This window comes from Devosia riboflavina (assembly GCF_000743575.1).
In the GTDB taxonomy this organism is placed as follows: Bacteria; Pseudomonadota; Alphaproteobacteria; order Rhizobiales; family Devosiaceae; genus Devosia; species Devosia riboflavina.
On the sequence record NZ_JQGC01000031.1, the window covers coordinates 1 to 46,210 of the forward strand.

General features: G+C 62.5%; 44 protein-coding genes and 1 pseudogene. 22 read left to right on the forward strand and 23 right to left on the reverse strand.

Features of this window, described 5'->3' with window-relative positions; genetic code table 11:
* The 3 genes from JP75_RS22235 to JP75_RS22245 form a co-directional block, all read right to left on the reverse strand.
* The coding region (locus JP75_RS22235) for a chromosome segregation SMC family protein (RefSeq protein WP_035087039.1) at positions 1–2,208 on the reverse strand (2,208 nt) is incomplete at its 3' end.
* 138 nt (positions 2,209–2,346) lie between these two features.
* Complete coding sequence (locus JP75_RS22240; protein WP_051961186.1) at positions 2,347–3,141, reverse strand: DsbA family protein; 795 nt, start codon at positions 3,139–3,141, stop codon at positions 2,347–2,349.
* A 146-nt stretch (positions 3,142–3,287) separates the two neighbouring features.
* Positions 3,288–3,806 (reverse strand): DUF721 domain-containing protein, encoded by a 519-nt coding sequence (locus JP75_RS22245; protein ID WP_051961188.1) that lies wholly within the window; start codon positions 3,804–3,806, stop codon positions 3,288–3,290.
* Between the two features lie 151 nt (positions 3,807–3,957).
* Here JP75_RS22245 and JP75_RS22250 point away from each other — a divergent pair, with 151 nt between their 5' ends.
* On the forward strand, positions 3,958–5,010 hold the full coding sequence (locus JP75_RS22250) for an A/G-specific adenine glycosylase (RefSeq protein WP_051961191.1): 1,053 nt from the start codon (positions 3,958–3,960) through the stop codon (positions 5,008–5,010).
* Positions 5,011–5,126: 116 nt separating this feature from the next.
* Here JP75_RS22250 and JP75_RS26370 read toward each other — a convergent pair whose 3' ends face one another.
* The 4 genes from JP75_RS26370 to JP75_RS22275 form a co-directional block, all read right to left on the reverse strand.
* A complete protein-coding gene (locus tag JP75_RS26370) occupies positions 5,127–5,522 on the reverse strand; it encodes a hypothetical protein (RefSeq protein ID WP_152565952.1) in 396 nt (131 codons plus the stop codon).
* Between the two features lie 684 nt (positions 5,523–6,206).
* Positions 6,207–7,340 carry a site-specific DNA-methyltransferase gene (locus JP75_RS22265; RefSeq protein ID WP_035087042.1) on the reverse strand — a complete coding sequence of 378 codons (1,134 nt, stop codon included), beginning with the start codon at positions 7,338–7,340 and terminating at the stop codon, positions 6,207–6,209.
* An 82-nt stretch (positions 7,341–7,422) separates the two neighbouring features.
* Positions 7,423–8,118: a ribonuclease HII gene (locus JP75_RS22270; protein ID WP_084587874.1), complete on the reverse strand. Its 696-nt coding sequence runs from the start codon at positions 8,116–8,118 to the stop codon at positions 7,423–7,425.
* Positions 8,118–8,483, reverse strand: coding sequence for a DUF4180 domain-containing protein (locus tag JP75_RS22275; protein WP_035087044.1), 366 nt, complete (start codon positions 8,481–8,483; stop codon positions 8,118–8,120). The genes JP75_RS22270 and JP75_RS22275 overlap by 1 nt, the downstream gene beginning before the upstream one ends.
* A gap of 77 nt (positions 8,484–8,560) precedes the next feature.
* On the opposite strand from JP75_RS22275, the gene JP75_RS22280 reads away from it, so the two are divergent.
* Positions 8,561–9,142: a hypothetical protein gene (locus JP75_RS22280; RefSeq protein ID WP_035087045.1), complete on the forward strand. Its 582-nt coding sequence runs from the start codon at positions 8,561–8,563 to the stop codon at positions 9,140–9,142.
* On the opposite strand, the gene JP75_RS26055 is transcribed toward JP75_RS22280, so the two are convergent.
* Entirely contained in the window at positions 9,139–10,002 is an 864-nt protein-coding gene (locus JP75_RS26055; protein ID WP_035087046.1) for a phosphotransferase family protein, read from the reverse strand. The genes JP75_RS22280 and JP75_RS26055 overlap by 4 nt on opposite strands.
* An 87-nt stretch (positions 10,003–10,089) precedes the next feature.
* Here JP75_RS26055 and JP75_RS22290 point away from each other — a divergent pair, with 87 nt between their 5' ends.
* Positions 10,090–10,782, forward strand: a complete 693-nt coding sequence (locus JP75_RS22290) for an HAD family hydrolase (RefSeq protein ID WP_035087047.1) — start codon at positions 10,090–10,092, stop codon at positions 10,780–10,782.
* 229 nt (positions 10,783–11,011) lie between these two features.
* On the opposite strand, the gene JP75_RS22295 is transcribed toward JP75_RS22290, so the two are convergent.
* Positions 11,012–12,160 carry a PA0069 family radical SAM protein gene (locus tag JP75_RS22295; protein ID WP_035087049.1) on the reverse strand — a complete coding sequence of 383 codons (1,149 nt, stop codon included), beginning with the start codon at positions 12,158–12,160 and terminating at the stop codon, positions 11,012–11,014.
* Between the two features lie 376 nt (positions 12,161–12,536).
* Between JP75_RS22295 and JP75_RS22300 the strand changes: the two genes are divergently transcribed.
* Positions 12,537–14,018, forward strand: coding sequence for an MDR family MFS transporter (locus JP75_RS22300; protein WP_035087107.1), 1,482 nt, complete (start codon positions 12,537–12,539; stop codon positions 14,016–14,018).
* Positions 14,019–14,168: 150 nt separating this feature from the next.
* On the opposite strand, the gene JP75_RS22305 is transcribed toward JP75_RS22300, so the two are convergent.
* The 6 genes from JP75_RS22305 to JP75_RS22330 all read right to left on the reverse strand — a co-directional run bounded on the left by JP75_RS22305 (position 14,169) and on the right by JP75_RS22330 (position 19,604).
* Complete coding sequence (locus JP75_RS22305; RefSeq protein ID WP_035087051.1) at positions 14,169–14,765, reverse strand: alpha/beta hydrolase; 597 nt, start codon at positions 14,763–14,765, stop codon at positions 14,169–14,171.
* The gene (locus tag JP75_RS22310; RefSeq protein ID WP_035087053.1) at positions 14,762–15,712 is read right to left on the reverse strand and encodes a glutathione S-transferase family protein; all 951 of its coding nucleotides are present in this window, start codon (positions 15,710–15,712) and stop codon (positions 14,762–14,764) included. Before JP75_RS22310 ends, JP75_RS22305 begins: the two co-directional genes overlap by 4 nt.
* Position 15,713: 1 nt before the next feature.
* Positions 15,714–16,526, reverse strand: coding sequence for a VOC family protein (locus JP75_RS22315; protein ID WP_035087055.1), 813 nt, complete (start codon positions 16,524–16,526; stop codon positions 15,714–15,716).
* Between the two features lie 114 nt (positions 16,527–16,640).
* The gene (gene moaB, locus JP75_RS22320) at positions 16,641–17,177 is read right to left on the reverse strand and encodes a molybdenum cofactor biosynthesis protein B (protein ID WP_035087057.1); all 537 of its coding nucleotides are present in this window, start codon (positions 17,175–17,177) and stop codon (positions 16,641–16,643) included.
* The gene (locus JP75_RS22325) at positions 17,155–18,477 is read right to left on the reverse strand and encodes an MFS transporter (RefSeq protein WP_035087060.1); all 1,323 of its coding nucleotides are present in this window, start codon (positions 18,475–18,477) and stop codon (positions 17,155–17,157) included. Before JP75_RS22325 ends, moaB begins: the two co-directional genes overlap by 23 nt.
* A gap of 314 nt (positions 18,478–18,791) precedes the next feature.
* Positions 18,792–19,604, reverse strand: coding sequence for a uracil-DNA glycosylase (locus tag JP75_RS22330; RefSeq protein ID WP_035087063.1), 813 nt, complete (start codon positions 19,602–19,604; stop codon positions 18,792–18,794).
* 10 nt (positions 19,605–19,614) lie between these two features.
* Between JP75_RS22330 and JP75_RS22335 the strand changes: the two genes are divergently transcribed.
* From JP75_RS22335 to JP75_RS22345, 3 genes are all read left to right on the forward strand, one after another.
* Positions 19,615–21,315, forward strand: coding sequence for an electron transfer flavoprotein-ubiquinone oxidoreductase (locus JP75_RS22335; protein ID WP_341872296.1), 1,701 nt, complete (start codon positions 19,615–19,617; stop codon positions 21,313–21,315).
* A 95-nt stretch (positions 21,316–21,410) separates the two neighbouring features.
* Entirely contained in the window at positions 21,411–23,129 is a 1,719-nt protein-coding gene (locus tag JP75_RS22340) for a tetratricopeptide repeat protein (protein ID WP_051961194.1), read from the forward strand.
* Positions 23,130–23,138: 9 nt separating this feature from the next.
* Positions 23,139–24,014, forward strand: a complete 876-nt coding sequence (locus JP75_RS22345) for a 4-(cytidine 5'-diphospho)-2-C-methyl-D-erythritol kinase (RefSeq protein WP_035087067.1) — start codon at positions 23,139–23,141, stop codon at positions 24,012–24,014.
* A gap of 3 nt (positions 24,015–24,017) precedes the next feature.
* Here JP75_RS22345 and JP75_RS22350 read toward each other — a convergent pair whose 3' ends face one another.
* The gene (locus JP75_RS22350) at positions 24,018–25,037 is read right to left on the reverse strand and encodes a polyprenyl synthetase family protein (RefSeq protein ID WP_035087068.1); all 1,020 of its coding nucleotides are present in this window, start codon (positions 25,035–25,037) and stop codon (positions 24,018–24,020) included.
* 89 nt (positions 25,038–25,126) lie between these two features.
* Here JP75_RS22350 and JP75_RS22355 point away from each other — a divergent pair, with 89 nt between their 5' ends.
* From JP75_RS22355 to JP75_RS22380, 6 genes are all read left to right on the forward strand, one after another.
* A complete protein-coding gene (locus tag JP75_RS22355) occupies positions 25,127–25,912 on the forward strand; it encodes a tRNA1(Val) (adenine(37)-N6)-methyltransferase (RefSeq protein ID WP_051961199.1) in 786 nt (261 codons plus the stop codon).
* Between the two features lie 45 nt (positions 25,913–25,957).
* On the forward strand, positions 25,958–26,800 hold the full coding sequence (locus tag JP75_RS22360) for a S49 family peptidase (protein WP_035087070.1): 843 nt from the start codon (positions 25,958–25,960) through the stop codon (positions 26,798–26,800).
* A 3-nt stretch (positions 26,801–26,803) separates the two neighbouring features.
* Positions 26,804–27,034, forward strand: a complete 231-nt coding sequence (locus JP75_RS22365; protein ID WP_035087072.1) for a hypothetical protein — start codon at positions 26,804–26,806, stop codon at positions 27,032–27,034.
* A gap of 63 nt (positions 27,035–27,097) precedes the next feature.
* Positions 27,098–28,072 carry a helix-turn-helix transcriptional regulator gene (locus JP75_RS22370; protein WP_035087074.1) on the forward strand — a complete coding sequence of 325 codons (975 nt, stop codon included), beginning with the start codon at positions 27,098–27,100 and terminating at the stop codon, positions 28,070–28,072.
* Positions 28,073–28,191: 119 nt separating this feature from the next.
* Complete coding sequence (locus tag JP75_RS22375) at positions 28,192–28,416, forward strand: hypothetical protein (RefSeq protein WP_035087076.1); 225 nt, start codon at positions 28,192–28,194, stop codon at positions 28,414–28,416.
* A 72-nt stretch (positions 28,417–28,488) separates the two neighbouring features.
* Entirely contained in the window at positions 28,489–29,412 is a 924-nt protein-coding gene (locus tag JP75_RS22380; RefSeq protein WP_084587876.1) for a glycine--tRNA ligase subunit alpha, read from the forward strand.
* 149 nt (positions 29,413–29,561) lie between these two features.
* Here JP75_RS22380 and rnk read toward each other — a convergent pair whose 3' ends face one another.
* On the reverse strand, positions 29,562–29,969 hold the full coding sequence (gene rnk, locus JP75_RS22385) for a nucleoside diphosphate kinase regulator (RefSeq protein WP_035087079.1): 408 nt from the start codon (positions 29,967–29,969) through the stop codon (positions 29,562–29,564).
* A gap of 300 nt (positions 29,970–30,269) precedes the next feature.
* Here rnk and JP75_RS22390 point away from each other — a divergent pair, with 300 nt between their 5' ends.
* The 5 genes from JP75_RS22390 to JP75_RS22410 all read left to right on the forward strand — a co-directional run bounded on the left by JP75_RS22390 (position 30,270) and on the right by JP75_RS22410 (position 36,179).
* On the forward strand, positions 30,270–30,824 hold the full coding sequence (locus tag JP75_RS22390) for a LemA family protein (RefSeq protein WP_035087081.1): 555 nt from the start codon (positions 30,270–30,272) through the stop codon (positions 30,822–30,824).
* A gap of 2 nt (positions 30,825–30,826) precedes the next feature.
* A complete protein-coding gene (locus JP75_RS22395) occupies positions 30,827–32,734 on the forward strand; it encodes a DUF2207 domain-containing protein (RefSeq protein WP_035087083.1) in 1,908 nt (635 codons plus the stop codon).
* Complete coding sequence (locus JP75_RS22400) at positions 32,735–33,100, forward strand: hypothetical protein (protein ID WP_035087085.1); 366 nt, start codon at positions 32,735–32,737, stop codon at positions 33,098–33,100.
* 62 nt (positions 33,101–33,162) lie between these two features.
* Complete coding sequence (glyS, locus tag JP75_RS22405; RefSeq protein ID WP_035087087.1) at positions 33,163–35,187, forward strand: glycine--tRNA ligase subunit beta; 2,025 nt, start codon at positions 33,163–33,165, stop codon at positions 35,185–35,187.
* Positions 35,188–35,198: 11 nt separating this feature from the next.
* Positions 35,199–36,179: a DUF808 domain-containing protein gene (locus JP75_RS22410; RefSeq protein WP_035087088.1), complete on the forward strand. Its 981-nt coding sequence runs from the start codon at positions 35,199–35,201 to the stop codon at positions 36,177–36,179.
* A 90-nt stretch (positions 36,180–36,269) separates the two neighbouring features.
* Here JP75_RS22410 and rnhA read toward each other — a convergent pair whose 3' ends face one another.
* The 3 genes from rnhA to ispH are packed head-to-tail and all read right to left on the reverse strand — an operon-like array spanning position 36,270 to position 38,226.
* On the reverse strand, positions 36,270–36,743 hold the full coding sequence (rnhA, locus tag JP75_RS22415; protein ID WP_035087092.1) for a ribonuclease HI: 474 nt from the start codon (positions 36,741–36,743) through the stop codon (positions 36,270–36,272).
* A complete protein-coding gene (locus tag JP75_RS22420; RefSeq protein WP_051961201.1) occupies positions 36,740–37,258 on the reverse strand; it encodes a GNAT family N-acetyltransferase in 519 nt (172 codons plus the stop codon). The genes rnhA and JP75_RS22420 overlap by 4 nt, the downstream gene beginning before the upstream one ends.
* Positions 37,255–38,226: a 4-hydroxy-3-methylbut-2-enyl diphosphate reductase gene (ispH, locus tag JP75_RS22425; RefSeq protein WP_035087093.1), complete on the reverse strand. Its 972-nt coding sequence runs from the start codon at positions 38,224–38,226 to the stop codon at positions 37,255–37,257. Before ispH ends, JP75_RS22420 begins: the two co-directional genes overlap by 4 nt.
* Before the next feature lie 104 nt (positions 38,227–38,330).
* Here ispH and JP75_RS22430 point away from each other — a divergent pair, with 104 nt between their 5' ends.
* From JP75_RS22430 to JP75_RS27440, 3 genes and pseudogenes are all read left to right on the forward strand, one after another.
* Positions 38,331–40,619, forward strand: coding sequence for a putative PEP-binding protein (locus JP75_RS22430; protein WP_152565954.1), 2,289 nt, complete (start codon positions 38,331–38,333; stop codon positions 40,617–40,619).
* Positions 40,620–40,718: 99 nt separating this feature from the next.
* Complete coding sequence (locus JP75_RS22435) at positions 40,719–41,273, forward strand: hypothetical protein (protein ID WP_152565955.1); 555 nt, start codon at positions 40,719–40,721, stop codon at positions 41,271–41,273.
* A gap of 823 nt (positions 41,274–42,096) precedes the next feature.
* A pseudogene (locus JP75_RS27440) lies at positions 42,097–42,501 on the forward strand (cell wall hydrolase); the annotation flags it as partial.
* 3 nt (positions 42,502–42,504) lie between these two features.
* Here the strand turns inward: JP75_RS27440 and JP75_RS22445 are convergent.
* The 3 genes from JP75_RS22445 to ygfZ all read right to left on the reverse strand — a co-directional run bounded on the left by JP75_RS22445 (position 42,505) and on the right by ygfZ (position 44,711).
* On the reverse strand, positions 42,505–42,957 hold the full coding sequence (locus tag JP75_RS22445) for a hypothetical protein (protein WP_035087096.1): 453 nt from the start codon (positions 42,955–42,957) through the stop codon (positions 42,505–42,507).
* Positions 42,958–43,069: 112 nt separating this feature from the next.
* Positions 43,070–43,687, reverse strand: coding sequence for an HD domain-containing protein (locus JP75_RS22450; protein WP_035087097.1), 618 nt, complete (start codon positions 43,685–43,687; stop codon positions 43,070–43,072).
* A 196-nt stretch (positions 43,688–43,883) separates the two neighbouring features.
* Positions 43,884–44,711 carry a CAF17-like 4Fe-4S cluster assembly/insertion protein YgfZ gene (ygfZ, locus tag JP75_RS22455; RefSeq protein WP_035087098.1) on the reverse strand — a complete coding sequence of 276 codons (828 nt, stop codon included), beginning with the start codon at positions 44,709–44,711 and terminating at the stop codon, positions 43,884–43,886.
* A gap of 69 nt (positions 44,712–44,780) precedes the next feature.
* Between ygfZ and JP75_RS22460 the strand changes: the two genes are divergently transcribed.
* Positions 44,781–46,112 carry a dihydroorotase gene (locus JP75_RS22460; RefSeq protein ID WP_035087099.1) on the forward strand — a complete coding sequence of 444 codons (1,332 nt, stop codon included), beginning with the start codon at positions 44,781–44,783 and terminating at the stop codon, positions 46,110–46,112.
* Positions 46,113–46,210 lie beyond the last annotated feature (98 nt).

Here is a 46,210-nt window from a genome sequence, read left to right on the forward strand (position 1 = left end):
TTCTTCGAGGATGATGGCGGCTTCTTCGCGGACGGCTTCGGCTTCGCTCAGGTTTGCCTGGAGGCGGGTATGCGCCTCCTCGAGGGCGGAGCGGCGAGAGGCGAGTTCGCCCTGGGCGCGGAGGGCGCGGTCGAGCTCGGTCTGGGCGAGAGTGATGGCGTGCTGGGCCTTGCGCCAGTCTTCGCGGCGCGCGCGTTCGGCCTGGCGGGCGAGGTCGAGGGCGGCGGTCTGGCTGTCGATGTCGCGGCGGAAGGCGTTGCGCTCGGCCTTGGCGCGCATGACTTCTTCGTCCAGTTCGGCGAGGCGATTGCGCTGCGAGAGGCGGAGGGCGGCGGCGGTCGGGGCGTCGGCAGCGGCGACAAAACCATCCCAGCGCCACATGGTGCCTTCGAGCGTGACGAGGCGCTGGCCGGGCCAGAGGGCGGGCATGAGGCCGGGACCGACGATATCGCTGACAAGGCCGATCTGGTCGAGGCGGCGTTTAAGGAGCGGCGTGCCGGTGACGTAACGCGACAGTGGCTCGGCGCCTTGTGGCAGCGGCGGATCGTCATAGCCTTCGATGGCGATGGACCAATGGAGCGGAGCGCCGGCATCCGACGAGGCATCGAGATCGTCGCCGAGCGCGGCGCCGAGGGCGGTTTCGTAGCCGGGCTCCACCTTGAGTTCATCGACAATGGCAGGCCATAGGCTGGAGCCGACATTGAGCATTTTGCCCAAGGTGGATGCTTCCGCTTCGAGGCCCGTGACCAGCGCGTCGAGTTCGGCGAGGCGCGGGCGCATTTCGTCGAGCTTTTGCTGGGCGGCTGCTGCTTCTTCCTCGGCGCTGAGGGCGGCGCTTTCGGCGATCTCGGCTTCTTCGTGGGCGGCTTCGAGCGCGTCCTGATGGCGGGCGAGGGTTTCGTCGCCGGCAATGGTTTCGGCGATTTTGGCCATGTCGGCTTCGACGGCAGCGATCTCGCGGGTCAGGCGTTCGAGGCGGAGGTCGGCATCGGCGACGGCGCGCTGGGCCTGACCTCGGCGCACGCGCATCTGGGCGAGGCGGTCACTGAGGATGCGGGATTCGGTTTCGGCTGAGGTTGCGGCAGCGCGGGCCCCTTCGGCTTCGCGGCGGGCGGCTTCGAGGCTTTCAATGGCCTGTTCTTCTTCGGCTTCGATGCGCTCTTGCTCCTCCGCATAGGCGGCAAGGCTCGCTTCGCTTTCGCTGACCAGTTCGCGTTCGCGGCTGCCGTCCTGCGAAATCTGCCTCAGGCGCTCTTCGAGTTCGGTGCGGCGCTGCTGCAGGCGGCGTGATTCTTCGCTCAATTGCTCGAAGAGGATTTTGTAGCGCTGGAGGATGGCCGAGGTGACAGCTTCGCGTTCGCGCAAGGGGGCGAGTGCGGCTTCGGCTTCTTCGACATTCTTTTGGGCCATGCGCTCGGCATGGGTGGCATCGGCCAGCTTGCGGATGAGGACGGCCTGTGCGGCTTCGCCTTCTTTTTCCGCGGCGCGGGTGGCGACCCAGCGGATGTGGAAGAGCGTCGCTTCGGCGCGGCGGATGTCGCCCGAAAGGCCGCGATAGCGGATGGCGAGGCGGGCCTGGCGTTTCAGCGTATCGAGCTGGCTGCTGATCTGGCCGATGATGTCGTCGACGCGCTCGAGATTGCTCTCGGCGGCGCGGAGGCGGAGTTCGGCCTCGTGGCGGCGCGAATGAAGGCCAGAAATGCCGGCGGCTTCTTCGAGGAGAGCGCGGCGGGCGGTTGGCTTGGCGGCGATCAGCTCGCCGATCTGGCCCTGTCGCACCATGGCGGGGGAATGGGCGCCCGTGGACGCATCGGCAAAGAGTAGCTGCACGTCGCGGGCGCGCACTTCCTTGCCATTGACGCGATAGACCGAGCCGGCCTCGCGCTCGATGCGACGGGTGACTTCCAGAATGTCGGCGGTGTTGAGGGCGGCGGGGGCGGTGCGGTCGACATTGTCGAGGACCAGCGTCACCTCGGCCGAGTTGCGGCCGGGCCGATTGCCGGAGCCGGAAAAGATGACGTCATCCATGCCGGAGGCGCGCATGGCCTTGTATGAGTTTTCACCCATGACCCAGCGCATGGCTTCGACGAGATTGGACTTGCCGCAGCCATTGGGGCCGACAATGCCGGTCAGGCCCGGCTCCATGACGAGGGTGGTCTCGTCGCAGAAGCTTTTGAAGCCGTGGAGTTTCAGGCGGGAGAACTTCATGCGCCACCCCAAGCGCCGAAGAGCACCCTCCCCCTTGCGGGGAGGGATGGGGAGGGGGGCGGGAGCCGCAACATCGAGCGGGCCAGCACCCCCTCCCAACCTCCCCCGTCAAGGGGGAGGTGCACATCGAGTTCTTGATTACTGCTGTGCAGGAGCCGGGGCCATTGCGTCGGTCGCAGGAGCCATTGCGTCAGCAGCAGGCGCCATGGCGTCGGTGGCCGGAGCCATTGCCTCAGTTGCCGGGGCAGGAGTTGCAGCTGCGTCAGCGGCGGGAGCGACGAAATCGGCGGGCACAAGCGGGTCGATCTCGGCAGCGAGCTGCTCGAGCGTCTTGTCACCGGAAAGCGTCTTGCCATTGACATAGAAGGTCGGCGTGCCCTGGAGCCCGAATTCGTTCAGCGCCTGTTCGCGCATGGCTTCCATGCCAGTGAACAGGTCCTGATTCGTCAAGGCAGCGTCAAAACTTTCCTTGGTAAAACCGAGCTGGGTCGCGATGGCAAAGATCGCATCGCGCGGGGTTTCGGAAACGCCCCATTCGCCCTGGGTCTTGAAATAGGTCGAGATGACGTTGTGGTAATTGGTCTCGCCGGCAGCTTCGGCCAGCATGAAGATGGCTGCGTCGAGCACGTTGCGCACGAAGGGGCGCAGGATGAATTTTACCTTGCCGGTATCGACATATTCGGCCTTGAAGGGCTCATAGACCGTGTTGTGGAAGGTCGCGCAGTGCGGGCAGGTCGGGGAAGCATATTCGATGACGGTGACCGGGGCGTCGGCATTGCCCAGGACCTTGTCGGCGATATTGCCGGCGGGAGCTGCCAGTTTGGCCGGATCGACGACGTCGCCTTCGGCGGCCTGGGCCCCACTGAGGCCGCAAAGGCTAAGCGCGGTGGCGCCGGCGGCAAGGATGAGGGTCTCACGGCGGTTGAACTTCACGGGTCAGGCTCCTGATTATTGTTCTGCGCGACACTACACATGGGCTTGGTGTCGGCAAGTGGGCACGATTATCACTTGGGGGTGAACGGACTATCCGCTTTGCATGTCCTGATCCCGAAACCATGAATGCTTCCGGGGGGACACGATTATCTGCCCTTTTTGTCCGACCTGCCGGAGAGCGCGAGGCCCAATGCCCGCAACGCTTCCCGCAGATCAGTATCCTCGATCTTGTCGACCGTGGCGCCGACCTTTGCGATTTCGCTCTGGCTCGGTTGCCTGTTCTTTTGCGCCTTGGCGCCTGAACCGGGGGTGAATAGCTCGGCGGAAAGGCGAACCTCGCTGACAAGGAGGTAGCCAAAATAGCGGTTGACCGCCGCGGCGATGTCATTGGCTGCATGTTGCACGAAGAGGGCCTGGCCGGGGCCGCAGCGCAGATAAAGCACGGCGCCTTCGTGGCTCTGGGCGGCGCTGCGCGGCCAGACCAGCTTGTCGGGCATGGTGGTCTGGTCATAGGGCGCGGGGGCGATGACACGCCAATGGGTGATGATATCGCGGGTGGCAAAGCCGCGCTTTTTCAAGACCGGATCAAGCGCGCCCGAAAGCACGTCAGCAACGCTGAGTGTCTTGTTCCTGCGCTTGGGTTCGGGCGGTTCCTTTTCGGCCATGGGGTGGGAGTAGCGCTGGGCGGGGTTTGGGGCAAGGGCTTCCGATGCGCGCTCATAACACCCCCACCCTCATTCCCCCCCTTGTGGGGAGGGATCAAGGGTGGGGGTATTCTTCTTGAAGCCCCCACCCCAAAAACTATATCCATCCGCCATGCCCCTCCTTGCTCCCCACCCCATCGACGCCGCTGCCGTGCTCGCCTGGTACGATCGCCATGCCCGCGATCTGCCCTGGCGTGTTTCGCCTTCTGATCGGGCGAGGGGCGTGCATGCCGATCCCTATCGGGTGTGGCTGAGCGAAGTGATGCTGCAGCAAACGACGGTGGCGGCGGTGCAAAAGTATTTTCTGCGCTTTACCCATCTTTGGCCGACTGTCTTCGACCTTGCCGCCGCCCCGCTCGATGCGGTGCTGCGCGAATGGGCTGGGCTTGGCTATTATGCCCGAGCGCGAAACCTGCACGCCTGCGCGGTAGCGGTTGTCGAGCGACATGGCGGCATCTTCCCGCAGACTTCGGAAGGTCTCCAAACCCTGCCAGGCATCGGCGCCTATACGAGCGCGGCTATTGCCGCGATCTGTTTTGACGAGCGGATTGCCGTGCTCGATGGCAATCTCGACCGGGTACTAGCGCGCTATTATGCGCTCGATGTGCCGGTGCGCGAGGCCAAGGACGAATTGCGGGCGGCATTGCAGCAAAATGTGCCGGAGCGATCAGGCGATTTTGCGCAGGCGATGATGGATCTTGGCGCGACCACCTGCGCGCCGCGGGCCGCTTGTTGCCTTATCTGTCCGTTGCAACCCGATTGCCGCGCGGCGCGCGAGGGCGAGCCGGTGTTTTATCCCATCAAGCCGGTCAAGGCCGAACGTCCGGTGCGGCGCGGCCATGCCTTTGTCATGACCGATGCGGGTGGAGACGTTTACCTGCAATCGCGGCCGGGCAAGGGGCTGCTGGGCGGCATGACGGAGGTGCCGACCTCGGACTGGGTTTCGGAGCTTTCGGAGGCGGCCTATCCCGTTGTCGGGAACTGGCGCCATCGGGGGCAGGTGGTGCACGTCTTTACCCATTTCCGGCTGGAGCTGGAAGTGTGGTCCTCGCTGGTGCCGGCGGATGGGCTGGCAAATGGCTGGTGGAGTCCGCCATCGGCGCTGAAAGGTGAGGCACTGCCGACATTGTTCAGAAAAGTCCTGGCACAGGCGGGGTTGGGGTAACCTGGTTCGAGATTCGATAGTAAGCTCAGAAGAATAACGGTGAGCTTAATTGCCGCTGACTTCCATTCACTAGTCTAGTTAGCGGAGGGCCGGCATGAGCGTATATCGGTCTGACGCTAAGTTTTGATCTTGATCGCATAGTTCGGGTGGTCAGCGAACTGAAAATAATCGGCGGGTACATCCCGAAGCCCCAAGACATCAAGGGGCCAGAGGAAACCTACCTCGAAACAAAAATCAGAGATATGAATTGGCGTTTCTGGATAAAATACGTCCGTATACTCGCAGTATCCGACAACAAAGGAACGAGTTATTCCTGCAGTGATGCTTTGGATTAGGTCGGCGTCGAACCCAATCTGATACATCGAGTAGGCTTGGCCTGCGCCAAGGGGTATTTTGCGCCGTGTTGGAGCTAAAGTTACTTCAACCCTCTCATTGAAATTTTCTGAAGGTATGTCCACTCTTTGAGTGTAAAGCGCTTGAATTACGGCAGGCGACGCGCCGCTATTACGCATGAGTGGACCAACCCAAATTGATAGCCGCCTAGAACTAGGTGAACCGTCTACTGTTTGAAGCCTCTATTTGGTCCGTCGATGCCAACGTAGGCACGTGTTTGGGCAATGCCCACGTTTCTAGTTATCGTGTTTGCCTGCAATTGTTGTTGAAGCGTCCTCCAAACGAAGTATGCACCAGCTGCCGATAGTCCTAGTTGGGCGGCTGCCACGAAAGCCATTATGGCGGCCCACTGAGCCATACTCTGTTGCGCTTGAAGGTCCGCCACTTCTCGCACGGCGGTAAGTCCGTCTCCTAGCGCGTCCCCCACACATGTTTTGTATGCGACTTCTCCAGTTTCTTTGTCACAAGCGCGAATTATCTCTCGCTGCTGCTGGACAGTGAAGCCAACCACCTGATGACCAAAATGTGCTCTCAGTTGTTGGCTGGATGCCAAATTCCAGATTCCGGCCATTAAGGCGAAGGATGCCAGTATGCCAAATATTACGACGCCAATTTTCACTCGAATCGCCCCCAGAAGCGCGTTCGATATCAAGCGGTGCCCTTATTTTCCATGTGCCGAATTTGCGAAAAGTTGAACCTGCGATCAAGTGCCCGGTCAAAGCCGCTAGAAGGCACAAACAAAAAGGCCGCCGGGGCAAACCGGCGGCCAGTTATAGAGCCTGAGTAATGATTGGAGGTCAGGATCAGGCAGAAAGCAAATCAAGTTTTTGGCGGACGCTGGCCCGCAGCACATCAATGGGCTCGGCGACGCCAAGATAGTCGTGGTGCCAGAAGGTCCACCCGTTGCATGCCTCGGCGCCCTGGACCAAAGCGCCAACCCTATGGATCGACCCCTGGTGCGGACCCGAGACGAGCGAGCCGTCTGCACGAACCATTGCGGAATAACGTTTCGTTAAGTCGAAAAGTTGCGCGCCGGGTTCGATAAGCCCCTGTTCGACCAGCGAACCGAAGGGAATGCGCGTTTCCTTGCGCTTGGGCGTGACCGATTGCAGCGCATCGAAGACCGCGGGGCGGATCGAGGCGATGCGGTTGCGGGCCGCGGCGACATAGGTGTCTTCGCGCTCGATGCCGATGAAGTGGCGGCCGAGCTTTCTCGCGACGGCTCCGGTGGTGCCGGTGCCGAAGAAGGGGTCGAGCACGATATCGCCAGGCTTGGTCGTGGCGTTGAGGATGCGGAAGAGCAGGGCTTCCGGCTTTTGGGTCGGGTGGACCTTGCCGTCGTCCTCGTCCTTGAGGCGCTCCGAGCCGGTGCAGATGGGGAAGAGCCAATCGCTCCGCATCTGCGTATCGTCATTGGCGAGCTTCATGGCCTCATAATTGAAGGTCACGCGGCTCTTCTGGCTTTTGGAAGCCCAGATAAGAGTTTCGTGCGCATTGGTGAACCGTGTGCCACGAAAGTTCGGCATCGGGTTGGCCTTGCGCCAGATGACGTCGTTGAGCATCCAGAAATCGAGATCCTGGAGCGCCGTGCCGACGCGGAAGATATTGTGATAGGAGCCGATGACCCAGATGGCGCCATCGGGTTTTAGCACCCGGCGGGCAGCTTTCAGCCAGCCGCGGGTGAACGCGTCATAGTGGGCGAACGAATCGAACTTGTCCCAATCGTCGTCGACCGCATCGACCTTGGACTGGTCGGGGCGGGTAAGGCCTTGTTCCAGCTGCAGGTTATAGGGTGGGTCGGCGAAGATGAGATCGACGGAGCCGGCCGGCAAGGCATTCATGTGGTCGATGCAATCGCCCACGAGAATGGTGTCGATCGGAAGGCGGGAAGCCTCCTCCGCATCGGCCGACTGGGCCGTACGCGCGGTACGCAACATGCAACTATCCCTAACGCAGTACTAACCATGCCTTTGTACTTCGTCAGGGTTAATGGAGCGTTTGTAAGGGGTTAGCGAGGGGTTAACCCTCGATTGTGACGGTCGTCTTTTGCATAAGAAGCGCGGCCACCGGGGCGAAGGCCGAGCGGTGGTGGCGGCTGGGGCCGTGGAGGTTGAGGGCTTTGAGGTGGGCCGCGGTGCCATAGCCCTTGTGGCCGGCAAAGCCGAAATTTGGGGCGTCGCAATCCATGATTGCGCACATGCGGTCGCGCATGACCTTTGCGACGATGGAGGCTGCGGCGATGGAGACGCTGCGGCCATCGCCGCCGATCAGGGCAATGCCGGGGCAGGGGAGGCCGGGCGGGATATCGCGACCGTCGATCAGCACGCAGTCGGCCGTGCAGGGCAGGGCGCGGACGGCACGGGCCATGGCGGCGAGAGTGGCGCCGCGGATGTTGAGATCGAGAATGTCTGAGGGAGGGGCGCTGACGATGGCGACATCGGCGACGGCGAGGATTTCGTCAAAAAGTTCGGCGCGGCGTTCGGGCGTCAGCTTCTTGGAATCGTTGAGGCCTTCGGGGATGCGATTGGGATCTAGGCGCACGGCGGAGACGACGACGGGGCCGGCGAGGGGGCCGCGGCCGGCTTCGTCGACGCCCACGACGCAGCGGGCGCCGCGGTCATAGGCCATCTGTTCGTGGCTGAAATCGGGGAAGTCGGCTTCGGGCGCGAAGAGTTCGGCCGATGATTCGACTGTGACGGTGACCTTGCGCGGCATCAGCGGGCTCGGCCGAAGCCGGCCTCCATGGCGGCGCGATCGGCGGCGAAGAAGTGGTGGCCGATGCGATTGGTCTCGCCGACGAAATCGGTGAGGGCCTTGCTGCTGGCCATGGGGGCGGAAATGTCGCCGAGGATCACGAGGCGCATCGAATAGTTCTGGAGTTTCTGGATGAAGTGCCCGGCGAGTTTGTTGCTGAGGACGAAAAAGTCGGGGTCGAGGCGTGCAACCGGAATGGCAACGGCGTCGACTTCGAGGCCGTAAGTGGCGCCGATGACGTCGAGCGCGTCCTGCTCGGAGGCGAGCAGCGGCCCGGTCTCGTCGAGCAGCATCACATTGAGGCCATTTATCTTCTCGGTCGCCAAGCCTGTTGTCCTCTGGTCATCTTTCTGGGGTCACTGATATAAGAGTCTGGCCGGGGGGCAAAGACGAGAGTGTTTTAATGCGCGCTTGTGCCCGCCTTGTTGCCCTGTTGCTGCTCACAATTCCGGCAGCGGCCGAACCCTTTCATCATTCTTATGGCGAATGGCGCGAATATTTTCGCGACTGGCTGGCGGCCTGTCCCGACACCATCGTCGAGGATTCTCCCGACTATTATGGCTATTCTTGCTTTGCGAGTACCGGCAGCGCGGCAGTAAACAGCGCCAGCCTGCCGGTCTACAAGCTGACGCTGATCCGCAATCGACTCGATGGGGATATCGACGTGGCCATCACCGTGGCGGCGGATGAGGGCTCTTATGATGAGAGCCGGCCGATGCGGTTGCTGTTTGCCGGCGATGGGCCGATGATGCTGGCCATGGGCGAGGAGCTGGAAACACGCTTCAACGTCACCAACCAGTATTTTGTGGCTGATGCCGACCTTGAGGCGCAGTTGATCGAGCGGATGAAGGAGCGGGCATCGCTCAAACTCATCGTGCCGATGACGGGTGCGGAGCAGCCGGCCGATACCTGGCTATCGCTGCAGGGCGTCATGGCTTCGCTCGATTTCATGTCGGCCAATGCGCGCAAGGTAAAACAATACTAGGGGCGCATGGCGAACCAGGCGTCGGCTGCCTCTATCATCGCGGCCATGCCCTCGGCGTTCTCATGTTCCTCGGCGATTTCCCAGAGGCGGTGAATGTCGGTGAGGAGGGTGATGCGGGCGCGGTCGAGTTCGCGGCCGGTGTGCTGTTCGTAGCTGGCGATGATGCGCTCAGTGAGGTCGGGCGAGGTCAGGTTGGAATAGATGAATTCCTGGTGCAGCGGACCGAAGCCGGAATCGCCGAAATCGAAGACGCCGCCGAAGCGGTTTTGCGCGGGATCATAGGCCATGTTCCAGCCGTGGCCGTCAAAGAGCCCATAGGTGACGCCATGGGGATCGGGACCGAGACTGGCAAGCTTTTCGAGCGCTTTGTCGGCCCAGTGTGCGAGGGCGGGCGGTAGGTGGGGTTCGATGCGTTGGCGGATCGTCTCGGCATCGAGCCATTCCTGCACCGGACCGGCGCCGGCATTGGCGAGGAGATCGGAATTGATGGCGTGGAGATGGGCATAGAACTGGCCGAGGCGCTCGCCGATCTCGGCGCGCATGCTTTCAGGAACCTTGGCATAGGCGGCGGGATCGAGGGCGCGGCCGGGCAGTTTGGCGTGAATGGTGTGGGTGACCGGGATGTCGTGGAGGTCCATCTGAGGGACAGGCATCAGGACGCGCGGGGCGATGACGGAGAGCAGCAGCACTTCGCGACGGAGCGATTGTTCGGCCACCTCGTGGCGCGGGAATTTTATGATGTAGCGGTTGTCCACATCGAGGGCGACGCTGTCCCAGCCGTCGGCGAGAATGGTGAAGCGGGCACCGGCAAACTGCGGGTGACCGGCGACGGTCAGTTCGCGCAGCCGTTCCAATGACATGTGGACGGGGATTTCCGGCACAATTTGCCTCGTTGACGACGGGTTGGTCTTGGTGTGCTTTCCCCGGCGATCATCTAGGGATTGCTCATGACTCTCAAGCCTGGCGCCGGACTGCTCTTTGATATCGATGGAACGCTGGTCGAGAGCGATCCGCTGCATCTCGAAGCGTTTAATCGTGCCTTTGCGCCCTATGGCCACCATTTTGACCGCGAGCGCTTTGGGCGGGAATTGCAGGGGCTCGCCAATGAGGCGATCGGCGCGCAGTTTCTGCCGCATGAAACGCCGGAGCGGCAATGGGAAATCATGATGGAAAAGGAGGCCCTGTTCCGCTCGCTGGCGGCGGAGGGCGTCGAGCCGGTGCATGGGCTTTTTGCGCTGCTCGATTGGGCGGATGCCATTGGCTTGCCCGCGGTGGCGGTCACTAATGCGCCGCGGGACAATGCGGAGCAATTGCTTGATAGCATCGGGGCGCGGCACCGGTTCAAGGGGCTGGTGATCGGAGACGAGCTTGAATTCGGCAAGCCGCATCCGCTGCCCTATCTGGAGGGGCTGCGGATTCTCGGGGCTGATTCTCAGAACTGCGTGGCGTTCGAGGATTCGCGGACGGGGCTGAAGTCGGCGACTTCGGCGGGGATCGCGACGATCGGGATGGCGACGGGATTGGAGCTGGCGCAACTGCTGGAGGCGGGCGCGACGCTGGCGGCAAGGGATTACACGGATCCGCACATGTTGGCGTTTATTGCCGAGCGCGTTGGGGCGAGCGAGGCGTTGGGCGCCTGATCGTCGTTATTGCGGGGTTGGTCCCGGCAATCCACTTTCGCGGTGGCATGGACCACCGGGACAAGCCCGGTGGTGACGATGGAGGGGAGAGGGTTGGTCCCAACCGCTTCTCAGCCACCGGCTGTCATCCCGGCGAAGGCCGGGATCCATCTTGAGATCTCTGGATGGGCCCCGGCCTTCGCCGGGGTGACAATCGAGAGTGAATGCGTGTCAGAGCGATGGGAAGAGCCTAGAACAAGCTCATCTGCTTGCTCTCCAGCGTTGGTGGCACGAAGAGGTCGGTGCGGAGGCCCGGCAGTTTCGTGTCGAGGCCATAGCGTTCGCGAGCCTTGTCAAAGCGCTGACGGAGGAGCGTCGCATAGGGGCCTTCGCCGGTCATTCTCGTGCCGAAGCGGGAGTCATAATCCCGCCCCCCGCGAGTGTCGCGGACGAGGGCGAGGACGTGACGGACGCGATCCGGGAAATGGCGCAGGAGCCATTCGCGAAATACGTCGCGGACTTCGCCGGGGAGGCGGAGGAGGATCATCGAGGCGGCGAGGGCGCCCTGGGCTTTACCGGCATCAAGGATGCGTTCGAGTTCCATGTCGTTGATGGCCGGGATCATCGGCGAGGCAAAAATGGCGGTGGGTACGCCCGCCTCGCTGAGGGCGCGGATGGCTTCGAGGCGTCTTGCGGGCGAGGAGGCGCGAGGCTCCATCTTGCGGCTCAGCTTGTGATCCATGGAAGTCACCGAAATGGCGACCTTGGCAAGACCGAGCTTTGCCAATTCGGTGAGCAGGTCGAGATCGCGAAGAATCAGCGCCGATTTGGTGGTGATCATCACCGGATGGCGGGTTTCGAGCATGACTTCCAGAATGCCGCGGGTGAGCTGGTGCTTGCGCTCGGAGGGCTGATAGGGGTCGGTATTGGTGCCCATGGCAATGGGTTTGGGGCGATAGGACTTTGCGCCCAGTTCGTTGCGCAGGGCTTCGACGGCATTGGTCTTGACGTAGATTTCGCGCTCGAAATCGACACCGGCGGAATGGCCGAGATAGGCGTGGGTCGGGCGGGCATAGCAATAGGAACAGCCGTGCTCGCAGCCGCGATAGGCATTGATCGAGCGCTCGAAACCGATATCGGGGCTGTCATTGGTGGTGATGATGCTCTTGGCGCGCTCGGCATGTTCCACCGTTTCGGTCATGGGCAGGGCTTCGACGACGCCCCAGCCATCATCGAAATTTTCGCGTGCATGCGTCTCGAAGCGCCCGGTGTGGTTCGACTGGGCGCCGCGGCCGCGGATGCGGTCGGAATTGAGCAGTTCGCGCCGCGCGAGATCAGCGTCGCGGCTCTGGCTGAGACGTTCGAGGGCTTCGAAGCTGGGGGCCTGATAAAGGGCCATGGCATATCTCCTGCTGTCTCCGCCGCGATCTGGAATCGACCTCGTCGGCACGTTCCAAATCTAGCAATCGAATGAGAACACAACAAGAACGATGTTCGAATTTTGTTCTCAAATTTTTGTCGTGCATTGCAGCCTTGCGCGGATTGGGACTGGACGGAGCGGCGCCGTGCGCCTACGAAGGCTGCCCCCGAAAATGGGGCGCATTAGTTAAGCATAATATTTAGCATTGACCGCCAATCCCTCCGGGGATTAGTTAAGCGCGGTCTGAACTGATGGCTGCTGACAGGCCTTGTCGCAGAGAAATTGGAAAGCGCTGTCGAACTCAGGCGATGCCATGCGTCGCACGGGTGTCACGCGCTTTAGTGAGGGTATGGACATGACGACAGACACAGCAACATTCGACGCGCTCCCCCAAAGCGCTCCCCATCATCCTGACAATGCGGCGCGCAACCGGTTGGTCATCGGGCTTCTGCTCGTGTCCACCTTTGTGGTGTTCCTCAACGAAACCATCATGAGCGTGGCCATCCCGCACCTGATGACCGATCTCGGCGTGACGGCGAGCCTCGCGCAATGGCTGACTACTGCCTTTCTGCTGACCATGGCTGTCGTGATCCCGATCACCGGCTTCCTGTTGCAGCGCCTCAATACGCGGCCGATCTTCATGGTCGCCATGTCGGTCTTCGCGGCCGGCACGCTGATCTGCGCGGTTTCCCCTGGCATTGAGCTTCTTATTGTTGGCCGCGTGGTGCAGGCCGTCGGTACGGCCATCATGATGCCGCTGCTGATGACCACCGTGATGTCGCTGGTGCCGCCGGAAGGCCGCGGCAAGGTCATGGGCAATATCTCCATCGTCATGTCGGTGGCTCCGGCCATCGGCCCGACGATTGGTGGTTTCATCCTGGCCCATTTCGACTGGCGCTTCATGTTCTATTTCACCCTGCCCATCGCCATCCTGGCGCTGGTGCTGGGCGCCAGCCGCATCCGCAATGTTTCGACCCCGCGCTATGCGCCGCTCGACGTGCTCTCGGTAATTCTCTCGGCCTTTGCCTTTGGCGGTCTCGTCTATGGTCTTTCGAGCCTGGGCGAAGGTGCGGAGCATGGTTCGGCCATTCCGGCATGGGCGCCGATTGCCGTGGGTCTCGTTTCCATGGCGGTTTTCGTCTGGCGCCAGTTTGGCCTCCAGAACGATGACAAGGCGCTGCTCGACCTGCGCACGCTGCAGCACAAGAACTATACCTTTGCCCTGATCACCATGGCGGTTGCCATGGTGGCGCTGCTCGGTAGCTCGATCCTGCTGCCGATCTATACGCAGAAGGTTTTGGGACTCGATACCCTGCAGACCGGCATGCTGCTGCTGCCGGGTGGCTTGCTCATGGGTGTGCTGGGCCCGGTTGTCGGTCGGCTCTATGACCGTGTTGGTCCGAAGCCCTTGCTGGTGCCGGGTGTCATTGCGGTTTCGGCCGTGATGTGGGCGCTGACGCTGGTCAGCCAGCATACCCCGGTCTGGGCCGTGGTTGCCGGGCACATCGTGCTCAGCGTGGGCCTGGCGTTCACCTTCACCCCGCTCTTCACCTCGTCGATGAGCTCGGTGCCGCCAAAGTTCTACTCGCATGCCAGCGCCATTCTGGGCTCTGTGCAGCAGGTGGCCGGTGCGGCTGGTATCGCGCTCTTTGTGGCGGTGATGAGCCTCCAGACGGCGGCAGGTGCTGCGGCAGGCCTCGATGCGGTGGATGCATTGGCAGCGGGTATTCGCGGCGGGTTCCTCTGCGGCGCCATCGTGTCGCTGCTGATGATCGTTGCGGCCTTCTTCGTGAAGCGGCCGGAAGGCGGTCACGGCGGCCCGGCAATGGGTCACTGATAGGAATGAGAAAAGGCCGGGCGATTGCCCGGCCTTTTTGTTTGGCTGTGCACGCCCAACCACTCGGTGTCATCCCCGCGAAAGCGGGGATCTCGGTTCTGAAACAGAGGTTCCCGCTTTCGCGGGAATGACACGGTGGGGAGGAGAGTTCTAGGCAAACAGCTTGCCCAGGAACTTTGCCGCTTCACCAACGCCTTCTGCGGATACCGAGTGGCCAAGGCCTGGTTGGATGAAGCTGCTCACAGCGACCCCATGGGGCGAGAGTTTTGCTTCGGCGTTTGTGACCTCCGCGACGGGCATCATGTGATCTTCGGTGCCGTGTATCAGCAGTAGTTTTGAGCCCTTCACCGGCTCTAGTGGCTCGGGCGATGCCAGGCGGCCGGAGAAGGCGACGACGCCGGCGACGGGCCAGCGGCCCGAGGCAATGGCGTCGAGGGCCATGATGGAGCCTTGGGAAAAGCCGACCAGCGCGACTCGATCGAGGCGACCGGCAAAGCCTTCGCGGCCGATGATATCCGAGAGGATGGCATCGAAGGCCGGCCGTGCCGCGGCGACGCGGGCGGGGCGGTTTTCGGTGGTGACGCCGGTGACGCAGAACCACTGGTGGCCGGCGTTGAAGCGGCCGGGGCCATCGGGGCTGACGAACTTTGTGTTCGGCAGCGCAGGGGCGAGGGCCGAAGCGAGGCCACCAATATCGGCGCCGGAACTGCCGACGCCGTGGAGGAGAATGACGAGGCTGTCGCTCATGCAGCCACCTCATAAAGTCCCGGGATATTCGGGCCGCGGGGGACGATGCCGTTGGGATTGAGCGACTTGATGGAATAGTAGCCGCGCTTGATGTGGTCGATGTTTACGGTCTCGCGGATGCCGGGAATGTCGAGCAAGCGCAGCATATAGGCCTGCAGGTTCTGGTAGTCGGCGATACGCTTCAAATTGGTCTTGAAGAGGCCGTGATAGGCGGCGTCGAACCGGACTAGGGTCACGAAGGCGCGGATGTCGGTTTCGGTCAGCGCGTCGCCGAAGAGGAATTTCTTGCCTTCGAGGCGGGCTTCGAGCGCGTCGAGGGCCGCGAAGACATCGGCATAGGCTTCGTCATAGGCGAGCTGGGTAGTCGCGAAACCGGCGCGATAGACTCCGTTGTTGAGGCGCGGATAGATGTAGTCGTTGAGCGCGTCGATCTCCGGGCGGAGGGCTTCGGGATAGAGGTCGTATTCGGATGAGGCGAGGTCGCCAAAGCCGGAATTGAGCATGCGCAGGATATCGGCGCTCTCATTGTTGACGATGGTGTTTTGCTTTTTGTCCCACAGCACCGGCACGGTAGCGCGGCCGCTGACGGTCGGGTCGGCCGCGGTATAGATTTCGTGCATATAGGTCGCGCCATTGATCGGGTCGGGCGTTGCAAAGCGCCAGCCTTCGTCGGTCAGTTCGGGTTCGACGACGGACATGGAGATGACGTCGTTGAGACCTTTCAGGGTGCGGCCGATTATGGTGCGGGAGGCCCAGGGGCAGATCAGGGCGACATAGAGGTGATAGCGGCCGGCTTCGGCCTTGAAGCCAGCTTCACCGGTCGGGCCGGCGCTGCCGTCGGGTGTGATCCAGTTGCGGAAGGACGAGGTCTGGCGCACGAAGCCGCCCTTGGCGTCGATGCCCTGCACTGGTTGCCAGTTGGCAGTCCACTTTCCGTTGACGAGCATTTCAGGCCTCCTTGGTGCTGAGCGTGAGGGCGAGGCCCCACGGGTCGGTGAGCGTGTCGGTGCCGGCACGCGCGGTGATGGCGTCGCGCTGTGCGGCGGTATCGAGAATGAGTTCGAAGCCGACGAGGCCAGTGGTTTTCGGATCGATCGGGCCGGCGCCGCGGCTCGACCAGACATTGGTCGCGAGCTGATGGTGATAGCCGCCGGCACCGTAGAAGGTGGCGCCGGGATAGTGGCAGGTGATGTCGGTGCCGAGCACGCCGGAATAGAAGGGCTGGGCGGTGGAGAGGTCGCCCACCTGCAGGTGCATGTGGCCGACGATCATGCCGGCGGGGGCGCCGGACCAGGTGCTGGTCGCGTCGAAATTGAGGAGGCCGTCGATGTCGAGCGGGTCCGAGGCCATCTGGATGAGGCCATTGTCGTTCGGCCAATCGGTGCGCGGACGATCGCCATAAACCTCGATGCCATTGCCTTCGGGGTCGTTGAGATAAAAGGCCTCGCTGACGAGGTGGTCCGAAGCGCCGCCGACGCCGATGCGCTCCTTGGCGACATAACGCAGCCAGGCGGCGAGATCGGTGCGGGTGGGCATCAGGAAGGCGGTGTGGAAGAGGCCGGCCGAGCGCGGATTGCGCTGGGTGAAATCGCCGCCGCGCAGTTCGAGCAGCGCGGTCTTGCCGACGCCGAGGCGCAGGGTTGAGCCGTCGCGGTCGATCACTTCGAGACCGAGAAGGTGGCGATAATAGTCGGAAACCGTGTCTACCTGGCGCACATTGAGCGTCACCAGGCCGATCTGCATGGGGGCCGTAGCGGACATGGGCAAAGATTCCTTGGCGCGGACTGCCCGCGCTCTCTGCCCATTCAAATGCGCTTTATGGTCGGTTCCGTAAAGCGAACGGTGCCGAACGTGTTGTTCGGGAAAACGATAAGATCAGCGCTCGTCGAGGCGTGGCATCAGCTCGACGAAATTGCACGGCTTGTGCCGGTAATCCAGCTGCTGGGTTAAAATGCCTTCCCAGGCATCGCGGCAGGCGCCGCGCGAACCGGGGAGGCAGAAGACGAAGGTTGTGCCGATGAGACCGGCTGTGGCGCGCGACTGGATCGAGCTCGTACCGACGGTGGAGGACGAGTATTGGTGGAAGAGCACGGAAAAGCCCTCCATGCGCTTGTCGAAGAGGGGCTCGACGGCTTCGGGGGTGACGTCGCGGCCCGAAAAGCCGGTGCCGCCGGTCGTCAGGATCACGTCGACCTTGGGATTGGCGACATAGGACTGGACGGCGGCACGGATGAGCTGGATGTCGTCGCGAACGACCTGGCGCTCGAAGCAGGTGTGGCCATCGGCTTCGAGCAGGGATTTTAGGAGCGCGCCGCCGGTATCGGTTTCGAGCGTGCGCGTATCGGAAACGGCGATGACTGCGATGGAGAGGGGCTTGAAGGCCCGATCCTCAAACCGTTCCGTCTTGAACACGCTTTGGCTCCGTGGTTTCGATCAGCTCTTCGGGGACGTCGGGCTCGTGGCGCACGATCACTTCGTCCTCGGCATCACTATCAGCCCGCGGATCGAGCACAATAGATTCGGGTGTCACTTGCCGGTCCATGGGTTGGAACGGCGCGCGCTCGGCGGCGTCGCGGCTCTTGCGGACACGCATGCGCATGAAGGCAAAGCCGGCGACCGCGGCGTGGAAAATGGCGGTGATGATGAAAAGCGCCATGGGGGCGATGTTGCTCATCAGCACCGAGGCGATGGCAGGGCCGATGGCAAGGCCGACGCCGAGAATGAGCAGCATGCCGCCGGCGATCTTGGCGAAATCGCCATCCCGGGCGAAGTCGTTCGCATGGGCCACGGCGATCGGATAGAGCGGGTTGGCGGCAAGGCCATAGAGGCCAAAGAGCAGATACATCAGCCAGCCGGCGCTGGGATTGATGAGGACGATGAGGAGGCCGACGACGGCGGAGCCGGCGGCAAGGCCGATCATGACCTGGCGGCGGTCGATGCGGTCAGAGAGACGGCCGAAGGGGATTTGCGCGACGGCGCCGGCAATGGCGGAAATGGCAAAGAGGAGGGCGATGCCGGATGCGTCGAGCCCCTGTTCATAGCCATAGACCGGGGCCAGCGTGCCGAAGGAGCCATTGGCCATGCCGCAGCAGAAGGCGGCGACGGCGGCAACAGGCGAGGTTTTTATGAGAAGCCGCAGGTCGAGCTTGGCTGAGGCGAGGGGTCGCGGCTGCGGGCTCGAGGTGAGGGCCGTCGGCAGCAGGGCGCAAATGAAGCTGATGGCGCCGATGACGAACGGCAGGTAACCGGCCGTGCCGGTGATCGACATGGCCATCTGGCCGACGGTCGATGCGGCGAGGTTGATGGTCACATAGATCGAAAAAATCGTGCCGCGGCTCTTGTTGTCGGCGACTTCGTTGAGCCAGCTTTCAACGATCATGGCGGCGCCGGCAAAGCAGAAGCCGGACAGGGCGCGGAGCACGATCCAGCCGATATCGTTGATCCAGAGGAGATTGAGGAGGATCGTGATGGTGCCGATGGCGGCCATGACCGAATAGGCGCGGATGTGGCCGACCTTTCGCACGATCATGGGGACCGTGATGGAGCCGGCGACGAAGCCAACGGACCAGCCGGTGCCAATAAGGCCGAGGGCGAGGAGGGAAAACTCTTCCTCCGCGCCACGCACCGAGAGCAGGAGGCCTTGCAGGCCACCTCCGAACATCAACAGGGCCGAGCCGAGGAACAGGGCATAGATTTTGATGACGGAAGCCATGGCGCTCTGAGAATAAAGGCTGCGAAACGTTGCAAATCACCGAAAGGTGACCATAGCGCGACATGACAGAAGCGATAGGGCGGAAATGGGGAGGCGGGGGAAAAAGTTGGGTGGGCGTTCGTGGGGGGCGCCCCACCCCTCCTCCCCCATCAAGGGGGAGGTGTCGGATCGAGTTTTTGGGCGCGATCTAGCCAAAACCACAGTGTCATCCCCGCGAAAGCGGAGACCTCCGTTTCCAAACAGGGGTTCCCGCTTTCGCGGGAATGACACTGTGGATGGGGGGCATCTCGTACGGCAGCCAACCGCCAAAAAGCTCAAACTATCCCCAGACTTTCCATCTTCATCTTCAAACTCAGCAAATCCGCCCATGCCTGCTGCTTCGCGGCCGGATTGCGCAGGAGATAGGCCGGGTGGAGCGTGGGCAACGCGTCGACCTGGTGGGTGCCAATCGCCACGTCTTGCCAGCGGCCGCGCATCTTGATGATGCCGGCGGTGGTTTTGAAGACTGTCTGCATGGCGGGGCCGCCCAAGGTCATGACGAGCTTGGGCGCCACCAGTTCAACCTGGCGGTTGAGGAAGGGTAGGCACAGTTCCATCTCTTCGGGCGTCGGAGTGCGATTGCCGGGCGGGCGCCACGGGACGGTGTTGACGATGTAGACCTTTGAACGGTCAAGGCCGATGGCGCCGAGCATGCGGTCGAGCAATTGGCCGGAGCGGCCGACGAAGGGTTTGCCCTGGCGGTCCTCTTCGGCGCCGGGAGCTTCGCCGATCAGCATGATTTTCGCTTCGGGATTGCCGTCGGCAAAGACGAGCTGGGTGGCGCGGAATTTGAGGCTACAGCCATCATAGGCGTCGAGAATTTTTTGCAGTTCGTCGAGCGTACTGGCGGAGGCAGCGAGTTTTCGCGCTTCCGATGGATCGCCGGTAATGGCGGCGGTCGCGGGCTGTGGCGGTTGGGCTGGCGCAGCGGCGGCCTGACGCAAGGCCTGAGCCGAGGAGGGCGCGGGAGCGGGCTGGGCGAAGCGGTCGACGGGATCCTCGCCAACGGCAAGATCCACGCCGGCGGCACGATACCAGTCCAGCACGGCAAGCAGTTCGGCCTTGTTGAGTTCTCGACCTTGAGACATAGGGCCCGTTATGTCACACCGCATTCGAGGCGACCAGTCGCCTGCCGACGTTGAGGGTTGGACTATGGCCGAAGCTGGCAATCGAGAGACAATTTCGACCGACATTCTTGTTGTCGGTGCCGGTCCTTCGGGCCTTGCAGCGGCTATTCGCCTGAAACAGCGCCATCCGGAACTGAGCGTCACAGTGGTGGAAAAGTCAGCCGAGATCGGCGGGCATATTCTGTCGGGCGCGGTGATGGACCCCAAGGGGCTTGATGCGTTGCTGCCGGATTGGCGGCTCAAGGGGGCGCCGGTTGGGCCCGATGTGACGCATGACACGTTTCACTATCTGACCAAAAAGGGCGACTTCGCGCTGCTGCATTTGCTGGTGCCGCCGCAATTGAAAACGCCGGGTGCGGTGATCGTCAGCCTTGGGCGGCTGGTGCAGTGGCTAGGTGAACAGGCCGCGGAACTCGGCGTCGATATTTTCCCGATGACGGCGGCGGTGGACGTGTTGCGTACGGGCGACGGGCCGGTGCGCGGGGTTATCACTGGCGATCTCGGGCGGGATGCCGAGGGTAATCCGAAATCGGGCTTTGCCGAGGGCATTGCGCTCGAAGCCAAATATACGCTGATTGCCGAGGGCGCGCGCGGATCCCTGGCGAAGCAAATCATCGGCGACTTCGAGCTTGGCCGCGAGCCGCAGAAATATGGCCTTGGTATCAAGGAAATCTGGGAGATTCCGGCCGAGAAGCACCATGCCGGGCAGGTTGACCACTACCTCGGTTTCCCGCTCGACAATTCGACGGCCGGCGGCGGCTTTGTCTACCACGCCGAGGACAGGAAGCTCTATGTCGGGCTGGTCACCTATCTCGACTATGCCGATCCGACGCTGTCGCCCTTCGATGAATTCCAGCGTTTTAAGGCGCATCCTTCGGTGGCCAAAATGCTCGAAGGCGGGATGCGCGTGAGCTATGGCGCCCGCGCGGTGACGGCGGGTGGCTGGCAGTCGGTTCCGAGCTTGGCCTTCCCCGGTGGCGGGCTGATCGGCTGTTCGGCCGGGTTCATGAATGCGCCGCGGCTGAAGGCGATCCACAATGCCATTCTTTCGGGCATTGGCGCGGCGGACGCGGTGGGCGCTGCCGTTGTTGCCGGGCGGCAGCATGATCTGGTCGAGGATTTTGCCCAGAGCGTGCTGCGCACCGGCATTGAGAAGGAATTGAAGGGTGTTGCCAATGCCAAGCCGCTCTGGTCGCGGCTGGGCACGATCATCGGCTCGCTCGCCATTGGCGCGGACCTGTGGTTTTCGGCCATTGTCGGACGCTCGCTGCTGAACATGCGCTCGCATGGCGCGCCGGATTTCGCGAAGTTGAAGAAGCGGGCAGAGGTGAATGGAAAAACCTATGCACGGCCAGATGGCAAGCTGACCTTTGATCGTGCTTCCTCGGTTTTTCTCGCCAATCTGGCGCATGACGAGGATCAGCCGGTTCACCTGAAGCTGAAGGACCCCACGGTGCCCGTGCGGCAGAACTTGCCGCTTTATGGTGAGCCGGCGCCGCTTTACTGTCCGGCAGGGGTCTATGAAATGGCCAGCGAAAACGGCGAGCCGGTGTTCCGCATCCATGCGGCCAACTGCGTCCATTGCAAGACCTGCGATATCAAGGACCCCGCGCAGAACATCACCTGGGTGCCACCTGAGGGTGGCAGCGGGCCCAATTACAGCGGAATGTGACCGGCCATAAGCCGCGCGGCCTTGCGGCGCAGTCGTAAAACGGACAATCTTTGCGACCACAGCGTGCCGGCAGCGGCATATGGAGAATTCTGCACGTGACCTTGCTTTCGAACCGACTGGCCCGGCCCATTCTGGCGACGATCCTCGCACTGGCCCTGGTGCCTGCGGCTTCGGCCCAGAGCAGCGCTTCGAACCTGCTCGACATGTTGCAACTGTTCCGCCCCAGCGCGACCGGCTCTTATCTCGCCGGACGCCAGGCCCTCGAGGAATTGCGGACCGACGAGGCCGCCCGCTATTTCAACGAAGCGGCGCAGGGCGATTGGGACAATCCGGTGCTGGTCGAGCGTTCCTTCATTGCCTTTGCCGCCAATGGCCAGATCGGGCAATCGGCCCAGGTCGCCAAGCGGCTCATGGAACTCGTGGGCCAGAACGAGCTTGCCGAACTGGTCGTTGCCACCGAGGCGCTCAAGGAGCGCCGCTATGGTGCGGCCGGCAGCGCGCTTGAAACCATCGGGCAGGACACCTTTACCGGTATTACCGCGGGCATTTTGCGCGCCTGGGCGCTGGTGGGCGAAAAGAAGTATGACGAGGCGGACGCCATCCTCACCAAGCTCGGCGATACCGGCCTTGAAGATTTCCTGGTGTTCCACCGCGCTCTGATGGCTGAAGTTGCCGGCGAGAAGGAGAAGGCGCTGGAGCTTGCCGCCCAGGCCTTTGAGAACGAGCCCTATGTGGCGCGCATGGTCGAAGTCTATTCGCGCATGCTGGCTAATGAAGGTCGCTTCGATGAGGCGGCCGAGGTGATCGCCAGCTTCGAGGACCAGGGCCTGACCCATCCGCTGGTGACTGTGGTCAAGGAGGCGGTTGAGGCTAAGCGCCGTCCGGGCGTTTTCGCCACCAATGTGCAGCTTGGCGCGGCCGAAATGTTCCATGGCATTGGCGTTGCCTTGTCGCGCGATGGCAGCAAGGACCTGGCGCTGGTCTTCCTGCGCCTCGGCCATTATCTCGACCCCAATGCCGATGTGATCGGCTTGGCCGCGGGCCTGCTGCTCGACTCCGAAGGTCAGCACGATGCCGCCAATGAGATTTACGATGCGGTGGCTTCGTCTTCGCCGATGAAGCCGACGGCGGTTGTGCGCGTGGCGCAAAACCTCGATGCCATGGGCGATCGCGCCGAGGCGCTGCGCCGGCTGCGCAATATTGTGGCGACACGCCCCGGCGATCTCGACGCCGTTTCGGTGCTGGGTGACCTCTTGCGCTACGACGAGCAATATGAGGATGCCGCGGACGCCTATACCAAGGCGCTGGAGATTACCGGTGGCGAGTCGCCGGCCGATTGGCGCTTCTATTATGTCCGCGGCATTGCCAATGAGCGTGCCAAGCACTGGCCGCAGGCTGAGGCCGACTTCCTCAAGGCGCTCGACCTCAATCCGGATCAGCCCTCGGTTCTCAATTATCTCGGCTATTCCTGGATCGATATGGACCTCAATCTCGACGAGGCGCTCGGCATGATCGAGAAGGCTGTCGAGGCGCAGCCGCAGGATGGCTATGTCGTCGATTCGCTCGGCTGGGCCTTCTACAAGCTTGGCCGCATCGACGAGGCGGTCGAGACGCTGGAACGCGCCGTGATGCTGCGGCCCAATGATGCCGAGATCAACGATCACCTCGGCGATGCCTATTGGAAGGCCGGGCGTCGGCTCGAAGCCCAGTTCCAGTGGAAGGTCGCTAAGTCGGTGGACGAGGTCGGCAATGTGGCCGAACGCGTCGGCCCGAAACTTGTCGATGGCCTGACGCCCGCAACCGCGACGGAATAGTCCGCCAGCATGACGGAAACTTTTGTCGAGGCAGCGCCGGCCAAGATCAATCTGGCGCTGCATGTCACGCGTCGGCGCGACGACGGCTATCACGACCTCGAAAGCCTGATCGTTTTCGCCGATGTGGCGGACGAGCTGGAGGCTGTCGAGGCGACGGCCGATAGTCTCGAAATTTCCGGGCCTTTTGCTGCGGCGCTGGGGACGGGCGGCACCAATCTCGTGATGCGGGCGCTGGGGGCGTTTCGTCAGCGCTGGCCGGGCCGTGTGCCCGATGGCCTTGCCATGCATCTCGTAAAGCGCCTGCCGGTTGCGGCGGGGATTGGCGGCGGCTCGGCCGACGCGGCGGCGGCTTTGCGTATTCTGGTGCGCATGGCGCGTGAGCCGGTGCCGTTTGGCGAACTGGCCGATCTGGCAGCAACGCTTGGCGCCGATGTGCCCGCTTGCCTCCTGAGCCGGCCGCTGGTGGCGCGGGGCGTGGGGGAGATTCTTGCGCCCCTATCGGATTTTCCCACTACGCATATCGTGCTGGTCAATCCGCTGGTGCCGGTGGCGACGGCGGACGTGTTCCGGCGTCTGCGCGCCCACGACAATTATCCGCTGCCAGCTTTGCCCGAACCGCTGACGCGGCCGGCGCAACTGGGGCTGTGGCTTGCCGAAACGCGCAATGACCTGCAGCCGCCCGCTGTAAAGCTGGTGCCGGAGATCGGCTTTATCGTCGATGATCTGGCCGAGACGCAGGGTTGCATCCTGTCGCGCATGTCGGGGTCGGGCGCGACGGTTTTTGGGCTCTTCGGATCAGAGGGGCAGGCGCATCAGGCTGCGCAGGTCATGCGCGAGCGCAATCCCGATCATTGGGTCGCTGCGGCGTCGCTGATCGTGCCGTGAAAATTACGAAGCGCGGCTGACGCTGTGCAGCACGACTTCGCCGAGTAGCGTCTTCATTTCGCTGTCCGGTAGACCGGCAAGCGCTTCGACGGCGGCATCGGCATGGGCCCGGGCTTTTTCCAGCGTGCGCGCCAGCGTGTTGTGGCGATTGAAGATTGCGACCACCTGGCTGACTTCGAGCTCGGACGCATCGACCTTGCCGAGGGCGCCGGCGATGATGGCGCGTTCGGCCTCGCTGCCTTCGGCGAGAGCGAGGATGACCGGCAGGGTCATCTTGCCTTCGCGAAGGTCGTCGCCGACATTCTTGCCCAAAGCACCAGACTGCCCACCATAATCGAGCGCATCGTCGACGAGTTGGAAGGCATTGCCCAGTTCAAGGCCATATTGGGCGAGGGCCGCGCGACCGGCCGCGTCGGCGCCACCGGACATGGCACCCACTTCGCAGGCGGCCTTGAAGAGCACGGCGGTCTTGGCGCGGATCACTTCGGCATAGTCGGCTTCGGTGGTGGTGAGGTCGCCGGTCTTGGCGAGCTGGAAGACTTCGCCTTCCGCCATGACGGCAGAGGCGGCCGATAGCACGCCGAGCGCCTGGATGTCGCCGGTTTCGACCATCATCATGAAGGCCTGGCCAAGCAGAAAATCGCCGACAAGGATGGAAGCCTTGTTGCCCCAGACCATGCGGGCGGCCGGCTTGCCGCGGCGCATGTCGCTCTCGTCGACGACATCGTCGTGCAAGAGGGTGGCATTGTGCATGAATTCGACGGCGGCGGCGAAATTGACCTCGTTGCCTTTGCCCTTGCCGAAGAGCAGCGCGGCCGCGACGGTCAGCATGGGCCTGAGGCGCTTACCGCCGCTCTCGATGAGATAGCGGGCAAGTTCGGGGACCATGTCGACATGCGATTCCGCACGGCTCAGGATCAGGCTATTGACCTTGGCCATGTCGTCGGCGGTCGCTGCAAGCAGCTTGTCGACCGGATTGCCTGTCGGCGCGTTTTTCTTTTGGGTCAGAACTGAGACCGCCATTACCGTCCTCGTTTGCCGCCGGCGGCAAATCGGTTGAGCCCGCCATATCAGCGCATGTAAACTCGCGCAGAACCAGCTTTCAGGGTGCGATGTCCCTAGACCAGCCGACTGACTTTGTAAAACACCAAACCACAACGCGCGATGCCTTTTTGGCAGGCCGGATCACTCTGTCGCAACCCCGCAACGGCTTTCGCGCCGGGTTTGACAGCGTGCTGCTCGGCGCGGCGGTGCGGGCGGGCACGGAGGGCCTGCTGGACCTCGGTGCCGGTGTGGGTACGGCGGGGCTCGTGGCACTGGCAATGGAGCGGGCGCGACACGCCACGCTGGTCGAGCGGCACGGGGAGACGGCGGCGCTGGCGCACGACAATGTTGCGAGCAATGGTTTTGTCGGGCGGGCCGAGGTGTTGGTGCTCGATATTCTCGCGCCGGGCTCGGTGCGCAACGCTGCAGGGCTCAGGGCCAACCATTTCCAAACCGTGATCGCTAACCCCCCGTTTTTCGAGGCGGGGCAGGGGACGCTGGCGCCGGAGACGAGCCGGGCCGACGCGCGGCATATGGCGCAGGAAGGGCTCGATGCCTGGGTAAAATGCGCTGCAGGTTGCGCTGCCGGGGGCGGGGAGCTGATCGTCGTTTATCCAGCGCAGGGGCTAACTGCGCTGCTAAACGCCATGACCGCGCGATTCGGCGCCATTACGGTCTTGCCGATCTCGCCGCGGGCAGGGCAGGCGGCGACGCGGATTCTGGTGCGCGGCATCAAGGGCTCGCGCGCGCCGCTGACCTTGCTGGCGGGCCGGGCGCTGCATGGCGAAAGCGGGCGCGATTTTATGCCCGAATTCGATGCCATTTTTCGCGGGGTTGCGGCGCTCGACTGGTAATCCGCGGCCGCCATGCCTAAATCACTGAAAAATCATGGAGGGGACATGGCTGGAACACCTGCACGCAAACCGAACTGGTTCGTACGTCTCGTTCGCCGTCCCACCACCATTCCGGTCGTGCGCCTTCATGGCGTCATCGCTGCCGAACTGCGGCCGGGGCGCCTCAATATCGAATCCGTCGAACCGCTTCTCAAGCGCGCCTTCGACATGCGGTCGGCGCCGGCCGTCGCCGTTGTCGTTAATTCGCCCGGCGGCTCTCCGGTGCAGAGCCGGTTGATTTCCAATCGCATTCGGCAATTGGCCGACGAAACCGGAAAGCCGGTGCTGGTCTTCGTGGAAGATGCAGCGGCCTCGGGCGGCTATTTCATTGCCGTAGCGGGCGACGAGATCATCGTCGATCCCTCGTCCATTGTCGGTTCCATCGGCGTCATTATGGCGACCTTCGGTTTCGTCGGGGCGCTCGAAAAGCTCGGTGTCGAGCGGCGCGTGCACACGGCGGGGCGCAACAAATCGACGCTCGATCCCTTCCTGCCGGAAAAGGCCGAGGACGTCGAACGCATCAAGCGCTTTGAGCTCGATATCCATCAGGTCTTCATCGACCATGTGAAGCACCATCGCACCGGCAGGCTCAAGGCGGAAGACGATGTGCTCTTCACCGGCGAATGGTGGCCGGGCCTGCGCGGGGTCGAACTGGGGCTGGTGGACAGTATCGGCGAACTGCATTCGACGCTGCGCGAGCGCTATGGCCGCGATATTGTGCTCAAACCCATTGCGGCGAAACGGCCGTTCTTTGCGCTGCCGCGTCTCGGCTTTTCGGCCCGAGGCATGGTAGACGAGGTATCGACCACTATCGATGATCGCGCGCTCTGGGCGCGCCTGGGCCTTTAGACCATGTTGCTGCGTATCCTGATATTCACCGTATTGGCGCTGATGGTCTATTTCGGCATTCGCCGCATCTGGAAGGACTGGTCGCAAAAGTTCGATAGCGACGCCAAGGAAGAAAAGCGCCTGCGCCACGAACGCGACCTGGCAGAGCGCCAGCGACCCGACGTGATCGACCTCAAGCGCGGCGACGACGGCACTTTCAGGCCGGGAGACAAGGATAACGGCCGGCGCAATTGAGATTGCGTGGGTTCCAGTAGCGCCTTATCCTTGCCGAGGCGGCGGTCTTGGGAGGGTCTCGCTGTGAGCGAGGAGGACGACCGGGCCGAGATATTGGCACTGATCCACGCCAATCGCATCGGCATCTGGACCAAGAATTACGAGCTTTGGTCATCCTGTTTCGTGCATGCCCCCTATATCACGCGCTGGGGCTATAACGTCCAGGGTGGACCATTCGTGCGCCGCTCGTGGGACGAGCTGGCGCGTCGCGCCGTATCGGTATTCGCCGGCGGTGGCGAGATGCCCTATGACGCCAACTTTGCCCACAACACGACGGTCGAGAACCTGACCCTGCGCATCTATGGCGACATGGCCTGGGCGGCATTCGACCAGCAATATCCCCAAAGCGGCCATCCGGGCTTCAGGGGCTCGGGCCTTACCCATGAACTTCGTGTTTTTGAGCGCCATGAAGGGCGCTGGAAGATCGCGGTGCTCGGACACATGGGCAATGACGGCTTTCACGATGGCGCCGCCATCCTCGAACTGGATGCCGAGGGCACGATCCATTGGGCCAGCGCGGAGGCCCTGCGGCGCCTGGAGGATGACGACGATCTGGTCATCCGCAATGGCAGGCTCCGGGTGCGCGACGCGGCCTGTCAGCGCCGCTTGACCGCCGCCCTGGCCTGGGCAGCCAATGTTGATAGCGGCTACAATTCCGGCCGCGGCAGCCTGCCGATCGTGCAGGGCGCCGGCGAGGGCCTGCCCACAAGGGTCTGGTGGGTGCAGGTCGAAGGCGGCGTCATCTATTTCCTGATGGACGGACAGGGATTGACCGAAGCGCGCCTCGATGTTGCCGCTGCCATTTACGGCCTTTCTGCCGGCCAACGGCGGTTGGCAGGCCTTGTCGCCGATGGTCAATCGCTTCCCGATGCGGCCCGCGAAATGGGTATCTCGGCCAATACCGCGAAAACCCATCTGCAGCGCATCTATGACAAGACCGGCGTTCATACCCAGCCGGCGCTGGTGCGCGTGCTGCTCTCGGTAGGCATGCCCCTGTAGCCGCCCAACGCTGGCTTCGTCACCCGATCGGGCGACACCAACCTGTAGCACGATCCGCGCACAGCCTTTTTCGAGCGCCGGGCCTAGCCTTCCAGCATCCGATTTGCCGGGAGGCTGTCATGGCCGTCGAAACGCTCTTCGTATCCCTAACCAAGTCTTATTCTCCTATTCGCCCGCGCTGGCAGAAGCGCCTCATTGCCCGTTATCGCCTCTGGCGGATGGGCGTCAGCCGAGAACTGCAACTGGGCGGGCTCGGTGCACGGCGGCGGGCCGATATCGGTCGGCCCGAGGGTAAAAAATCTCGCTGGCTGGATGAATTGATGCGCAGCTACCGCATGCGCTGAGCGCCAAGCGCCATTGACCGTGCCGGGCGGTCAAACTAGAGGTTTGTCCCGCAGATTTGCAGGACCGCTGACATGACCTCTCGCCCCGCTCACATGGACCCGAAGAATTCCTTCCAGGGTCTGATCCTGACGCTCCAGAATTTCTGGGCCGAGCAGGGTTGTGTCATTCTCCAGCCCTATGACATGCAGATGGGCGCCGGTACGTTCCACACCGCGACCACCCTGCGCGCGCTGGGGCCGAAGGCCTGGAAGGCCGCCTACGTGCAGCCCTCGCGCCGTCCCAAGGACGGGCGCTATGGCGAGAACCCGAACCGGCTTCAGCACTATTATCAGTTCCAGGTGATCCTGAAGCCTTCGCCGGACAATATCCAGCAGCTCTATCTCGACTCGCTGGCCGCCATCGGTCTCGACGCGTCGGTGCATGATATTCGCTTTGTGGAAGACGATTGGGAAAGCCCGACGCTCGGCGCCTGGGGTCTTGGCTGGGAATGCTGGTGCGACGGGATGGAAGTTTCCCAGTTCACCTATTTCCAGCAGGTGGCGGGCTTTGAATGCTCGCCGGTGCCGGGCGAAATCACCTATGGGCTCGAACGCCTCGCCATGTATGTGCAGGGCGTCGAAAACGTCTACGACCTCAATTTCAACGGCCGCGAAGGCGATGAAAAGGTCACCTATGGCGACGTGTTCCTGCAGAACGAGCAGGAGTCCTCGAAGTACAATTTTGAGGCTGCGGACACCGACATCCTGTTCCGCCATTTCGAAGACGCGGAAAAGGAATGCCGCGCCATTCTCGCCAAGGGCGCCGAGGGCAATCGCCAGACCATGGCCATTCCGGCCTATGAGCAGGTCGTCAAAGCCTCGCACAATTTCAACATGCTCGATGCGCGCGGCGTGATCTCGGTAACCGAGCGACAGAGCTACATCCTGCGCATTCGCGAACTGGCCAAGGCCTGCGGCGAGGCCTGGCTGCAAACGGCGGGCGGCGGCGCGGAATAGTTTTCGCGCACTATTTAGCAATCACTCCATTGTCACCCCGGCGAAGGCCGGGGCCCATCTTGAGATATCAGGATGGATCCCGGCCTTCGCCGGGATGACAGCGGGTGGTTTTCAGTGCCCTCCGGCAAGAAGCGATTGCCCTCTCGCTGCTAGGCGATTGCCGGCGCCAGCACCGAAACCACGGTCAGTTTGTGGCGCTTGTCGGCGCGGTCGCGCCAGGTGATCGACTGGCCGACCTTGAGGCCGACAAGAGCCGTGCCGATGGGCGTCATCACCGAAATGCGGCCGGCTTCGATGTCGGCGTCGGCCGGGTAAACCAGCGTGACGGTCTGCTCCTTGTCGGCATTGGTGACATAGGTGATCGACGAGCCCATGCGGACGACGCCTTCGGGCAGTTTTTCGTCGGCAACCACCTTGGCGCGTTCCAGCTCTTCGAGGAGCCGGTCGGCAAGATCGGGCAGGCGTTCGAGGCTCGCCAGCGCGAGGGAATTGAGCTTGGTGTGGTCGGCGCGGCCAAGAGTGATGGCGGGCGCAAGGTCCCTGCGAATATCGTTCATTTAGAAAATCCTGATGTGCTGCGGCCGCAACAATGCGCGGCGTCTGAAGCGGTCTTGAATAAGGGTGAACTGGGAGCCGGGGTGGCGAAAGTGCCTGAACCCTAAGCAGGCTCCGGCGCGCGCATGCCTAGGGTATCTATCCTGCGAGGAGGATGGTGCAGCTATGGCTTGGGCGCGAAATGTTCATGCGCTCAAAGCTAGGGATTGCGCCGGGGAAGTCAAGCCCGACCCTGCCTCGCCCATTGCAAGGCTTTGAGCAAACTGCCAGTCTCCGGCCGGAACGCTGTGAGGGACGCGCCTATGGAATGGGTCATCTTAGCGCTGGTGGTTGCGGCTGCCGGCTATGCCATTGTCATCTACAATGGGCTGGTGAAAAACCGGCAGATGGTCGAGGAGGGCTGGTCGGGCATCGATGTGCAATTGAAGCGCCGCACCGATCTCATTCCCAACCTCATGGAGACGGTGAAGGGCTATATGAGCCATGAGCGCGAGACGCTCGAGGCTGTCACCAATGCTCGCGCCGCCGCGACCGCCGCAGCCAATGGCACGCCGGAACAGCGCGCCGCGGCCGAGGGGCAGTTGACCTCCGCGCTGGGGCGTTTGATTGCGACGGCGGAGGCCTATCCCGACCTCAAGGCCAACACCAATTTCCTGGAATTTCAGGAAGCGCTGCAGACGGTGGAGGACGAAATTCAGATGTCGCGCCGCTACTACAATGGCGCGGTGCGCAACCTGAATATCCAGGTCGAATCCTTTCCCTCCAATCTCATCGCCAATGCTTTCAAGTTCATCAAGGCGCAGTATTTCGAGCTTGAGAACGAGGCCGACCGGCAGGTTCCCAACGTAAAATTCTAGGCATGCTCAACGCCCTCGGCAGACTGCTGCTTGCTCTTACATTTGCGCTTACCCTTGCGCTGCCAGGGATGGCGCGCGAGGAAATCCGCGCCTTTGCCGCGGATGTGACCTTGCGCCTCGATGGCTCGGTGCGGGTGATCGAGACGGTCGATATTCGCGCCGAGGGCAATCAGATCCGGCGGGGCATCTATCGCGATATCCCCACGGTCCTGCTCGGGCCCTCGGGCAACAAGATCAGGGTCGGGCTCGCTGTCGAAACGGTGACGCGCGAGGGCAGGCCGGAGGATTTTCGCGTCGAGCGCATGGGCAATTTCCAGCGCATCTGGATCGGCAATTCCGAGCGGCTCATTGCCGTGGGCGAGCATCGCTATGTGATCACCTATGTCATGGAGCGCATGGCGCGGTCTTTTGCCGACCATGACGAACTCTACTGGAACGCCACGGGCAATTACTGGGATTTTCCGATCCTAAAATCCGTGGCGCGGGTGACCTTGCCCGATGGCGCGGTGATTTCGGAACTATCCGCCTATACCGGTGTCGCCGGCTCGACCGAGCAGGCGGTGACCATCACCCGCAATTCGGACACCGAGGCGACGTTCCGCACGCAGCGCGTGCTTGCTGCGGGGGAGGGGATGAGCTTTGCGGTGTCCTTCCAGAAGGGCATCGTCCAGCTTCCGCAGGGTTTTGATGCGCTTCTGCAGGAGGCCTCGGATCTTCGCGAAGTCTGGCTGCCGGTGGTCGCCGTCCTGCTGCTGCTCGTCTATAATTTCGGAGCCTGGTGGCGCGTGGGGCGCGATCCGCCCAAAGGCACGATCATCCCGCTCTTTCATCCGCCCAAGGATTTTTCGCCGGCCCTGACGCACTATGTGCACAAATGGGGTTTTGCCAATTCTGGCTGGACCGCCATGACCGCGGCAATCTTCAATCTCGGCGTGCGTGGCCTCGTGACCATCGACAATCGCGACGATGCGCTGACCGTCAAGGCGACAGGCAAAGAGCCCGAGGCGGGTTTGCCGGTCGGGGAAGAGGTGCTGTTTCGCTACTTTTCCGACAAGGGCAGCGTCACCATCGATAAATCCACCGGGCCGGGGCTTGCGACCAAGCGCAACGAGTTCATGGCGGCGCTGCAGCGGGAAAACCGCAATGTCTGGTTCAACCACAATATCGGTTTTGCCGTGCTCGGCGTGGTGCTGATGATCCTGATGCTGATCGGCATGGTGGCGCTCGACGTGCTGGAACCGGTCTGGCTGGTCGCCGCCTTTGTCGGCGGCATTTTCGCCGCGGTCATCGGGGCGATCGTCTTCAATGCGCTGCGCACCGGCGGATGGCAGCGTTATCTGACCGGGCTGATCGTCGGCGTCTTTGCATTCAATTTCATCGGCGGCATGGTCGAGACATTTTCCAGTCTCACGATCAATTCCGCTGCCATTGCCGCCGGTTCCATGGTGCTGATCACTGCCATCTTCGCGGTGTTGATGCGCGCGCCCACGGTGCAGGGCCGCAAGATCATGGACGAGATCGACGGGTTCAAGCTCTATCTCGACACGGCGGAAAAGAACCGGCTCAACATCAGCAACGAACCACCCATGACCGTGGAACGGTTCGAACGCATCCTGCCCTATGCCATCGCGCTCGGCGTCGAAAAGCCGTGGTCGGAGCATTTTGACGCTGAACTCGCGCGCAATGCCGTTGTCGATGCGCGCGAAGGCTATTCGCCGGGCTGGTATCATGGGTCGGGTCGGAGTTTCTCATCGGGCTCGATATCCAATGTCATCGCCGGGGCATCGTCCGGCATGGCTGCAGCCATGGTCGCGGCACAGCCGGTGCAGGCCAGTTCTTCCGGCTCCAGCAGCGGTGGCGGCGGCTTTTCCGGCGGCGGTGGCGGTGGGGGCGGCGGAGGCGGCTGGTAAGTGGCGGCGCACCCCTACGATCAAGACGTCATCGCGCCTATCGCGGTCCGGCACCTTGTCGAGTTTGGTGACCCCGACCCGAACCTGCCCGGCCAATTCGGCTACTGGTATAATTTCGTCGACTACGATTTTACCGCGGGCGATCGCATTGTGACGGCGCGGCACTATCTCGACGAACCACAACGAGCGCTGTTGCTCGGCATGCCGGTAGAGGACGAACTGACGCTTCTCGTGCTGCAATTTCTGCTGATGCGCTACGATAGGCTGGAGTGGCTCGGTCGGGAGGGCTATGTGCCGGTGCCCAAGCCGATCATGAAAGAAGTGCGCCACCGTCTTGATCTGCACCTCAAGCGTGCAGGCGGTTGAGCCGAGTGGACATTGCCGGGCGCACTTGCTAGGCAATCACGCGCTCTTTGACTGGTTAGACCATGCCCGAACTTCTGCTTGAACTCTTCTCCGAGGAAATTCCCGCCCGCTTCCAGCGGCGCGCTGCCGAGGACCTCAAGAAAGCCGTGACCAATGCCCTGGTCGATGCGGGTCTGGTCTATGAGGGCGCTCGCGCCTTTGCGACCCCGCGCCGCCTGGCCTTGACCGTGTCGGGCCTGCCGGTGCGCTCGCCAGATACGCGCGAAGAAAAGAAGGGCCCCAAGGTCGGTGCGCCGCAGCCGGCTATAGATGGTTTCCTGCGTTCAGCCGGCCTCTCGTCGCTGGATCAGGCCAAGGTCGAGAGCGATCCAAAGAAGGGCGATTTCTACGTCGCCGTGATCAACAAGCCGGGCGCCGATGCGGTGGAACTGCTCTCGGGCATCCTGCCAAAGATTCTGACCGACTTCCCCTGGGCCAAGTCGATGCGCTGGGGCTCGGGCAGCTTTAACTGGGTGCGCCCACTGCGCGCTATCACTGCCACCTTCGGCACCGAGAATGACGAGCCGATTGTCGTGCCGTTTGCGGCTGCCGGCATCGAGTCCGCGCAGACGACGTTTGGGCACCGCTTCCTGTCGCCCGATGCCATCCGCGTGAAGCGTTTTGATGATTATGTGACCTCGCTTGAGCGCGCCAAGGTCGTGCTCGATATCGACCGTCGTAAGGACATCATCCGTGGCGATGCCGATCAGCTCGCCTTTGCGCAGGGCCTGACCGTCATCCATGACGAAGGCCTGCTTGAGGAAGTCGCCGGTCTCGTCGAGTGGCCGAATGTGATGATGGGGTCGTTCGATCCAGAATTTTTGAAACTTCCCGAAGAAGTCATCATCGCGACCATCCGCGCCAACCAGAAATGCTTCTGTCTGCGTGATGCCTCGGGCAAGCTGGCGCCGAATTTCATCATCACCTCCAACACCATTCCGACCGACGGCGGCGCTGTGATCGTGGCGGGCAATGAGCGCGTCATTCGCGCGCGTCTTTCCGACGCTGCCTTTTTCTATCAGGGCGACCTCGCCATTCCGCTTGAGCATGGTCTGCCAAAACTCGAAGACATGGTGTTTCACGCCAAGCTCGGCACGCAGTTCGCGATGGTCGAACGGCTGGTCAAGCTTGCCGCCGAAATCGCGCCGCAGGTCGGTGCCGATGTCGAAAAGACCAAGCGCGCTGCCATGCTCGCCAAGGCAGACCTCGTCACCGGCATGGTTGGCGAGTTCCCCGAATTGCAGGGCCTGATGGGGCGCTATTATGCAACCGCGCAGGGCGAGCCGGCGGAAATCGCCAATGCGCTCGAAATGCACTACAAGCCTGTCGGTCCTTCGGATCGCGTGCCGACCGAGCCGGTGTCCATTGCCGTGGCGCTGGCCGACAAGCTCAACGTGCTCTCCGGCTTCTGGTCGATCGACGAAAAGCCGACCGGCTCGCGCGATCCCTTCGCACTGCGTCGCGCGGCTCTGGGCATCATCCGCATCGTCACGGAAAATGGGCTGAAATTCCCGCTCAAGGTCGATGCCGATCTCCTGGCCTTCTTCCATGATCGTCTGAAAGTGTCGCTGCGTGATGCCGGGGCGCGGCATGACCTCGTCGACGCCGTCATCTCGGCCGACAGCAACGACATCCTTCAGGTCACCCAGCGCGCTGAGGCTCTCTCGACGCTGCTCTCCAGCGACGACGGCAAGAACCTCCTCGCCGGCTATCGCCGTGCGGCCAATATCCTGGCGGCCGAGGAGAAGAAGGATGGAAAGTCCTATGCCGGTGCCGTCGATCAGGCGGCGCTGAAACTGCCGGAAGAAGAGGCACTGGCCTTTGCCGTCGATGCCGTGCATGCGGCTGTGGCGAGCCATGTGGGCAAGGATGACTACAAGGGCGCCATGGCAGAACTGGCAACGCTTCGCGCGCCGGTCGATGCCTTCTTCACCGCCGTGCTCGTCAATGATGCCGATCCGGCTGTTCGCACCAATCGCCTGAATCTCCTGGCACGGCTGCGCGACACCATGCATCTCGTCGCGGATTTCGGCAAAGTCGCCGGCTAAAGGACCAAAAGATGAGTGTCGGCCTTCTTGCCTTGCTTGATGATGTGGCCGGCCTCGTAAAGGTTGCGGCCGCCTCGCTCGACGACGTGGCCGGTCAGGCCGCCAAGGCCGGCGTCAAGGCGGCCGGCGCGGTCATCGACGATGCGGCGGTGACCCCGAACTATGTGCAGGGTTTTACCGCCGATCGCGAATTGCCGATCGTGGGCAAGATCGCCTGGGGCTCGATCAAGAACAAGCTGCTGTTCCTCTTGCCCGCAGCGCTGCTGCTGAGCTTTTTTGCGCCCTGGCTGATCACGCCGCTGCTGATGATTGGCGGCGCCTATCTTTGCTATGAGGGCGCCGAGAAGGTTTTTCATATGCTCGCCCCGCACGAGGCTGAGCACCACGAGGCCTCGCTGGAGCCGGCGGCGATCAATCCGCAGAGCCTTGAGGACAAGAAGGTCGCAGGCGCAATCCAGACCGACTTTATTCTCTCGGCCGAGATCATGACCATCATTCTCGCGGCCATCGAGGTGCCCGATTTCTGGACGCGCGCAGCCATTCTGGCGGTGGCTGGTGTCGGGATCACCATAGCGGTCTATGGCGCCGTGGCGCTGATCGTCAAAGCCGATGATTTTGGGGTGTTCGCGGCGCGCAATAGCCGCACGCCGATCGGCCGCGGTTTTGGTCGCGGCCTTGTGGTCGGCATGCCCTATTTCATGCAGGTGCTGAGCGTTGTCGGGACTGCGGCGATGACCTGGGTCGGCGGGTCCATTGTCGCCCATGGGCTTTATGAATTTGGGCTCAACGGGCCGGAAGTGGTCATCGAGACGGCGGCGCATTGGGCGGAGTACACATTCCCGGCTATCGCGGGTTTTGCCGGCTGGTTTGCCACGGCGTTTGTCGACTTTTTCTTTGGCCTGATCCTCGGCGCGCTGCTGATCCCGATTGCGGGCTATGTCATCGCGCCGGCCTGGAAGGCGATCAAGAGCGTGCTGCCGAAGCGGGCATAAGAGCCCAATTCCAATCTCGATCTTGCGCCTGAAACAGAGATCCCCGCTTTCGCGGGGATGACATCGAGTTTTTTGAGGAAGATGTGGCCGTCAGAACGGCGGCGCAAAACTCTCCGGCGCCTTCTTCTGCTTGAAGGGGGCCATACCTTCCCTAGCGAGTTCGTCGGCGCGCTCGTTGAGTTCGTCGCCGGCGTGACCCTTCACCCAGTGCCAGGAAATCTGGTGGCGCTTGGTGGCTTCGTCGAGTGCCTGCCAGAGTTCGACGTTTTTCACCGGCTTTTTGTCGGCAGTCTTCCAGCCGTTTTTCTTCCAGCCGTGCATCCAGCTCTGGACGCCGTTTTTCACATATTGGCTGTCGGTGTGAATTTCGACCGTGCAGGGTCGGGAGAGGGCATTGAGCGCCTCGATAGCGGCGGTCAGCTCCATCTTGTTGTTGGTCGTCAGGGCTTCGCCGCCCTTCAATTCCTTGCGGTGCTGGCCGAATTGCAAAATGGCGCCCCAGCCGCCGGGGCCGGGATTGCCCGAACAGGCGCCGTCGGTATGGATGATGACAGTGGTGCTCATGCGCTTGGCCCCCGGCGCAGGATGTAGAACTGATGCGGCATATCGGCCACGTTTCCCTGATGTGTCTCGATCATGCCGATCTTTTCAAGCACGCGCCGCGAGGCAGCGTTGTCCGTGTGGGCAAAACCGATGAAATGATCTTCCGGCCGATGGGCGAAGAACCAATCGCGGAGGCCCGAAGCAATCTCGCTGGCATAGCCCTGGCCCCAATGCTCCTCGGCCAGCGAATAGCCGATTTCCGGTTCGCCTTCGAAGGGCGAAAAGCCGGCGCGGCCGATGAAGGCGCCGTCGGTCTTGCGCTCGATGGCGAATTTTCCGATGCCATGCTCGGCATATTCGAGGCGCCAGCCGGCGATCCGGTCCGCAGCCTTGGCCCGATCATAGACGCGGCCCTGCGCATCGATATAGCGCGCGACCGCGGGATTGGCATGCATGGTCCAAAGCGCGTCGACGAGGTCGTCGCGCCAGGGCACGAGCCGAAGCCGATCCGTCTCCAGCGCGTGGAGTGGGATCATCGCCCCGAGGCCACTTCGAGATTGCGCAGCACCTTGGGAATGTTAAAGGCGATGTTCTCTTCGGCCGTGGTCTTGGTCTCGACCGATACGTCATAGCGCGTGGCGAAGGCGTCGATCACCTCTTCGACAAGGCTTTCCGGCGCCGAGGCGCCGGCGCTGACGCCGAGGGATTTGAGATCGCCATAGAGCGACCAGTCGATCTCGCTGGCGCGATCGACAAGGGTCGCGACCTTGCAGCCGCTGCGAAGGGCGACTTCGACAAGGCGCTGCGAATTGGAGGAGTGCGGGGAGCCGACGACGATCATGGCGTCGACAAGCGGCGCCACGGCCTTGATCGATTCCTGGCGATTGGTCGTGGCGTAGCAGATGTCTTCCTTGTGCGGCCCGTTGATGGACGGGAAGCGCGCGCGGAGCGCGGCGACGATTTCTCGGGTGTCGTCGACGCTGAGCGTCGTCTGCGTCACGAAGGCGAGCGTTTCCGGATTCTTCGGGGTGAAGACATTGGCATCGGCAACGGTCTCGATGAGCGTGACGGCACCTGCGGGCAGTTGGCCCATAGTCCCGATCACTTCGGGGTGACCGGCATGGCCGATAAGAACGATTTCGTGGCCTTCCTCGAAGTGGCGCGAGGCCTCCACATGCACCTTGCTCACCAGCGGGCAGGTGGCGTCGAGGAAGAACATGTTGCGCGATTTGGCATCGGCAGGCACGCTTTTGGGGACGCCATGGGCCGAAAAGACCACCGGAGCCTCGGTCTCGGGGATCTCGTCGAGTTCTTCGACAAAGACCGCGCCCTTGGCCTTAAGCCCTTCCACCACATATTTATTATGCACGATGGCATGGCGCACATAGACAGGCGCGCCGTATTTCTGCAGCGCCAGTTCCACGATCTGGATGGCGCGATCGACGCCTGCGCAAAATCCGCGCGGCGCGCATAACAGAATGTCGAGGTGTGGCCGTTTTTCCATGAGAGATCAGATGCTTTCCGCGTCGGGCCAAGTCAAGTGCTGTTGCAGCCGCACCTGAGCCTGAGGCAGTATGAGGTCACAATGATGTCAGGGACGGTTTTACGGTGAGTCTTGCGCAGGAAATGTTTGCGATTGCCCCTGCCCAGGGGAAGGCAAACCTCACCGCCGCCCAATTGAAACTGCTGGCCGGCAAGGCCCGCTGGATTTTTCGCGTCGGCGAGGCTGGTTTCCCGACGGTGCCTACTATTGCGATCACCCGCGCGGCCTGGGAAGCGCTCCAATCCGAGCGTACGCGGCTCGATACGCGGCTGCGCACGCATTGGATCGCATGTCTCTTCAAGCTCGTGGGCAAGGATGGCAAGGCGCCGCTGCTGGTGGTGCGGACGTCGGCCGCAAATCACAATAGCGGTTTGCAGCCGGCGCGCATCGGTATAGCGGCGCCCACCGCGCCCGAGGACTCCGTCGATCCGACGCGGCCGCTGGCCAAGGCCATCAAGCAGGCCTTTGAAAGCTATGGTTTTTCGCAGGGCGGCTGGGCCAATTTCCGTGGCGAAGATGATCGCGCCAGGCAGATCGTGCTCATTCAGGCCGCGGCAGAAGGCGAGCTCGAACAGTTTCTGACGCGGAACGCGGCGACCGGTGCACTGGGGCCAGCGCCGCTTAATGGCGCGCCGCTGCCGCGTCTGCCGGAGTCCATTGGTTCGCTGATTTCGCTGCTCGATGCCAAGGCGGGGCGCCATATGGCCTGTCTCGTCGCCATCCAGAAGGGGAAGGTGCAGTTCCTGTCGGCTCGCCCGGTGCAGGCTTCAGCGGCGGCGGAGCTTGAGGCGGCGGTGGATCGGGTGCAGAACAAGATCTGGTCGCCGCATAATGCGGTCAGCCGCGTCGATCCCAATCGCCTGCCGCAATTGCTGCATCCGCGGATCAAGTCGACTGAGGATGTGACGCCCATTGCCACCGGGCTTGGGGTTTCGCCAGGGGCGGCGAGCGGCATTATTACCTTTTCGGCGGAAGACGCTGCGCGGCTTCGGGCGCGCGGCAAGCATTGCATCCTCGTGGTCAACGAGACCGGCCCCGCCGACATCGAAGGCATGAAGGCGGCGACGGGGATTTTGACGGCGCGCGGCGGCATGACCAGCCATGCCGGTGTGATTGCGCGTATTACCGGCAAGCCTTGTGTCGCGGGCGTTCGCACGCTGTCGGTCGATACCAATGAAATGGTGTGCCGCATCGGCTCGCGCGAATTGCGGCCGGGTGATCGGTTGACCATCGATGGCAGCGATGGCTCGGTCTATCTCGGCACGCTGCCGCTGGCGCAGCCGCATATCGGCGGCAATATCGGCACGCTGCTCGGCTGGTCCGATGCCAGCCGGTCGATTGCCGTGCGCACCAATGTAGAAACAGTGGAGTCGGCGGCGACCGCGCTGAGTTTTGGGGCGGAGGGCATTGGCCTTGCGCGGTCCGAACACATGTTCTTCTCGCCCGAGCGTCTCGTGGCGCTGCGACGCATGATCCTTTCCGAGGACGAAGAGGCGCGCAGCCTTGCGGTGAATGGCCTCGTCGATTTCCAGACCGGCGATTATTCGGCGCTGTTCTCGGTCATGGGTGGGCTGCCGGTGACGGTGCGGCTCTTCGATCCGCCGCTGCATGAATTTTTGCCGCGTAACGATGAAGAGATCGAGGAAACGGCGGCTTCGCTGGGGGTGGCTGTGCGGGCGCTGCGGCTGCGGCTGGAGCGGATTGCCGAGGTCAACCCGATGCTTGGCCATCGTGGTGTGCGCCTCGCCATCACCTACCCCGAAATCCTGCAGATGCAGATGCAGGCCGTTATCGCCGGGGCGCGGGAGGCCAGTGAGCGGCTCAACAAGCCGATCCCGGTGGAAGTCATGGTGCCCTTCGTTTCGACAGCGAGCGAGGTTGCCTGGGTACGCGAGCGCACCATGGCGATCTTTGCCAATTCGGGGCTCAACAAATCCGAGAAGGTGAAATTCTCGTTCGGGACGATGATCGAACTGCCGCGCGCCTGCCTCAGGGCGGGGGATATTGCCGGCATGGTGGATTTCATTTCCTTTGGCACCAACGACCTGACGCAAACGACATTCGGGATTTCGCGCGACGATGCGCCGACTTTCCTCAATGTCTACCAGCGCAAGGGCATTTATGAGCGCGATCCCTTCGTCACCATCGACGAAAAGGGCGTAGGCGAGATGATTTCCATCGCCATCCAGCGGGGCAGGGCGGCCAATCCGCGGCTCAAGATCGGCATTTGCGGCGAGCATGCCGGCGATCCCGTCTCGTTGAAGTTTTTCTCGGGGCTCGGGGTCGACTATGTCAGTTGCGCGCCCTATCGCGTGCCGGTGGCGCGGCTGACGCTGGCGCAGGCGGCAACCTGACGCGCCACACTTTTCCATGAAGCCATTTCAATCGCAGGCATTGGTCACGATATAAGAACGTGACAAAAGACTAGCGAGACAAATGGGGGGATAATGCTGGTGATCGGGATCAGGGGTTTGGTGGCGCTGACAATGCTTGGCGCCATGTTTGCGGCCCCCGCCTTTGCACAGTCCGGAGCGCAATGCGCTGCCATCCCTAGCGATGGCGAGCGGCTCGCCTGCTATGACGCGATCTTTCGCGATGGCGCGACCAGCGGCGAAGCGCTGAGCGTCAGCTTTGAATCCGAACAGCTTATTCCCGCGCGGCCGAGCGGGCGCATGCCCGCAACCATGACGGTTGCCTGCGAAGCCGGCAGGCTGAGCGTCGCCTTCGCCTATGCCGGGAACACCATGTCGGCCCTGGGGCGAGATGCGGGGATTACCCTGCAGGTCGACCTGCAATCGCCGCGCAGCCGAACGCTACTGGTCAACTCCACCAACACGGCGCTGGTGATTGATAATACGGCGGACACGCAGGCTTTTCTCGATACGCTGGCGGGGGCGCAGAACCTGACGACACGGGTGACCCCCGTCAATTCCCGATCTTTGTCAGTGCGCTTTAATCTTGCCGGCGTGCTTGAACAGGTTGAGCCGGTCCGGGCAGCCTGTTCTTAGGTACTGCGACAAAACAGCCAATCATATTTCCGCCGCCTGATGGCCGCGCTTTGACCCTTTGCGCGCCCGTTTGCCTATTTACTCGGCGCTAACCTTAATCAGAGATCATCACGAATGTCGGCATTTTAGCGTCACTTTTGCCGGTCTAGTTCGTGTTGCGTAGCGTTGAGTAGAGTTTATGGCCCATCCACACCGGCCCGTGCACCCGCACGCGGCTAGAGCGGTTCGCCGGGGATTGCCCGTCGCCAGGACGATGGCGTTGGGCGTTGTCGCGTCCCTGGCCTATGCAGGCCTTGCCGGCGGCGCCTTTGGCCCGTCTGGTGATCTGCCCGAAATCCAGAGCTCAAAACCCGACCTTGCCCTTGCAAGCTTGAGCTATTCCGGCGCCGACCCGGTTATTACGGGGTCGGTCGACCATCTCTTTGATTCCATTAGTTTTACCGGCCCAAATCGATCGGAAAAGACCGATCGCTACAAGCCGGCGGTCGATGTCGTCGCCTTCTCGAAGAATTTCGAGGAAGCCCGGGTCCGCATCGCAGCACTGCGTGATCCCGGCGGCGATCCCAATGTTCTCGGCCAGTCGCGTATTGCCGAACTTGACGATGCGCCGGAAGAGACCGGGCCGCGCATGTCGGTCGCTTCAATCGATCCGGCAACGGCGGCAGCGCTCGACGCCATTGCTGGCATCGCGCCGCAGACGGCTTCGCTGACGCCGACCGATCCGATCCCGGCCATGGCCTCGGAACAACTGGCCTATGCCCGCGCCAATGCCCCGGTCACCGGGGCTTTTTCGACCACGGCGCCGGTTGAAGTTTCCGAGCGCGAAAAGTGGTGCCTGGCGACCGCGATCTATTTCGAAGCCCGCGGCGAGGCCTATCGCGGCCAGGTTGCGGTAGCGCAGGTGGTGATGAACCGGGTTCGGGATCATCGTTATCCCGATACGATTTGCGGCGTGGTGTTCCAGAACCAGAACAAGCGCAATGCCTGCCAGTTCTCCTTTGCCTGCGACGGCATTCCGGAAGTTATCAGCGAGCGGGAGCCCTGGATGCAGGCAGAGGATATTGCCGAGCGCTATCTCAAGGGCGAGCTTTACCTGACCGAAGTGGGCAATGCGACCCACTACCACGCGACCTATGTGCGTCCCGCCTGGGCCCCGCGCATGGAGAAGGTGACCCAGATCGGACTGCACGTCTTCTACAAGTTCAAACGCGGCTGGCTGTTCGGATAAAGTTCAGCAATACCAATGGCTTGCGGTCGAGATGCAGGTGGAAGTCCGCGTCTCGCCGCGATGCGTCTTGTAGGTCGAGATCGAGACGTAGGAATTGCCGCTATAGGTCTTGAGGCGGGTCCACTGGCCATTGTTCCAGCTCGAAAAGCTGAACCGGTCCCGTGGGTTATCGGGTTCGATGACACCGGGATACTGCACATGGGGCGAGGCGATGCCATCGCTCGAATAGGTGCCGGTGGATGTCCGCGTGATTGTGACATAACTCACGCGCCCGCCCTCGATCTTCTTGATCGTGTGGGTGTCGAGCGGGTCGGTGGAGACCCAGTCCTCGTAGCGGACGCCCTCATCGTCGCCGAGGATGAGCAGCTTGCTCGGATCGAAGCCGTCAGCGCGGACGGAGGCGAGGGACAGCACGAGGGCGGCCGCGGTCAGGCTCAAAAGCGTGGGCAGGTTCATGGCAGTCGTCCCATTCTGATCCAGTGCGAGCGCACACGATTAACGAATGAGTAACCATGAAGATGCGGCGAAGCGACCCTTTCCTTAAGCCTTGGTTAATTCTGCCACGGGCTCAGGGGGCGGGGATAAGTTCTGCGATGGCTTCGAAACTGGCGATGAAGCGGTCATGCGCTTCGCGCGTCGGCCAGGGCTGGATCAACCGGTCGAAATGCTCGATCTCGAAGGCGGCAACCCCCGGTTCGCCAAAGAATTTTATGGCTTCAGCGGGTTCGAAGCCGGCAAGGCTCGTGGCTTCGAAATAAGCGGCTTCCTGGTCGGCTTTTTTCATCTGTTTCTTGAGGGGGACAGATTGGGTCGCGGGCAGGGAGAAGCGCAGGTAAATAGCTGAAAGCAGGCGGTTTTCGACGTCCTTGTAGTTTCCGCCCATGGCCGTCTTGAAGGGGGAAATGATGTCGCCCATGACATATTCGGGCGCATCGTGGAGGAGCGTCTGGAGGAGGTGTGCGGGCGCCGCCTCGGGGTTCGCGGCGCGGAAAAGTTCGAGCACGAGGACGGAGTGCTGCGCGACGGAAAAGGGATAATCGCCAATGGTTTGGCCGTTCCAGCGGGCGACGCGGGCAAGGCCATGCGCGATGTCGGAGAGTTCCACATCGACGGGCGAAGGATCAAGAATATCAAGGCGGCGACCCGACAGCATGCGCTGCCAGGCACGTGAGCTTGTGCGGGCCATAGGGGTCGAGTTCGTTAGCAGACTGTTGGCAGTGACACTAACAGATGCGGCCGATTCGAGAATGTTTGGTGAATGGCGAGTGAGGTGGTTGCCAATACCCCCACCCTTGATCCCTCCCCACAAGGGGGAGGGAGACGAAAGAACCGGGAAGGTTGAGGCTGGCGCCTCCCTCCCCCCTTGTGGGGAGGGATCGGGGTTACTCGGCGTCTTCGGTGACAGCTTCGCCAAACTGATAGGTCGCCCAGGCGGGGAGGGCGAGGGTGACGGGCTTGCCGTCTACGGTCACCGCGTCCGGGTCGGTGATGCGGTCGAGGCGGAGGATGGCGACGGCTTTGCCGTCGACGACCTGGCCAATGGTGCCGGCTTCGCGGCCGCCGGCGATGACGGGCGTGCCGGCGGGGGCGTCGATGCCGGAGACGATCACTGGACGGCGGCGGGCGGTGCCGCGGTGCTTCATGCGGGAGACGACTTCCTGGCCGACATAGCAGCCTTTGACGAAGTCGATGCCGTCGAGGATGTCCATGCCGATATCATGGGCAAAAGTGTCGTTGGGGGGGAAGTCATTACCCTGATGCAGGATGCCGTTGCCGATGCGGGCGGTGTGGTAGGCGGTGTCGTCGGACCAGTCGGCCGTGGCTTCGACGGGGGCGATGATGCGGAAGCCGAGGGTGACGGGGCCGCGGCGGTCCCTATGGGCAAGGTGCGTCGGCTCGGCGGAAAAACCCATGCGGTGGGTCTCGCGAAAATCGTCGATGTCGACCTTGGCGCGGAGGCGGTACATGCGCATGCGCTTGAAGAAGTCGTCGGCGACGGACTGGTGGACGTCGAGCCAGAGCGCGTCTTCGGCCCAAGCGGCGAGGCCTTCGGCGAGAATCTTGCCTTGGGGGGAGAGCAGGGCCCAGAGGCTGGCGGGCTCTTCGGCGGAGGTCGGCATGACGCCGGTGACCACATCATTGATGAGGCGATGCGCATCGGGACCGGAGAAACGGAAGATGACGCGGTCGCTGCGCAGATGAATGGTCATGATGCCTTGCCTCACGGAGTTTTCCTCCGCTAAACCAGCCCTGAACCGGAACCAGCGGAGACCGCAGACATGGCGCAGTATGACACGATTTTCAAGAACGCCACGGTGGTCAATCATGACGGCGAGGGGCTGGCCGATATTGCGGTGAAGGGCGGCAAGATCGTTGCGCTGGGGACGATCGCGGGCGATGCGGATGAGGTGGTCGACTGCAGGGGGCTGCATATCCTGCCCGGCGTCATCGATACGCAGGTGCATTTTCGTGAACCGGGGCTGACGCACAAGGAAGACCTCGAGTCGGGCTCGCTTGGCGCGGTCATGGGTGGCGTGACGGGCGTGTTCGAAATGCCCAATACCAATCCGCTGACCACGAGCCGCGAGACGCTTGAGGCCAAGATCGCGGCGGGCACCAACCGCATGCATTGCGATTTTGCCTTCTATATCGGCGGAACGCACGAGAATGTCGGCGAACTGGCTGTGCTCGAAAAGCTGCCGGGTTGTGCGGGTGTAAAGGTATTCATGGGCTCGTCGACGGGCTCGCTGCTGGTGCAGGACGATGCCGGGGTGGAAGCTATTCTGCGCGCGATTTCCCGCCGCGCTGCGTTCCACTCGGAAGACGAATATATGCTTGAGGAGCGCAAGCATCTGCGCGTGCCGGGCGATCCATCGAGCCATCCGGTCTGGCGTTCGCCGGAGGTGGCGATGAGCTGCACGACGCGGCTGGTGAACCTCGCGCGCAAGACGGGCAAGCGCATCCATGTGCTGCATATCTCGACCAGGGAAGAGATGATCTATCTCGCCGACCATAAGGATGTGGCGAGCGTGGAGGTGACGCCGCACCATCTGACGCTGGATGAGACGGCATACACGCGGCTTGGCACTTATGCACAGATGAACCCGCCGGTGCGCGACAAGGCGCATCGGGAGGGAATCTGGAAGGGTGTGGAAAATGGGGTGGCCGATATTCTGGGGTCTGACCATGCGCCGCATACGCGCGAGGAGAAGGACCATGCTTATCCCGCGAGCCATTCGGGCATGACCGGGGTGCAGACGCTGGTGCCGACCATGCTGGATCATGTGAATGCCGGAAAACTGAGCCTGCAGCGGTTTGTGGATATGACGAGCTATGGGCCGAACCGGCTGTTTGGCATTGCCGGCAAGGGGCGCATTGCGGTCGGCTATGATGCCGACCTGACCATTGTGGATATGAAGCGGCGCGAGACCATCACCAATGAGTGGATCAGGAGCCGCGCCGGCTGGACGCCTTATGATGGGGTTGAGGTGACTGGTTGGCCGGTGGGCACGGTGGTGCGCGGGCACAAGGTGATGTGGCAGGGCGAGCTGGTGACGCCGAGCAAGGGGCAGCCGATGCGGTTCCTTGAGGCGCTGCCGACTCAGGGGTGAGGCGCCACCGGACGTTATCCTCGGGCTTGTGTGGATGCTTTGTGATTTAGTCTTTGCACGAGCCGGGATGCGCATCCCGGCTCGTGCAGGCAGGTGGC

Excerpts from the sequence above, each read along its gene's own strand:
- JP75_RS22245 (WP_051961188.1), bottom strand. The coding sequence starts at position 3,806 with ATGGCCGAAAAGGAACCGCCCGAACCCAAGCGCAGGAACAAGACACTC.
- JP75_RS22250 (WP_051961191.1), top strand. The coding sequence starts at position 3,958 with ATGCCCCTCCTTGCTCCCCACCCCATCGACGCCGCTGCCGTGCTCGCC.
- JP75_RS26370 (WP_152565952.1), bottom strand. The coding sequence starts at position 5,522 with ATGCGTAATAGCGGCGCGTCGCCTGCCGTAATTCAAGCGCTTTACACT.
- JP75_RS22265 (WP_035087042.1), bottom strand. The coding sequence starts at position 7,340 with ATGTTGCGTACCGCGCGTACGGCCCAGTCGGCCGATGCGGAGGAGGCT.
- JP75_RS22270 (WP_084587874.1), bottom strand. The coding sequence starts at position 8,118 with ATGCCGCGCAAGGTCACCGTCACAGTCGAATCATCGGCCGAACTCTTC.
- JP75_RS22280 (WP_035087045.1), top strand. The coding sequence starts at position 8,561 with ATGCGCGCTTGTGCCCGCCTTGTTGCCCTGTTGCTGCTCACAATTCCG.
- JP75_RS26055 (WP_035087046.1), bottom strand. The coding sequence starts at position 10,002 with ATGTCATTGGAACGGCTGCGCGAACTGACCGTCGCCGGTCACCCGCAG.
- JP75_RS22290 (WP_035087047.1), top strand. The coding sequence starts at position 10,090 with ATGACTCTCAAGCCTGGCGCCGGACTGCTCTTTGATATCGATGGAACG.
- JP75_RS22295 (WP_035087049.1), bottom strand. The coding sequence starts at position 12,160 with ATGGCCCTTTATCAGGCCCCCAGCTTCGAAGCCCTCGAACGTCTCAGC.
- JP75_RS22300 (WP_035087107.1), top strand. The coding sequence starts at position 12,537 with ATGACGACAGACACAGCAACATTCGACGCGCTCCCCCAAAGCGCTCCC.
- JP75_RS22305 (WP_035087051.1), bottom strand. The coding sequence starts at position 14,765 with ATGAGCGACAGCCTCGTCATTCTCCTCCACGGCGTCGGCAGTTCCGGC.
- JP75_RS22310 (WP_035087053.1), bottom strand. The coding sequence starts at position 15,712 with ATGCTCGTCAACGGAAAGTGGACTGCCAACTGGCAACCAGTGCAGGGC.
- JP75_RS22315 (WP_035087055.1), bottom strand. The coding sequence starts at position 16,526 with ATGTCCGCTACGGCCCCCATGCAGATCGGCCTGGTGACGCTCAATGTG.
- JP75_RS22325 (WP_035087060.1), bottom strand. The coding sequence starts at position 18,477 with ATGGCTTCCGTCATCAAAATCTATGCCCTGTTCCTCGGCTCGGCCCTG.
- JP75_RS22330 (WP_035087063.1), bottom strand. The coding sequence starts at position 19,604 with ATGTCTCAAGGTCGAGAACTCAACAAGGCCGAACTGCTTGCCGTGCTG.
- JP75_RS22335 (WP_341872296.1), top strand. The coding sequence starts at position 19,615 with ATGTCACACCGCATTCGAGGCGACCAGTCGCCTGCCGACGTTGAGGGT.
- JP75_RS22345 (WP_035087067.1), top strand. The coding sequence starts at position 23,139 with ATGACGGAAACTTTTGTCGAGGCAGCGCCGGCCAAGATCAATCTGGCG.
- JP75_RS22350 (WP_035087068.1), bottom strand. The coding sequence starts at position 25,037 with ATGGCGGTCTCAGTTCTGACCCAAAAGAAAAACGCGCCGACAGGCAAT.
- JP75_RS22355 (WP_051961199.1), top strand. The coding sequence starts at position 25,127 with ATGTCCCTAGACCAGCCGACTGACTTTGTAAAACACCAAACCACAACG.
- JP75_RS22360 (WP_035087070.1), top strand. The coding sequence starts at position 25,958 with ATGGCTGGAACACCTGCACGCAAACCGAACTGGTTCGTACGTCTCGTT.
- JP75_RS22365 (WP_035087072.1), top strand. The coding sequence starts at position 26,804 with ATGTTGCTGCGTATCCTGATATTCACCGTATTGGCGCTGATGGTCTAT.
- JP75_RS22375 (WP_035087076.1), top strand. The coding sequence starts at position 28,192 with ATGGCCGTCGAAACGCTCTTCGTATCCCTAACCAAGTCTTATTCTCCT.
- JP75_RS22380 (WP_084587876.1), top strand. The coding sequence starts at position 28,489 with ATGACCTCTCGCCCCGCTCACATGGACCCGAAGAATTCCTTCCAGGGT.
- rnk (WP_035087079.1), bottom strand. The coding sequence starts at position 29,969 with ATGAACGATATTCGCAGGGACCTTGCGCCCGCCATCACTCTTGGCCGC.
- JP75_RS22390 (WP_035087081.1), top strand. The coding sequence starts at position 30,270 with ATGGAATGGGTCATCTTAGCGCTGGTGGTTGCGGCTGCCGGCTATGCC.
- JP75_RS22395 (WP_035087083.1), top strand. The coding sequence starts at position 30,827 with ATGCTCAACGCCCTCGGCAGACTGCTGCTTGCTCTTACATTTGCGCTT.
- glyS (WP_035087087.1), top strand. The coding sequence starts at position 33,163 with ATGCCCGAACTTCTGCTTGAACTCTTCTCCGAGGAAATTCCCGCCCGC.
- JP75_RS22410 (WP_035087088.1), top strand. The coding sequence starts at position 35,199 with ATGAGTGTCGGCCTTCTTGCCTTGCTTGATGATGTGGCCGGCCTCGTA.
- rnhA (WP_035087092.1), bottom strand. The coding sequence starts at position 36,743 with ATGAGCACCACTGTCATCATCCATACCGACGGCGCCTGTTCGGGCAAT.
- JP75_RS22420 (WP_051961201.1), bottom strand. The coding sequence starts at position 37,258 with ATGATCCCACTCCACGCGCTGGAGACGGATCGGCTTCGGCTCGTGCCC.
- ispH (WP_035087093.1), bottom strand. The coding sequence starts at position 38,226 with ATGGAAAAACGGCCACACCTCGACATTCTGTTATGCGCGCCGCGCGGA.
- JP75_RS22445 (WP_035087096.1), bottom strand. The coding sequence starts at position 42,957 with ATGAACCTGCCCACGCTTTTGAGCCTGACCGCGGCCGCCCTCGTGCTG.
- JP75_RS22450 (WP_035087097.1), bottom strand. The coding sequence starts at position 43,687 with ATGGCCCGCACAAGCTCACGTGCCTGGCAGCGCATGCTGTCGGGTCGC.
- ygfZ (WP_035087098.1), bottom strand. The coding sequence starts at position 44,711 with ATGACCATTCATCTGCGCAGCGACCGCGTCATCTTCCGTTTCTCCGGT.
- JP75_RS22460 (WP_035087099.1), top strand. The coding sequence starts at position 44,781 with ATGGCGCAGTATGACACGATTTTCAAGAACGCCACGGTGGTCAATCAT.